This is a genomic window from Actinomycetospora aeridis (assembly GCF_037400275.1).
Taxonomy (GTDB): Bacteria; Actinomycetota; Actinomycetes; order Mycobacteriales; family Pseudonocardiaceae; genus Actinomycetospora; species Actinomycetospora aeridis.
Genome location: NZ_JBBEGL010000013.1, coordinates 56910 through 111066, shown reverse-complemented (window position 1 = coordinate 111066; position 54157 = coordinate 56910). Strand labels below are relative to the sequence as shown.

The window sequence follows — 54157 nt, the reverse complement described above, 5'->3', positions numbered from 1 at the left end:
CGCTCGGTGGGGTGACCGGCCCTGGTGAGCTATGTTGGGGCCTATCGGCCCGAACTTCGCTCACATACCCGCGTCACCACAGGTCGCGGGTGAACCAGTGCTGCGCGTGGGGGTTGGCGTTGTAGGGCGCGGTCTCGACGAAGCCCTCGCTCGCGTAGAGGGCGCGGGCCTCGGTGAGGTCGCCGGCGGTGTCGAGCACCAGCCTCCGCAGCCCGGCCTCGCGGGCGAGGTCGGTCAGGTGCGCGAGCAGGCGCCGGCCCAGCCCCTTCCCGCGGGTGGACGGGTCGACCCACATCCGCTTGATCTCCCCCGCCCCCGGCGGCACGTCGGCGCCCTCGAGCCGCAGCCCCGCGCAGCCGACGACCCGCTCCCCCTCCTTGGCGACGACCAGGACGCCGGACGGCGGGGACAGGGCGAGCGGGTCGTCGGCGAGGAAGTCCTCCGACCACGTCGGCTCGGGGGCCTTCTCCGGCCAGCGCGCGGCGAGCTCGCCGGCGTAGGCCCGCAGGGCGCTGCGACCGTCGGGCGAGTCAGGGCGCACGGCGGACAGGACGATCTCCACGGGCCCATCCTGACGGGCCGCTCAGCGGTACTCGGGAGCCACCTCGCCGTTCCAGTCGACGAGCTGCACGATCACCCGGTTCGGGTCGCGCACCTGGAACGCGCGCTCGCCCCACGGCTCGGGGGTGAGCGGCATCGTGATCGTCACGCCCTCGCGCTCGAGCCGGGCGAGCTCGCCCTCGAGGTCGTCGACGACGAACGCGAGGATCAGCCCGGCGGCGTGCTCGTCCCGCTGGTCGGCGGGCAGCGAGGCCAGGCCCGTCCGCAGGAACACGACCGACACCCCGGCGTCCTCCCGACCCAGCGACGCGAACCCGTCGGCGGCCATCAGCTGCTCGAACCCGAAGTGGTCGGCGAGGAACGAGGCCGAGGCCTCGGGGTCGGCGACGGTCAACGAGACCGCGGACGCGGTGATCTTCATGGAATCCCCTTTCCGTACGCTGTACAACGTACGCCGTACAGAGACGATGTGCCATGATCGTTCGGTGGCCGACGACCCTGCCCGCACGCTCGCCCTGCTGTGGCGCGTCGAGCAGCCCGCCGGCACCCGCGGACCACGGCGGGGGCTGGTCCTCGACGACGTCGTCGCGCACGCGACCGCGCTGGCCGACGCCGGCGGCGCGGACGGGCTCGCGGGGCTGACGGTCCGGGCGCTCGCCAAGGACCTCGGGGTCGCCCCGATGACGCTCTACACCTACGTTCCCGGCCGCGACGACCTCGCCGACCTCGTCGTCGACGCCGCCTACGCCGCGATGGCCCGCCGCGACACCACCGGGCGCCCCTGGCGCGAGCGTCTCACCGCGGTCGCCGAGGAGAACCGCGCCCTGCACCGCGACCACCCCTGGACCGCCCGCGTCGACCCCGGGCGGCCGGTGCTCGGCCCCGGCGAGACGGCGAAGTACGAGCACGAGCTCGCGGCGTTCGACGAGCTCGCCGAGAGCGCCGGGCTCGACGACGTCGACCGTGACGCCGCCCTGACCTTCCTGCTCGACGTCACGCGGGCGGCGGCGCTCGTCGAGCAGCAGTCGGCCGACGGGTCGCACGGCGCCGCGTGGTGGGCGGCGCGCGCGCCCGTGCTGGCGCAGGTCCTCGACCCCGGACGCTACCCGCGGGCGGTCCGCGTCGGCGCCGCGGCGGGCGCGGCCCAGGACTCCGCCCGCGACCCCGACCGGGCCTGGCGCTTCGGGCTCGCGCGGGCGCTCGACGGGCTCGCGGCGCTGATCAGCTGAGCACGTGCCGGGCCCGCCCGGCGCCCCATCCCACGACGAGCAGCGGCACGACGAGCACCAGCATCACGACCAGCGGGACGGTCCAGCCCCCGCTCGCGTCGTGCAGCGCACCGAGGGCGAACGGCCCCAGCGCGGCGAGCGTGTAGCCGACGCCCTGCGCCATCGCCGAGAGCTCGGCGGTGTGCTCGGTGTCCGGGGAGCGCAGCGTGATCAGCAGCAGGCCGAGCGCGATGTTGGAGCCCTGCGCGACCCCGAGCAGCACCATCCACAGCACCGAGAACGACTGCGGCGCGAGGATCAGCCCGCCGTAGCCGACGACGTAGAACATGCTGGTCGTCACGACGACCACGCTCTGGGACGGGCGGCGCATGGCGAACGACGGGGCCGTCGCCGAGAACACGAGACCGACGAACCCGGCGAGCGACAGGAGCAGGCCGCCCTCCGCCGGCGTCCGCCCGGCGTCGACGAAGATCGTCGGGATCCACGCCGACAGGGCGTAGAACTGCAGCGACTGCAGGCCCATGAACAGCGTGACCTGCCAGGCGAGCGGGTCGCGCAGCAGCGCGCTGCGCAGCGACTGCCCCTCCCGGGCGGGCGGCGGGGGCACCGTGCGCCGCCGTGCCCGCGGGAGCCACACCACCAGCGTCGCGAGCGTCAGCAGGCCCCAGAGCCCGAGCGTGCCGCTCCAGTCCAGGCCGGTCAGGCGCTGCATCGGCACCGTGACGGCGGCCGCCACCGCGCCGCCGCCGGTCAGCACCATCGAGTACGCGCCGGTCATCGCGCCGGTGCGGTGCGGGAAGTCGCGCTTGACCAGCGTCGGCAGGGACACGTTGCCGATGGCGATGGCGGTGCCGACGAGCACGCTGCCGACGAGGATCACCGCGAGAGCGGAGACCAGCCGCAGCGCGATGCCGATCGCGAGGACGACGAGCGCGGCGACGAGCAGCCGCTCGAGCCCCCAGCGCCGCGCCAGCCGGGGCGCGACGGGCGCGAGCAGACCGAAGCACAGCACCGGGAGGCTGGTCAGCAGCCCGGCGACGCCGCTGGAGACGCCGAGCGCCTCCCGCGCCTGGTCGACCAGCGGCGCGACGCCGACCACCGGCGGGCGCAGGTTGGCCGCGAGCAGGAGGACCGCGAACGCGGCGAGGAGGCCGCCGCGGCGCACGTCCGCGGCACCGGCCGTGGGCGTCGGGGCAGCGCTCACGACCACGCCTGCGCGACCTCGCCCGCCCGGGCCCGGCCCTGCTCCCGCCCGGCCCGCGCGGAGGCCGGCATCGTCGCCGGGTCGAGGACGTTGGTGCCGAACGCGGCGACGGAGGTCTCGTCGGCGAGCACCGCCACCGCGGTCGAGTCCGGGTGCTGCTCGGCGCGGTGCTCGATCTCCTGGGTCACCGAGCGGAACGGGCCGCCCGCCGGCGGGTCGAGCGGGGCGACGACGACGAGCCGGTCGGCCGGGCCGGTGACGTCGAAGCCGTCGTCGTCGGCGCGCGCGACGTGCACGATCGAGGCGACCCCGCCGTCGATGTAGCGCCGCGTGCCGGCCGTCATCGGCGGCCACACGCCGGGCACGGCGCAGCTCGCCGCGACGGCGTCGACGAGCCGCACGCGGGTCTCGCGCGTGAAAACCGCGAGGTGCCCGGTCTCCGCATCCACGGCGGAGATCCGGAGGTCGACCTTCGGCCAGTCCTTCACCGGCAGGCGGGCGTCGATCACCGCGAGGCGCTCGGCCTCCGGCGGCGTGTCGGCGGCCAGCGCCCACGCGCCGAGCCGGGCCCGCATCTCCCCCGCGTCGCGTGCTCCGTCCATCGCGGCGGCGAGCTCGGCGCCGAGGGCCTCCATGTCCAGGTTCGCGGGCGGTCCCGTGCTCTCCGCCTGCCCGGTCAGGTGCTGCTCGTGCACCGCGGCCAGGTCGACGCCCGTCGCGAGCAGCGTCCCGACGACCGAGCCGGCCGAGGTGCCGACGATGCGGTCGGCGAGCCCCAGGTCGACGCCGCCCTCGGAGAGGCCGACGAGGACGCCGACCTCCCACGCGATGCCGGCGAGGCCGCCGCCACCGAGGACGAGCGCGCGGACGGGCGGGGTGGTGCGAGCGTCGGTGGTCACCGCGACACCCTCCACCCCGTCGGCACGCCGCGCACGACCGATGTCACGGATCGCACGATTCACGCCGGCGGCAGGCGCACGAGGACGTCGGAGAGCCGGGTCGTCTGCTCGTCATCCTGGTTGTCGTCGCTGACGAGCAGGACCCGCAGGGCGCCGTCGGCGGTGCGCCCGAGCACGGTCATGCCCTCGACGTTGTCGAGCAACGGGTTCGCCTGGGCCTGCTGCGACGCCGCACCGAGGCTCGGGCAGGCGCCGAGGTCGGCGAGCAGGGTGCGGGGCACGGGGCGGGCGTCGGTGACGCCGCGGGGGTCGGCGAGCGCCAGGTGCACGGTGTTGCCGACGCCGGAGGTGTAGGAACGCTCGACGACGAGCAGGCGCCCGTCACCCGTGGCGGCGAGCTCGGAGACGTCGAGACCGGCGTCGGGCCGGTAGGCGTACTCCGGGCCCGGCACACCGCCCGTCCAGGTCGGGAACCGCCGCACGCCGGGGTCGTCACCGTCGAGCGGGCCCTCCATCGCCGCGACCACCGGCCCGCCGGGGGTGAGGACGGCGACGCCCTCGAGGGTCTTGTTGCGCCGGGCCCGCTCGGCGGTGGCGGGCGGGACGTCGAGCCGGCCGAGCACCCGCCCGGAGGCGTCGTACCGCCGCACCGAGGGCTCGGCCTCCGAGGTGACCAGTCGCGTGCCGTCGGCGTCGACGGCGAGCCCCTCGGCGTCCAGCGACGCACCCGTCTCGTCGACCAGCGGGACGGCATTCGTGGGCCGCCGCGTGCGCGGGTCGAGGGTGAAGAGCACCGAGCGGTCGGACAGCGCCAGCAGGCTGCCGTCGCGGTCGACCGCGAGGCCCGAGAGGCCCGTGACCGGCCACGTCCGGCGCGCGCCGTACTCCGCGCCGTCGAGGGTGTCGGAGAACCCGGTGATCGCGACGCCGGGCGAGCACGGCGCCGGGGCGACGGTCGCGGACGTCGGCCCCGGCGCCGCGCTGCACGCCGCGAGCGTGGCGAGCGTCGCGAGCAGGAGCGCGATCAGCGCAGCTCTGGTCACGCTGCGCAGCGTGCCGCACCGCGGTGAACGGCGAGTGCGTGGAGTTACGGACACTGGATGACAGCGGCGCCACGCCGCTGACACGGTCAACCCCGGTTCTTCTCCGCCGCGGCCACGCGTTCGATCACCGTGAGTACGGAGTCCGGGTTCAGCGACATGCTGTCGATCCCCTGCTCCACGAGGAACTCGGCGAGGTCGGGGTGGTCGCTCGGACCCTGGCCGCAGATGCCGACGTAACGGTCCTTGGCGTGGGCCGCCTCGAGGAGCATCGTGATCATCTTCTTGACCGCCGGGCTGCGCTCGTCGAACAGGTGCGTGAGGCGGTCGTCGTCGCGACCGATGCCCAGGGTGAGCTGGGTGAGGTCGTTCGAGCCGATCGAGAAGCCGTCGAACCGGTCGGCGAACTCGTCGGCCTGCAGGATGTTCGACGGGATCTCGGCCATGACGTAGACCTGCAGGCCGTCCTGCCCGCGCTCGAGGCCGTACTCCGCCATCGTCTCGAGGACCCGGTCGGCCTCCTCGGGGGTGCGGCAGAACGGGACCATGACGATGACGTTGGTGAAGCCCATCGTCGTGCGCACCCGCTGCAGCGCCCGGCACTCCAGCGCGAAGGCCTCGCGGTAGTCGTCGCTGTAGTAGCGCGACGCCCCCCGCCAGCCCAGCATCGGGTTCTCCTCGTCGGGCTCGAACTGCGTCCCGCCGAGCAGGCCGGCGTACTCGTTGGTCTTGAAGTCCGAGAGGCGGACCACCACCGGCTCCGGGTACTGCGACGCGGCGATCGTCGCGACCCCGCGGGCGAGGTGGTCGACGAAGTACTCGCCCTTGTCCTCCCAGCCCGCGGTCAGCTCCTCGATCTGGGCCTTCGCGTCGGCGTCGGAGACCTCGTCGAGGTGCAGCAGCGCCAGCGGGTGGGCCTGGATGACGTTGTTGACGAGGTACTCCATGCGCGCCAGCCCGATCCCGTGGGCGGGCAGGCGCCACCACTGCATCGCGGCGGCCGGGCTGCCGATGTTCATCATCACGCGCGTCTGCGGCTGCGGCACCGACTCGAGGTCGAGCTCCTGCTCCTCGTACGCGAGCAGCCCCTCGTACACGTGCCCCTCGTCGCCCTCGACGCACGAGATCGTCACCTCGCGCCCGTCGCCGAGCACCTCGGTGGCGTTCCCGGTCCCGACGATCGCGGGCACGCCCAGCTCGCGGCTGACGATCGCCGCGTGCGACGTGCGACCGCCCCGGTCGGTGACGATCCCGGCGGCGCGCCGCATGATCGGCACCCAGTCCGGGTCGGTCATCTCGGTGACGAGGACCTTGCCGTCGGTGAAGCTGTCGACGTCGTCGGCCGACGCGATCACCTGCACCTCGCCGGCCGCGATCGCCTGGCCGATCGCCAGACCCGAGACGATCACCTCGCCGGACTCGGTGAGGCTGAACGTCGAGAGCGTCCCCGCCCCGGCCCGCGACTGGACGGTCTCCGGGCGCGCCTGCACGACGAAAAGCTCACCGGAGCGCCCGTCGCGGGCCCACTCGACGTCCATCGGGCGCTCGTAGTGCGCCTCGATGACGGTGCCCCAGCGGGCGAGCTGGAGGATCTCGTCGTCGTCCAGGACGAGAGCGCGACGCTCCTCGTCGGTGGTCTCCTCGTTCGCGGTCGGCTCGTCGCCGGAGTCGGTGTAGACGAGCTTGCGCTCCTTGGCCCCGATCGTCTTCGCGAGGATCGGGACGAGGTCGGCGTTCTCCAGGAACGGCTTGTAGACCGTGTACTGGTCCGGGGTCACCTCCCCGCCGACGACGTTCTCGCCGAGGCCCCAGGCCGCGTTGATGATCGCGGTGTCGGGGAAGCCGGTGTCCGAGTCGATCGTGAACATCACGCCCGCCGACCCGAGGTCGGAGCGCACCATCTTCTGCACGCCGATGGAGAGCGCCACGTCGGTGTGCTCGAAGCCCTGCTCGACGCGGTAGCTGATGGCGCGGTCGGTGAACAGCGAGGCGTAGCAGTCCTTGCAGGCGGCGAGCAGCGCGTCGGCGCCGGTGATGTTCAGGTAGGTGTCCTGCTGGCCCGCGAAGCTCGCGTCGGGCAGGTCCTCGGCGGTCGCGCTGCTGCGCACGGCGACGTCGACGTCGGTCGTCTCGTAGCGTTCCCCCAGCTCCGCGTAGGCGGACCGGATCGCCTCGGCCGTCGCGTCGGGGAACTCCGCCCGGTCGAACAGCTCACGGATCGCCCGCCCGGCGTCGGCGAGCTCACGGCGGCCGTCGGAGAGCTCGGCGAGGATGCCCGCGATCTCGTCGTCGAGGTCGTTGGCCTGCAGGAACGAGCGGTACGCCGTCGCCGTGGTCGCGAAGCCCCCCGGCACGCGGATGCCCCGGCCGGCCAGGTTGCCGATCATCTCGCCGAGCGAGGCGTTCTTGCCGCCCACCTCCTCGACGTCGCCGGAACCCACCGTCTCCAGCCAGCGGACCTCGTCGGCCACCGCATCCTCCTCGTCCGGGGGCCGCGCGCCCCGTCGTTCCCGCCACGACGATCGCGCACGGCCGAGCACCGGACGGAATCCCCCGGCCCGTGCCCCCGGGAAACCGGGGACCGATTCAGGACGCGGGGCGCACCAGCCGGGCGACGAGCCGATCGATCTCGGCGTCCGGGTCCGCGGTCAGCCCGGTGTGCACGGGCCCGGGCTGCAGGACGGTGCTGCGGGGCGCGGTCAGCCAGCGGAACCGCTCCCCCGGCGACAGCACCGCCGCCGGCCCCTCGCCCCGTACCGCCCGTTCCCAGGCGTCGACGGCGTCACGGACCGCGTCGAGGTCGACGCCGGGGTGCAGTGCCCGCAGGCGCTCGAGGTCGGGAGCAACCCGGGCGTCGAGGTGCTCACGGTGCCGGCAGTAGAGCAGGACGCCGACGTTGACGAGCTCGCCGCGCTCGATGTCGGGCACGACCCGCAGCAGGGCGTACTCGAAGGTGTCGCGTCCGTCCCCGGTCACGTCGGCACCCACGCCTCACGGACGGCGAGGCGGCCGAGCAGGTGCTCGACGTAGGCCTCGCGGAGAGCGTCGGGCTCCGCGGCACCGGCGTCGGCCAGCCACACGTCCGGGACGCGGGCGACGACGTCGACGAGCAGGCCGGCGTCGATCCGCCCGGCCAGCTCGGCGTCGGCCTCGGCGCGGGCGGTGGCGGCGGGCGCGAGGACGTGGTCGCCCGCGTCGTAGGGCCGGGCGACGGCGGCCGCCGCGCGGGCCCAGGAGTGGTGGAAGTACAGGCAGGCGCCGTGGTCGATGAGCCACAGGTCGCGGTGCCAGCGCAGCAGGTTCGGGTTGCGCCAGGAGCGGTCGACGTTCTCGACGAAGGCGTCGAACCACAGCACCCGCGACGCCTCGGCCGGGTCGACGCGGTGCGCGACCGGGTCGAAGCCGATCGCGCCGGGCAGGAAGTCCATGCCGAGGTTGTCGCCGCCGCTGCGCGCGAGCAGCTCCTGGACCTCCCAGTCGGGCTCGGCGCGGGCGATGACCGGATCGAGCTCGAGCACCACCAGCTCCGGCACGCGCAGCCCGAGCCGCCGGGCCAGCTCGCCCGCGATCACCTCGGCCACCAGCGCCTTCGGCCCCTGGCCGGCGCCGACGAACTTGGCGACGTAGGTGCCGAGATCGGCGGCCTCGACGAGCCCTGGCAACGACCCGCCCTCGCGCAGCGGGGTGACGTACCGGGTGGCGACGACCCGGCGCAGCGCGGACACGGGGCCATCCAACACGCTCACGCCTCGCTCACGCCTCGCTCATGCCTCGGGCACGACCTGCAGGCGCCGCAGCAGGAAGAGGCACGCCACGGCGATGTCGTTCCACGCCGTCGCCGCCTCGGCCCGCGGCCAGTCGATCTTCTCGCGGAGCGCCCGCGCGGTCGGCAGGACCTTCGACAGGTCGCAGGCGTGCTCGTTGAGCGCGGCGAGCTTGCCGATGACGAGGTCGGTGGCGTCGACGACGGGCATCGACACCGAGAGCACCTCCTGCTCCACGGCGCGGCCGAGCAGCTCGTCGTCCACCGTCTCGCCGGCCAGGCGGAACAGGACGTCGACCATCGCCCCGTCGGTGTAGACCTTGAACAGCCAGTCCTCGGGCGGCTGCCGCACGTCGAGGCCGGCCTCGCCGAGCACCGACGCCGCGCGGTCGGCGTCCGCCTCGGCGACGACGAAGTCGACGTCGTTGTCCGGCTCCGGGCCGCCGAGCGCCCAGCCCGCGTAGCCACCGGCGAGGGCGAACCCGACGTCCCCCGCACGCAGGGTGACCGCGACGCGCTTGAGCGCCTCGCGCCGGCCGGCACCCTCGGGATCGCTCATCGACGGATTCCCTACCCCGGGTGGAGGCCGGACGAACCCGGGGAACCCGGGGGCTCGTGCGACTCGGGACATGGAACGTGCTGCACGGGGCCGCCACCGCGGACGGACCCGTCGACCTGCGACGCTTCACCGACGCCGTCGGCGGGCTGGACGTCGACGTGCTCGGCCTGCAGGAGGTCGACCGCGCCCAGCCCCGCTCGGGCGGGACCGACCTCACCGCGGCGGCCGCCGAGGCGATGGGCGCCGTCGAGCACCGCTTCGCGCCGACCCTCTACGGAGTGCCCGGATCGTGGACCGCGGCCGACGTCCCCGACGCCCCCGCCTACGGCGTCGCGCTGCTGTCCCGCTACCCGGTCGACCACTGGCGCGTGGTGCCGTTGCCGCGCCTGCCGCGCGACATCCCGATGGTGCTCGGCCGGCCCCGCCGCCTCGTCGTCGTGCGCGACGAGCCCCGCACCGCGGTGGCCGCCCGCGTCGTCGGCCCCCACGGCCCGGTCACCGTCGTGACCACGCACCTGTCGTTCATCCCGGGGTGGAACCTCGTCCAGCTGCGCCACCTCGTACGCGCCCTGCGGGACGAGGACCCCCTGGTGGTCACGGGCGACCTCAACCTCGGCGTCCGCCGCGCCGGGCTCGCGAGCGGGCTGCGCGGGCTCGCCGCCGGGCGGACGTTCCCCTCCGACGCCCCGCGCCGGCAGATCGACCACATGCTCGGCCGGGGCGTGGTCGCCTCCGCGCCGCGCGTGCACCACCCGCCGGTCTCCGACCACCGCGCCCTGTCGGCGACCGTGGTGCCCGCCGACTGAGGCGCCGCGTCGCCGAGGTGGCGGGCGAGGGTCACCCCCGCTGCGTGGCAGGCACCCGGGGAGTCCCTCGCTCCCCACGCTCAGGCGGCGAGGACGGGCGCCCGCTCGGCGGCCGGAGCCACGCGGCGCGGCGCGCGGAGCACGGCGACCGCGAGACCGACCGTGCCGATCGCCTCGAACAGCTCGACCTGCAGCCCGGTGAGCACCGGCGCCTCGGGCAGCGGGACGAGGACGCCGAGCGCGGAGAGCACGAACGCCACGCCGATCCAGCGCGGCACGGGGGCGTGCACGATCAGCGCGACGCCGACGAGGAGCACGCCTGCGACGAAGACGAGGCCACCGACCGTCTGCAGGGTCACGAACGACGGGGCGGCGAGGATGGTGCCGTCGGCGGGCACGAGGTCGGGCCGGGTCCCGACGATGTCGCGGGCGACGAAGCCCTCGACGACGAGGTGCGACTGCGCCGACAGGGCGTTGCCGGTCATGTAGAGCCCGAAGCCGGCCAGCCCGAGCAGCCCCACCCGCGGGGCGAGCCGGGCGTAGGCCGCGGGCAGCCCGAGCATGAGCAGCACCGCGCCGGCGTAGAGCAGCAGGTACGCCGGTGGGCCGCCCTCGGCGGTCATCGACGCCACGGAGTGGGACTGCCCCTCGACGACGGGGTGCAGCATGCCGCCCGCGAGCCCGGCGACGCCCGAGGCGCCGAGCGCGACGGCACCGAGGGTGTGGACGAGACGGCGTGTGACGATCACGGAAGGCTCCCTGGCTCACGGAGACCCGGTCGGCCTCCTGCTACCGGAGATCGTCACTCCCCGTGCTTGTGAACGACTTGCAGCTCGTCGCGGAGCGCCTCGGACTCCGCCCGCCAGTGGGGTGCGCCGATCCGGTCGGCGAGCGCGGCGACGCGGTCGAGAGCCGCGAGCACCTCCCGGGGCTCGCCCGCGGCGACGGCGGCGCGCGCCAGCACGAGGTCGACGGGGCCGAGCACGAGCTGCCCGTTGACGGTGTGGACGAGCCGCCCGCGCCACGGCGCGAGGTCGCTCCGGGTGCGCCGCAGCACCTCCGCGTCGCCCAGGCGGGCGGCGGCCAGGCACTGGAGCGCGGTCTCGAGCAGCCACGTGCCCTCGCGGGGCAACGGCGGCAGCGGCCAGCCCGACCGCGCCCGCTGCTCCTGCCCGGCGTCGAGACGGGCGTGCACGAGCAGGACCGCGACCGGCGCGGGGTCGCGCGCCGCGATCTCCTCGAGCTCGCCGAGCATCGACGAGGCGTCGCCGGCGGCCACCGCGAGCGTCGTCATCGACCAGACGCGGATGACGCGGCCGTTGGGGTCGCCGGTCGCGGCGAGCCGGGCGGTGAGGTCGTCGAACGCCGCCCGAGCGGCGTCGGTGCGCCCGCGCACGTGGTCGAGGGTCGCCTCGAACAGCGCGATCGAGAGCAGCAGGACCGGGAGCTGGCCGCCGGTCGCGACGGCGGCGGCGTCGTCCAGGTGGCGCCGGGCCCCGTCGAGGGCGCCGCGGCCGACCGCCTCGGCCGAGAGCACGAGGTGGGCGAGCGCGCGGTGCTCGGGCAGCGACGCGCGGACGGCGAGCGCGAGCATCTCCTCGCCGGTGCGCCGGTGGTGGTCGGGGTCGGGCACGGCGAACGTGTGCAGGTACTCGACGTTGAGCGCTCGGCACAGCAGCCGTGGGTCACCGATCTCCCGGGCGAGCGCGAGCGCCTCGACCGCCGCGGGCCTGCCGATCTCCAGGTTCCACGGCTCGCACTCGTGGGCGAGGGCGAGCAGGAGGTCGGCGCGCAGCGCGCGGTCGTCGATGAGCGCGAGGAGCTCCTGCAGGCGGGCGATCGCGGCGGCGTTGTCCTCGTCGCTGGGCCGGGTGCTCCACAGCGTCGTCACGTCCCAGCGCCACGCCCGCGCCTCGAGGGCGAGGTCGCCGAGCCCCTGGGCCGCCGCGACGGCACGGGCGCGCTCGGCGCGGGCGGCCACCAGGTCCCCGCTGGCGGCGAGCGCGCGGACCAGCTCGCCCTGGGCGTCGACGCGGCCTGCCGGTGTGCCGCCGCCCAGGTCGTGGGCGCGCAGGACCGCCCGCCACCAGCGCACCGCGTCGTCGACCGCCCCGGCCTCGCGGGCATCCCGGGCGCCACGGGCGAGGTGGGCGAGGGCGCGCGGAGCGGTGGCCGCCGAGAGCGCGACCTCGGCGTGGTGGGCGAGGGCGTGGATGCGGTCGGGGTGGTCGCGCTCGAGGACGTCGAGCAGCGCGAGGTGCAGGCGCGCGCGACGTAGGGGCGGGGTGCGCTCGGCGAACGTGTCGCGGATGAGCGCGTGGGCGAACCGCAGCCCCGTGTCGGGCGCCTCCACGAGCAGCCCGGCGACGACGCCGGTGTCGAGGTCGTCGAGCAGGTCGTCGTCGGCGAGCCCGCCGCGCAGCGCGTCGACGGCGAGCAGGAGGTCGACGTCGGTGTCCCGGCCGAGCACCGCCGCCCGCGTCAGCGTCGCCACCGCTCGCGCCGGCAGGCGCTCCACGCGGCGGTCGATCAGCTCCCGCACCCCGGCCGGCACGCCCCGCGCGGCGACCTCCACCCCCTCGGACGCGACGAGCCTGCCGAGCTGGCCGAGGAACAGCGCGTGGCCGGCGGCTCGCTCGACCAGGGCGCGCCAGAGCCCCTCGGGGAGCTCGCGGCCCACGACACGGCGCAGCAGCGTGCGCGCCGAGGCGGCGTCGAGCCCACCGAGCGCGATGCGGTCGGCGGTGCGGCCTGCGAGCAGCGCGAGGGTGCGCGCGAGCTCCTCGGACACCTCGTCGTCGCGGAAGCTCGCGAGCACGAGGACCGGGTCGGTCGACGACGTCACGAGGTGGCGCAGCACCTGCAGCGTCTCGCCGTCGGCACGGTGGACGTCCTCGACGACCAGCACGGCGAGCCCGTCCCGCACGGCGCCCCGGAGCGCGCTCGCCAGCTCACCGGTGAGCGTGAAGGCGTCGCGGGCCTCCGGCGGGGAGCCGGTGTGCCGGGCGAGCAGGTCACGCCACGCCCACCCCGGCGGGGCGCCGTCGACCTCCGAGCACTGGGCCCGCAGGACGCCGTCGCCGAGCTCGGTCGCCACCTGCTCCAGCAGCGCGGACTTCCCGCTGCCCGCCGCGCCCTCGACCCACGCCACCGCGGCCCCGCGCCCGCCGGCCGTGGCCCGCGCGGCGCGGTGCAGGCGCGCCCGTTCGTCGCTGCGCCCGAGGAAGGTGGTCGCCCCTGGTGCAGCGAACGTCCTGTTCGCTGCTTCTACGCGTCCGAAGTCCCCGTTCGCACTCGCGGCGGGCGCCCCCGAAGTGTCCGCGGAGTGGCGTCGCTGACGCTGGACGTCCGTATCGCCACGCGCTCGATCGGGACCTGCCGACGGGGCAGCCTCTCCCGCGAGGACCGCCGATTCCGCGGCGCGGAGGTCGGCGCCCGGGTCGACGCCCAGCTCGTCGACCAGGCGCTCGCGGGTGGCGCGGACGACCGCGAGGGCGTCGCCCTGCCGGCCTGCGGCCGCGAGCGTGCGGGCGAGGACGGCGGCGGTGCGCTCGCGCAGCGGGTCGTCGCGGACGACGGCCTCGAGGTCGGCGAGGGCGTCGTCGGGTCGTCCCACGGCGATGGCCGCCGCGCCCGCGATCTCGGCCGCCGAGGCGCGGGTGGCGACCAGCCGGTCGACCTCGGCCGCGGCCCACGGCTGGTCGGCCGACGCCGCGTAGGGCGGGCCGGCCCACCGGGACCGCGCCGCCGCGAGGTGGGTGAGCGCGCCCTCGGGGTCGCCCTCGTCGAGCGCCCGGCGGGCCGCCGCGACGAGTGCCACGTGGTGCCAGGCGTCGACGGCCTCGACGGGGAGCTCGAGCCGGTAGCCGGGCGTGGCGCTGACCAGCACCTGGGCGGGCCGGCGCGGGGCGCGGTCGGGTTCGAGGACGCGTCGCAGGTGGGAGACGTAGGCCTGCAGGGCGCCGGTGGCCCGCGGCGGCGGCTCACCGGCCCAGAGGTCCTCCACGAACCGGTCGGTGGGCACGACCGCGCCGTTCGCCGCGACGAGCAGCGCGAGCACGGCCCGCTGGCGGGGCCCGCCGAGATCGAGACGTCGCCCGTCGAGGTGGGCGCGGACCTCGCCCAGCACCCCGATCTCCAGCACGCCGGTCAGCGTACGGAGATCGCGATCACCGGCGGGTCCGGGCCGACCTCGACACCTGACCACGCCGCCCGGGGCGTCCGGCGTCGTGGTGACGCCGGACGCCCCGGGCGGGCTGGGGAGCGGACATGGTCCGTCGGGCTGCGGTCAGCTGCAGCCGCTGGTGGAGCCGCAGCCCTCGCAGACGTAGCAGGAGCCCGCGGGGCGCATCTTCGTGCCGCAGGTGAGGCAGAGCGGCGCGTCGGCCGCCTTGCCCTGCTGGAGCTCGAGCAGCTCCGTGGAGCTGCCGACCGACACGTCGGCCTTCCGCGCCGCCGGGGTGTGCTCCTCGTCCGTGGACACGTCCACCGACGTGCGCAGCGAGTCGACGTCGACCGCCGGCTCCGCCGAAGGAGCGGGCGCGGCGGGCGTTCCGGTGCCGTAGTCGGTGGCAGCCACCTGGGCCGAGCGCTCGTCCGCCGAGAAGATGCCCAGCTGGGCGCGCTTCTCGTAGGGCAGGTGGTCGAGCGCGATGCGACGGAACAGGTAGTCGACGACGCTCGTGGCCATGCGGACGTCGGGGTCGTCGGTCATGCCCGCGGGCTCGAAGCGCATGTTGACGAACTTGGAGACGTAGGTCTCCAGCGGCACACCGTACTGCAGCGCAATCGAGATGGCCATCGAGAACGCGTCCATGACACCGGCGAGCGTCGAGCCCTGCTTCGACATCTTGACGAAGATCTCACCGAGACCGTCGTCGGGGTAGGACCCCGCCGTCATGTAGCCCTCGGCGCCCGCCACGGCGAACGACACCGTCTCGCTCGGGCGCTTCTTCGGCAGGCGCTTGCGCACCGGGCGCTGCTCGGTGACGGCGGGTGTCGCCTCGGTGGCCTTCTCGGCGGTGTTCTTCTTGCCGGTGGACAGCGGCTGGCCGACCTTGCAGTTGTCGCGGTAGATCGCGAGCGCCTTGAGCCCCAGCTTCCAGGACTCGAAGTAGATCTCCTCGACGTCCTCGACGGAGGCCTGCTCCGGCATGTTGACCGTCTTGGAGATCGCGCCGGAGATGAACGGCTGGACCGCGGCCATCATCCGCACGTGGCCCATCGGCGCGATCGAGCGCTGGCCCATCGCGCAGTCGAACACCTCGTAGTGCTCGGGACGCAGGCCCGGGGCGTCGACGACGTGACCGTGCTCGGCGATGTACTCGACGATCGCCTCGCTCGTCTCGGCCGGGTAGCCCAGGACGTCGAGCGCGCGCGGGATGGTCTGGTTGACGATCTGCATCGAGCCGCCGCCGACCAGCTTCTTGAACTTGACCAGCGAGAAGTCCGGCTCCACCCCCGTGGTGTCGCAGTCCATCATGAAGCCGATGGTGCCGGTGGGCGCGAGCACGCTGGCCTGGGCGTTGCGCCAGCCCTGGCGCGCGCCGATCTCGATGCCGTCCTGCCACTGCCGCGTCGCCGCGTCGCGGATGCGGGCGTCCTCGCGGTGCAGCGTGCGGATGGCGTCGTTGCCCGCGGCGTGCTTGCGCATGACGCGACGGTGGGCGTCGGCGTTGCGGGCGTAGCCGTCGTACGGCGCGACCGCGCCGGCGAGCTCGGCGGAGCGGCGGTAGGCGGTGCCCGTCATCAGCGAGGTGATCGACGCGGCGAGCGCGCGGCCGCCCTCGGAGTCGTAGGCCCGGCCGGTGGCCATGAGCAGGGCGCCGAGGTTGGCGTAGCCGATGCCGAGCTGGCGGAAGGCGCGGGTGGTCTCGCCGATGGGCTCGGTGGGGAAGTCGGCGAAGCAGATCGAGATGTCCATCGCGGTGATGACCAGCTCGACCGAGCGCACGAAGTCGTCGACGCGGAAGGTGTTGTCGGCGTCGAGGAACTTCATGAGGTTCAGCGACGCGAGGTTGCAGCTGGAGTTGTCCAGGTGCAGGTACTCCGAGCACGGGTTGGACGCGGTGATGCGTCCCGACTCGGGCGACGTGTGCCAGTCGTTGATCGTGTCGTCGTACTGCAGGCCCGGGTCGGCGCACTCCCAGGCGGCCTCGGCCATGCTGCGGAAGAGCTGCTTGGCGTCGACGGTGTCGATCACCTCGTTGGTCATCCGCGCCCGCAGGCCGAACTCCGAGCCGGACTGCACCGCGCGCATGAACTCGTCGGAGACCCGCACCGAGTTGTTGGCGTTCTGGTACTGCACCGAGGCGATGTCGGCGCCGCCGAGGTCCATGTCGAACCCGGCGTCGCGCAGGACGCGGATCTTGCGCTCCTCGTCGCGCTTGGTGGCGACGAACTCGGCGACGTCGGGGTGGTCGACGTCGAGCACGACCATCTTCGCGGCGCGCCGCGTGGCCCCGCCCGACTTGATGGTGCCCGCCGAGGCGTCGGCGCCGCGCATGAACGACACCGGCCCGGAGGCGGTGCCGCCCGAGGACAGCAGCTCCTTGGACGAGCGGATGCGCGAGAGGTTGAGGCCGGCACCGGAGCCGCCCTTGAAGATCAGGCCCTCCTCGCGGTACCAGTTGAGGATCGACTCCATCGTGTCGTCGACCGACAAGATGAAGCAGGCGCTGACCTGCTGCGGCGACGTGGTGCCGACGTTGAACCAGACCGGCGAGTTGAAGCTGAAGTACTGGTGCAGCAGCATCCAGGTCAGCTCGTGGGAGAAGACCTCGGCGTCGTCCGGGGTCGCGAAGTAGCCGTGCTGCGTGCCCGCCGCGGTGTAGGTGCTGACCACCCGGTCGATGAGCTGGCGCAGGCTCGACTCGCGCGCCTCGGTGCCCTGGGCGCCGCGGAAGTACTTGCTGGTGACGATGTTGACGGCGTTGACCGACCAGGACTGCGGGAACTCGACGCCACGCTGCTCGAAGTTGATCGAGCCGTCGCGCCAGTTCGTCATCACCACGTCACGGCGTTCCCACACGACCTCGTCGTAGGGGTGGACCCCCGCGGTGGTGTGGACACGCTCGATCGTCAGACCCCGCCGCGGCGCGGCGGATCCGGACTCCTCGGACGTGGTGCCGACGGTCTCCGTCATCGGTGCCATCCCTCTGTTCGTCGATCGCGACGGTCCGGCGGCGCTTCCCCACGCTCCGACCCCGTCACTGTGTCTCCCCGACCGTCAGTCCCCGGCCCGTGCCGCCGGCACGTCCGACCGCACGTCTGCCGCCGACTCCCCCGCAGTGTCGCCCCGACCCCCGACATCCCCGGGCTGCGCGGCGGCGCGCAGGTCGGCGATCTCGGCCTCGAAGTCGGCCACGCAGGAGAAGTTCCGGTAGACGCTGGCGAAGCGCAGGTACGCCACCTCGTCGAGCTCGCGCAGCGGCCCCAGGATGGCCATGCCGACCTCCTGGCTGGGCACCTCGGCGGTGCCCGCGGCCCGGATCGTCTCCTCGACACGATGGGCCAGCTGGGCCAGGGCGTCCGGGTCGACCGGGCGTCCCTGGCAGGCCCGGGCCACACCGCGCACGACCTTGTCGCGGCTGAACGGCTCGGTGACCCCACTGCGCTTGACCACGGCGAGCACCGGCTCCTCGACGGTGGTGAAGCGCTTGCCGCACGACGAGCACGACCGGCGTCGCCGGATCGCCTGCCCTTCGTCCGCCTCGCGCGAGTCGACGACCCGGGAGTCGGTGTGCCGGCAGAACGGACACCGCATGCCGACTCCCCCCTCCCGCGTCGCGGCCCCTCGGCCGGAGTTGTCCCCACCCCCGCGACCCGGACCCTGCTCTCCCGCCGTCCCTGGGGACGGAACTGGGGATCACCGGGCCCGATCCGTGGATCGAGCGCCCCTGCCGGTGGAGCACCACCGTCGTTCCCGTGGAGAACCCTGTGGAAGGAGTCTCTCCGGTGTGCACAAGCTGTGGACTAACTACACCAGTGTAACCACTAGATGTTGGGGTGGGACGGTAGCGACGCGCGGACTCGGGATGCAACTCCCCGGACGGCTCCCGGACACCGGGGCGCCGAACGGACGTCGACCGAGGGCCAGCGGGCCGCGATGTGGAACAAGGGGACGCGCGGTGCCCGAGTGGGTGTCCCGACGACGCACCGACCGCCGGGCGACACCCGCGCCCGACGACACACCCGACGACACACCTGCCGAGCCCCCCGCGGGGAGCGGACGCGACGCGCCCGCGCGGCGCTCAGCCGGCGGTGGGCACCACGAGCGGTCGGCCCGGCGCCACGGCCGAGCCCTCCAGGCCGTTCAGCTCGCGGATCCGCGTGACGACGGCCCCGGCGTCGGCGCCCGGCGCCACCCGCCCGGCCACGTCGGTGAGCGACTCGCCCGCGCCGACGACGGCCACCGTGGTGCCCGCCGGCGCCGGGCCCGACGGGGCCGGCACGTCCCCGGACGGCACGACCATGCCGAGCAGCACGCCGGCCAGGACGCCGAGCAGCACGCCCAGGACCGCGACGGCGGCGACGCGACGGCGGCGCAGCACCGTGGGCGTGACGGCACCGCGCGGGGCGCCGGCGTCGTCACGACGCGCACCTCCCCCGGCGACGCGCGGCCGCACCGGGGGCAGCACGGTGGCCGCGCGACGCCCGGAGGGACGGACCGGACCGCGGACGTCCTCCGGGCGCGCCGGACGGGAGCCCGCCGGCTGGGGGCGCCCCACCGGGCGGGCGACGCGGGCCGGCGCGGCGGGCGCCACACCTCCGGGCGACACGGACCCGGCGACCTCCGCCGCGCGCGGACCCGGCACCTCGACATCGCAGCGGCCCTGCGGGCCGGTGGTCCCGACGGTCATGTCGACCTCCTCGACTTCGCACATCCGTTCGATCGAACGCGTGTGCGATGTCTAGCATCGACCCCCGACAACGTCGACGAATCGCCCGGCGTGTCGTTCGAACACGTGTTTGATCCCGCCGGTGCTCGGCGCTAACTTCGCCGTCGAACCCCCCGCCGCCCGCGCGGGGCGCGACGCCCGTCGAGGGCGACGCGGACGACGTCGGAAAGGACACGGCCATGGCACGCACGCCCCGGGGCCCGGACGGGACCGAGGAGACGGGGGCAGCGCCCGAGGTGGCCCCCGAGTCGGCCGCCGCCGTCGTGCCGGCCCGGGTGCACCCCTTCCCCGAGCCCGCCGACGCCGACGCGTCGCCCGGGCTCACCCCCCGGCAGCGCAAGGTCCTCGAGGTCATCCGCGACCACGTGGAGCGCAACGGCTATCCGCCGAGCGTCCGCGAGATCGGCGACGCCGTCGGGCTGACGTCGACGTCCTCGGTGGCCCACCAGATGCGCACCCTCGAGAAGAAGGGCTACCTGCGCCGCGACCCCAACCGGCCGCGCGCGCTCGACGTCCGCCTCCCCGAGGAGCTCGAGGGCGCCGGCGCCGAGCCCGCCGTGCACACCGAGGAGATCCGCTCCGACCGGCCCGCGCCGACCTTCGTGCCGGTCGTCGGCCGCATCGCCGCCGGTGGGCCGATCCTCGCCGAGCAGGCCGTCGAGGACGTCTTCCCCCTGCCCCGCGAGCTGGTCGGCGAGGGGTCGCTGTTCCTGCTCAGCGTCGTCGGCGACTCGATGATCGACGCCGCCATCACCGACGGCGACTGGGTGGTCGTCCGCCAGCAGCCCGTCGCCGACAACGGCGAGATCGTCGCGGCGATGATCGATGGCGAGGCCACGGTGAAGACGTACAAGCGCAAGGACGGCCACATCTGGCTGATGCCGCACAACGACGACTTCGAGCCGATCCCGGGCGACGAGGCCACGGTGCTCGGCAAGGTCGTGGCGGTGCTGCGCCGGCTCTGACGGCCGGGCCCCTCCCCGACGGCTTGCCGTCGGAGGGCGCCCGACCTACCGTCAGGTCATCTGATGACCTGAGGAGTGTCGTGCGGGCGGTACGCCGAGGTGGGCTGGTGGAGCAGGTGATCGACGCGCTGACCGCGCCGATCGAGAACGGCGAGTGGCCGCCGGGGCACCGGTTGCCGGCGGTCACCGACCTGGCCGCGGAGCTGGAGGTCGGCCGGTCGACGGTCCGCGAGGCCGTCCAGGCGCTGGCGCACCGCGGGCTGCTCGAGGTGGCCCAGGGGCGCGGGACGTTCGTCGCCGAGGAACCGGGCGCCGGGACGTGGACGCTGACGCTGCGGCGCACCGAGGCGCTCGACGTCTACGAGGCCCGACGCGGTCCGGAGATCGAGGCCGCCCGCCTCGCCGCGCTGCGCCGCACCGACGACGACCTCGTCGCCATCGAGGCCGCGGTCGCCGACCGGCGCAAGGCCCGCACCTGCGGGGCGGTCGGCGAGTGGGCCGCCGCCGACCTCGCGCTGCACCGCGCCGTCGTGACGGCGACCCACAACCCCGTCCTCGGCCGGATCTTCGACGCCCTCGCCGACGGCGTCCACGACTCGTTCACGCACACCAGCGCCGACCCGGGCTCCGGCGTCGACACCGCCGCCGAGCACGACGCGCTCGTGGACGCCATCGCCCGCCGGGACCCCGAGGCGGCCGCCGCCGCGACCCGCGGCTACCTCGACGCCTGCGAGGGCGAGCTCCGCGGGCTGCTGGGCGGTACGGCGTGACCGGTCGCCGACGGGCCCTCGCGCTCGCCGTCGAGCACGGGGTCGACGACCTCTACCAGGGCGCGGTCCCGGCCCTCGTGCCCGCGCTCGTCGCCGTGCGCGGCTGGGACCTCACCCGCGCCGGCGGCATCGTGCTGGCCGCGACCGTGCTGTCCTCGCTGGCCCAGCCGCTCTTCGGCCTGGTCACCGACCGTCGGCGGATGCCGCGCCTGCGCATCCTCGGGATGCTCCTCGCCGCCGCGGGTGTCGGGGCGGTCGGGCTCACCGACTCCTACCTCGCGACCTGGTGCGCCGTCCTGCTCTCCGGCCTCGGCATCGCCGCCTACCACCCGGAGGCGGCCCGGGCCGTGCACGCGACCGGTACCGGCGACCGCGGGATGGGGTGGTTCACCGTCGGCGGGCTGGCCGGGTTCGCGGCCGGTCCCGCCGCGGTCGGGCTCGTGATCGGCGGTCTCGGGCTCGCGGCGACGCCCCTGCTCGCGGTGCCCGCGGTCGTCGCGGCGGTGCTGGGGCTGCTCCCCCGCCGGCGTCCGGGGCCGGTCACGACGTCGTCCGAGCAGCCGGTGGTCGAGGGACGGGAGGACTGGCGCCGGTTCGGGTGGCTGACGGGCGTGGTCGTCACCCGCTCGATCGCGTTCTACGGGCTCAGCGCCTTCCTCGCCGTGCACCTCACGATGCGCTTCGGGTTCGGCCCCGCGCTGGCCGCGACCACGCTGGGGATCTTCACCGGCGCCGGCGCGGTGGCCACCGTCGCGAGCAGCGCGCTGACCCGGCGCTGGGGGCGCACCGCGGTCCTGCGCTGGTCCTACGTCGCCGCCGTGCCGCTGCTCGCGGCCACACTGGTCGCGCCGTCGCCCGTCCTCGCGCTCGCCGCGACCGGGCTGCTCGGGGCGGCGCTCGGCGTGCCCGTCCCCGTGCACACCACCCTCGGCCAGGCCTACCTGCCGCGGCACCTCGGGCTCGCGGCGTCCGTGACGCTCGGGCTCGCCGTGAGCGCCGGCGGGCTCGCCTCCCCCGCCCTCGGCGCGCTCGCCGACCACCGGGGCACGACGGTCGCGCTCGCGGTGCTCATCGCCGGTCCGGCGCTCGCGGCGGTGCTGACGCTGGCGCTGCGGGACCCGGCCGACCCGGCCGTCCCGACGGCGCGAACGGGGACTCCGGACGCCTAGAAGCAGCGAACGCCACGTTCGCTCCGACCTCGGGACGGCGACGGCGCTCCCGCACCCAGCCCCGGACGCCGAGCGTGACGACGACGGCGCCGACCGCGAGCACCGCGATCGGGATGCCGAGGCCCCAGAAGCGCTCGGCCGCGCCGCCACGGGACGCGACGAGCCCGCCGACGAGCACCAGCGGGACGAGCAGCGCGGGGAGCGCACGGTGCAGGGCCGGTTCCACGGCCCGAGCCTGACCTGGCGCGCCCGCCGGCACCATGCGCGATCCCGAGAGCCAGCCTCTGCCTCAGACAGAGGCAGCGCGGCGGAGGTGCTCGGCGAGCTCGTCGACACCGGGCGCCGGGCGGGCGCCACGGCGCAGGACCAGGGTCCGGCGCGCGAACGGCTCGGCCAGTTCGCACACCGCGAGGCCGCGCGCAGGGTCGACGACGTGGCGCGGGACGACCGCGAGCCCGACCCCGGCCGCGGCCAGGTCGACGACGGTGCCGAGGTCCACCGCGCGCCCGCGGTGGCGGGGCACCGGCGCGTGCTCGCCGAGGTTGGCCTCGAGGGTCTGCGCGAGCGGGGCGTCGGGCTCGAGGCCGACCAGGGGGTGCTCGGCGGCCTCGGCGAACGTCATGGCCGCGCGGCCCCCGGGGGCGCCGCCGGGCGGACCGACCACGACCAGCGAGTCGTCGGTGAGGCGGTCCTCGGGGCGCGGCGGGTCGTCGCGGGCGTCGACGACGACCACCCCGAGGTCGGCCTCGCCGTCGGCGAGCATCCGGACGGTGTCGGCGCTGCGCCGCTCGCGGGTGACGACGTCGACGTCCGGGTGGGCGACGAGGAAGTCCACGAGCGCGCGGGGCACCAGCCGGCGCATCGCCGAGCTCCCCGCCAGCAGGGTCACCGGGGTGCCCGCCGGGCGCCGGTACCCCGCGACCGCGCCCTCGAGGCGCCCGAGGTCGTCGAGCACCTCCCCGGCGTGGCGCGCGAGCGCGCTGCCCGCCGGCGTCGGGCGCACCCCGCGTCGCCCGCGCACGAGCAGCTCGACGCCGGCGTGGTGCTCGAGCGCGCGGACGCGCGCGCTCGCGGACGGGAGGCTGAGGTGCAGGCGGGCCGCCCCCGCGGTGATCGACCCCTCGGCGACGACGGTCCGGAAGAGCCGTAGGTCGAGCAGGTCGTAGCGCACGCCGGCAGCCTACGGCCGCAGCGGAGCCACATCGGTGGAGCGAACGCGGACTTCCGACGCATAGAAGCAGCGAACAGCCCGTTCGCTGCGGAAGGCCCGGGGCGGAGCGAGGTCAGCCCCGGCGCCGGCGCGCGACCGCCACGACGGCGACGAGCGCGAAGACGCCCGCCGCGACGGCCAGGACCACGCCGATGGTCGCGAGCGGCTCCGGGAGGCCGGCGCGGTCCGGATCGGCGACCGGAGCGGGCGCCGGCGACGTCGCGGACGACCCCACCAGCCCCGTCGCCCCGGGCACCGCGTGCAGCGGCGCCGGGGGCCCGCCCTCGGGCGTCTCCCCCGTCGCGAGCAGCGTCCCGTCCGGCGCGAAGGCCAGCGCCTCGCCCTGCACCTCGCCCGGCAGCGGGACCCGCACCGGCATCCCGGCCAGCGCGGCCACGACGTCGTCGGCGGTCGCGCTGCCGCCCGGGGCGAGGTAGAGCCAGGCGTCGGCGTAGGTGCGCAGGGCGACGACGCGCCCGTCCGCGGAGATCGCGCCGCCGGTGTAGGAGCCGGCACCGAGGGACGTGATCGCCTCGCCGGGCACGACGACCTCGCCGGCCCGGCGCAGCGTGCCCCGGTCCCCGTCACCCGCGGGCGCGTCGGCCACGTACACCCCGCTGCGCCCGCCCAGGTCCTTGGTGACGATCACCGGGCGCCCGTCGCCGGGCACCAGCAGCGACTCGGCGTCGTGCGCCCCGTCCGGGTAGGTGAACCGGGTGACCGTCTCCTCCCCCGCGGGCGAGACCCGCAGGATCGCCACGGTGCTGCGCTGCCGGTCGTTGTCGCCGACGTCGGCGAGCCAGAGCGTGCCGTCGGGCCCGCGCGCGAGGTCCTCGACGTCGCGGCCCTGCCGGGGCACCTCGATCTCGCCGTCCACCGCGCAGGTGTCGTCGAGCCGGTAGACGGTGCTCGGGTTCCCGCTGTCGTTGACGACCTCGTACGCGCCGCCGAGACCGTCGGCCGCCACGACCAGCCCCGACGTCTCGGCCAGGCGCGGGTCGTCGAGGGTGCAGCGCTCCTGCGGGCCGGCCCACGCCACGCCCGGCACGAGCAGGCCACCCACGACCAGCAGGACGAGCGCGAGCCGTCTCGGTGGTCGAGCTCCCGCTGCGCTTCGTCTCCCGCTCAGGGCACGCGCGCGGGGTCGACCGCCGCGGCGCGCAGCGACGCCGCCAGCTCCTCGGACACACGGGCGTGCAGCGCGGTGCCCTCGGCGGTGTGGCGCTCGGCGAGCACCTCGCCCTCGCCGTGGGCCCGGGCCACGAGCGCGCCCTCGGTGTAGGGCAGCAGCACCTCGAGCTCGACGTCGGGGTGCGGCAGCTCCTCGGCGAGGCGCGCGGTGAGCCGCTTCAGGCCCTCGCCGGTGCGCGCGGAGACGAACACCGCGCCGGGCAGGGCCCCGCGCAGCTCCGCGAGCGCCATCGGCTCGGCGGCGTCCACCTTGTTGACGACGAGGAGCTCCGGCGGCGCCGGTGCGTCGAGGTCCGCGATGACCTCGCGGACCGCGGCGATCTGGTCCTGCGCCGACGGGTCGGAGCCGTCGACGACGTGGAGCAGCAGGTCCGCCTCGGCGACCTCCTCCAGCGTCGAGCGGAACGCGTCGACGAGCTGGTGGGGCAGGTGGCGCACGAAGCCGACGGTGTCGGTGAGCGTGACCTCGCGCCCGTCCTCGGTCTCCCAGCGGCGGGTGGTCGGGTCGAGGGTCGCGAACAGCGCGTCCTGCACCAGCACCCCGGCGTCGGTGATCGCGTTGAGCAGGCTCGACTTGCCCGCGTTGGTGTAGCCGGCGATCGCCACCGAGGGCACGGCGTTGCGGCGGCGCCCGCCGCGCTTGGTGTCGCGGACCGTCGACATCGCCTCGATCTCGCCGCGCAGCTTGGAGATGCGCCGGTGGATGCGGCGGCGGTCGGTCTCGAGCTTCGTCTCACCGGGCCCGCGGGTGCCGACGCCGCCGCCCCCCGCGCCGCCGCCACCGCCGGCGCCACCGCCCTGCCGGGACAGCGACTCGCCCCAGCCGCGCAGCCGCGGCAGGAAGTAGCGCAGCTGTGCCAGCTCGACCTGCGCCTTGCCCTCCCGGGAGCGCGCGTGCTGGGCGAAGATGTCGAGGATCAGCGCCGTCCGGTCGACGACCTTGACCTTGAGCTTCTCCTCGAGGTTGCGCAGCTGCCCGGGCGAGAGCTCGCCGTCGCAGATGACGGTGTCGGCGCCGGTGGCCTGGACCGTCTCGCGCAGCTCGACCACCTTGCCGGAACCGACGAAGGTGCCGGGGTCGGGCGTCTGGCGGCGTTGGATGAGGCCGTCGAGCACCTCGGAGCCCGCGGTCTCGGCGAGGCGGGCGAGCTCGGTGAGCGACGCCTCGGCCTCGCGGGACGTGCCCTCGGTCCACACGCCGATGAGCACCACGCGCTCGAGGCGCAGCTGGCGGTACTCGACCTCGGTGACGTCGGTGAGCTCGGTGGACGACCCGGTGAGCCCGGGGACCCGGCGCAGCGAGGTGCGCTCCTCGAGGTCGAGGGCGCCGCCCGTGGGCTCGCCGACCGGCTCGTCGGGCTCGGCCGACGGGTCGAGCCGGATGTCGCTGGAGCGGCCCGACGCACGGGTCGGGGTGAACGGGCGGGGGTCCTGCGCTGCGGGTTCTGTCATGTTGCCATCCATGGTTCCACGAGGGGCAACGCGAAAACCACCGTCAGCGGGTCAGACACCCGCGGGGACCGCCGCACCCCACGTGCCGTGCGCGACCAGCTCGGCCGGGCCGGTCAGGGTCGTCGTGGCCCCGTCGACGCCGACGAGCAGCGTGCCGCCGGGGGTGTGCACGGTGACGGTGCCCGTGTGCCGCCCGGCCGCCTCCAGCGCCGCGACGGCCCCGGCGACCGTGCCCGTGCCGCAGGAACGGGTCTCCCCCGAGCCGCGCTCGTGCACGCGCAGGCGCACCGCGCCGTCGGCGAGCGGCGTGAGGACCTCGACGTTCACGCCGTGGGGGAACAGCGACCGGTCGTAGGCGGGCGGCGTCGCGAGGTCGAGGGCGTCGAGCGCCGTGCCGGTGACGCAGGCCAGGTGCGGGTTGCCGACGTCGACGGCGACGCCGGTGAGCTCGACCCCGTCGACGACGGTCGTCGACGCGGGCCCGAGCACGGCGGGCCCCATGTCGACGGTGACCGGGCCGGTGCGGTCGACGGTGACCCAGCGCGTGCCCGCGCGCGTGGCGACCGGGTGGGTGCCGGGGGCGACGAGGCCCGCGTCGACCAGGTACCGGGCGAAGACCCGCACGCCGTTGCCGCACATCTCCGCGAGCGAGCCGTCGGCGTTGCGGTAGTCCATGAACCAGGTGGCCTCGCTGCCGTCGACCCCGGCCGCGACCGCGACCGGCGCGTCGGTGCGCACCACACGCAGCACCCCGTCGGCGCCGATCCCGCGGCGGCGGTGGCACAGGGCCCGCACGAGGTGGCCCTCGCCGGCGTCCAGGTCGAGCGAGCCGTCGGCGTCGGGGAGGACCACGAAGTCGTTCTCGGTCCCGTGTCCCTTGACGAACTCCACGTCGTCCAGCCTATCGACGCTCCTCGACGTGCGTCGGCTGCACTTCGTCGTGACGTGCAAAACATCTCAGTCCGCAAATCTGCACAGACTGCAAGATCGGCCTACAGTAATCGGCGTGACCACGGGACTGCGCGAGCGCAAGAAGCTCAAGACGCGGCGGGCGCTCGGCGCGGCCGCCCTCGAGCTCGCGGTGACCCACGGCCTCGCCGAGGTGACCGTCGAGCAGATCGCCGAGGCCGCCGACGTCTCGCCGCGCACCTTCTTCAACTACTTCTCGTCGAAGGAGGAGGCGGTCGTCGCGGCCGACGTCGAGCGGGCCCGCGACACGGCCGAGCGCCTCGCCGAGCGCCCCGCGGGCGAGCCCGTGCTCGAGTCGGTGCGCGCGGTGATGCGCGAGATGGTGGTCGACGCCCCGCGCTCGCGGGAGTGGATCGCCCAGGTCCGCCTCGTGAAGTCCGAGCCCTCGCTCGTGCCCCAGCAGCTCGCGGCCTACGCCGCCGCCGAGGCGCACCTCACCGGGATCATCGCCGACCGCACGGGCCTCGGTCCGCGGGACCTCTACCCGGCGGTCACCGCCGCGGCGGTCATGTCCGCGATGCGCGTGGCCACCACCCGCTGGCTCGAGTCCGACGGGGACGGCGACCTCGTCGGCGTGGTCGACCAGGTGATCGACCTCCTCGCCGTCGGCCTGCAGTCCCCGCCGTCGCGGGCGCCCTGAGCGGCGACGTCCCCCAGCACGTCCACCACCCCTGCGCTCCCCTCCCGGAGAACCCTGATGTCCGCACCGGCGACGACGCCGCCCGCTCCCGGCTCGACCGCGAACGGCGCCGAACCCCCCGCCACCCGCCACGTGCTGGTGGCCCTCTCGGGCCTGCTCATGGCCCTGTTCGTCGCGATCCTGTCGTCGACGATCGTGTCCAACGCGCTGCCCCGGATCCTCGCCGACCTCGGCGGGACCCAGGCGCAGTACACCTGGGTGGTCACCGCCTCGCTGCTCGCGATGACGGCGTCCACCCCGATCTGGGGCAAGCTCGCCGACCTCTTCTCGAAGAAGCTGCTCGTCCAGATCGCGATCACGATGTTCATCGCCGGGTCGATGCTCTGCGGGCTCACCACGAGCACCGGCATGCTCATCGGCTTCCGCGTCATCCAGGGCCTCGGCATGGGCGGGCTCATGGCGCTGGCCCAGGTCGTGATCGCCGCGATCATCCCGCCGCGCGAGCGCGGCCGGTACTCCGGCTACCTCGGCGCGATCATGGCGGTGGCCACGGTCGGCGGCCCGCTCATCGGCGGCGTCATCGTCGACACCATCGGCTGGCGCTGGTGCTTCTACGTCACCGTTCCGATCGCCGTCGTCGCGCTCGTCGTCCTGCAGCGCACCCTGACCGTGCCGACGGTCAAGCGCGAGGTGCACATCGACTACCTCGGCGCGGTCCTCATCGCCGCCGGCGTCTCCGCGCTGCTCATCTGGACCTCGCTGGCCGGGCACCAGTTCGCCTGGGGCTCCTGGGCCTCGGTGGCCTGGGTCGGCGGCGGCATCCTCGCGCTCGTGCTCGCCGTGGTGGTCGAGTCGAAGGTCCGCGAGCCGATCGTCCCGCTGCACCTGTTCCGCAACCCGACGGTGGCGCTCGCGACGATCGCCGGCCTGTTCGTCGGCGTCGCGATGTTCGGCTCGACGGTCTACCTGTCCCAGTTCTTCCAGCTCGCCCGCGGCGCCTCGGCCACCGAGGCCGGGCTGCTGACGCTGCCGATGATCGCGGGGCTCTTCCTCGCCTCGACGATCGTCGGCCAGCTGATCACCCGCTACGGGCGCTGGAAGCCCTACCTGGTGGGCGGCGGCATCCTGCTCACGCTGGGTCTGCTCGGCGAGGGCCTGTTCGTCAGCGCGACCGTGCCCTACCCGCTGCTCGCGGTGTTCATGGCGATGGTCGGCGTCGGCGTCGGTGCCACCCAGCAGAACCTCGTGCTCGCGGTGCAGAACCAGGTCGCGATGAGCGAGATGGGCGCCGCCAGCTCGACGGTCGCGTTCTTCCGCTCGCTCGGCGGCGCCGCCGGTGTCGCCGCGCTCGGCGCGCTGCTCAGCTCGCACGTCTCGAGCTCGATCACCTCGGGCCTGGCGAACCTCGGCATCCCGGCCTCGGCGACCGGCTCGTCGGGCGGGCAGATCCCGAACCTCGCGACCCTGCCGGCGCCGATCCGCACGGTCATCGAGAACGCCTACGGCGACTCGATCGGCCTGCTCTTCCTCGTCGCCGCGCCGCTGGCGCTGATCGCGCTGATCGCGATCCTGTTCCTGCGCGAGGTGCCGCTGCGGCACACGATCGACATCGAGGAGACCGAGCCCCCCGCGCTCCCGGCCGTCACCGAGACGGAGACCGGCGCGACGGGCGCCGACACGGTGCGGCTGCGCCGGCCGACCCTGCGGGGCACGGTCCGCCATGGCGGCGAGCCCGCGCCGTACGCCGTCCTGACGGTCGTCGACGCCGACGGGCGCCAGCTCGGCCGGGCGGTCGCCGACCGGGAGGGCGCCTACAGCGTCGACGCGGTCCCCGGGCGTCCGCACCTGCTGGTCGTGCAGTGGCAGGGCAACCCGCACGTCGAGGCGCTGGGCGGGGCCACCGGACCGCAGCACCGCGACATCGCGCTGACCACGGCGGACACCGGGCGCCACGCCCGGCCCGAGGCGCTCGACGCCCCGACCGTCTCCCTGGGAGCCGAGCGGTAGCACCCCATGTGAGCGAAATTCCCGGCGATAGCCGGGAATTTCGCTCACATGCGACGTTCGGCCCAACGCCCCAGGACCATGGCGACGAGGTCGGGCGCGGCGGCGTCGAGCCAGGCGACCCGGTCGTCGCGGCGGAACCACGAGCGTTGCCGGCGTACCAACCGGCGGGTGGCGACGACCGTGCGACGGCGCGCCTCGTCGAGGTCGATCGTGCCGTCGAGGTGCTCGATCACCTCGCGGTAGCCGACGGCCCGCCACGCGGTCGCCCCGTCCCGCAGGCCCCGCGCGACGAGCCGGCGGACCTCGTCGAGCAGCCCCGCGGCCAGCATCCCGTCGACACGCTCGGCGATGCGCTCGTCGAGCACCGCGGTGTCGCGGTCGAGGCCGACGAGCAGCGCGTCGTGGCGCGGTGCCCCCGGCCGGGGCAGGCTCGCGGCGAACGGCCGCCCGGTGAGCTCGACGACCTCGAGGGCCCGCACGATGCGGCGCCCGTTGCTCGCGAGGATCCCGCCGGCCGCGTCGGGGTCGCGGGCGGCGAGGCGCGCGTGCATCGCCGCCGCGCCGACCTCGGCGAGCTCGGCGTCGAGACGGGCCCGCAGGGCGGGGTCGGTGCCGGGGAACTCGAGGTCGTCGAGCACCGCCTGCACGTAGAGGCCGGACCCGCCGACGATCAGCGGCACGCGCCCCCGGGCGCGGATCGCGTCGACCGCGGCGCGGGCGTCGCGCTGGTAGGCGGCGACCGTCGCGGTGTCGGTGACGTCGAGGACGTCGAGCAGGTGGTGCGGCACGCCGTCACGGGCGTCGGGCGGGAGCTTCGCGGTGCCGATGTCCATGCCCCGGTAGAGCTGCATCGCGTCGGCGTTGACGACCTCGGCGCCGCCTCCGTGCCGCGCGAGCTCCCGGGCGATCGCGAGCGCGAGGTCGGACTTCCCGGTCGCCGTGGGGCCGACAAGGGCGATCGGGCGGGAGACGGAGCGGGGAGCTCGACCCGTCGAGGACGTCATCGCGCCCCAGGATCCCAGACGGGCCCGGACCCGTCGCCGGGGAGTGAGCGAGGGGGAAGGGAGTTCCTGCGCGCTCGGCGGACCTGCTTGAATGCCCGAACCGTAGGAGCTGGAGGTGTCGGGGCCGATGACCGACGAGCAGGCCGCGGAGGTGACCGGCGCCGCCGGGACCGCCGGGGCCACCGGCATCACCGACGGGGCCACGCCCGACGGCACCCGTCCCGGTGACGGCGCGGACGTCGAGACCGCCCCGGCCCACCCGGTCGTGCCGACCCCGGGTCCCCCCGCCGCCGCGCCCTCGTTCCCGGCGGTGACGTCGGCGGCCGCCGACCCTGCCCGCTGGGGCCGGGTGGACGGCGACGGCACGGTGTGGGTCACCGGTCCCGACGGCGAGCGCGCGGTCGGGTCGTGGCAGGCGGGCGACGCCGACGAGGGCCTCGCGCACTTCGCGGTGCGTTTCGACGACCTGCGCACCGAGGTCGACCTGCTCGTCCGCCGTCTGACCGGCGGCCGCGGCGAGGCCCGCGCGATCCTGCGCAGCGCCACCTCGCTGCGCGAGCGTCTCGTGGACGCCCCGGTCGTCGGGGACGTCACCGGGCTCGGCCAGCGCCTCGACGCCGTCGTCAGCGCCGCGGAGGGGGCCGAGGAGGCCGACCGCGCGGCCCGGGCCGGTGCCCGCGACGACGCCGTCGCCCGCAAGGAGGCGCTCATCGCCGAGGCGGAGGGCCTCGCCGAGGAGACGACGCGCTGGAAGCACGCCGGCGACCGCTTCCAGGCGATGATCGAGGAGTGGAAGGCGGTCAAGGGGATCGACCGCAAGACCGACGACGCGCTGTGGAAGCGCTTCTCCCGCGCCCGCGAGACCTTCGCCCGCCGCCGCGGGGCCCACTTCGCCGAGCTCGACCGCGCCCGCACGGCCGCGAAGGCGCGCAAGGAGGAGCTCGTCGTCGAGGCCGAGTCGCTCACGGACTCCACCGACTGGGGTCCGACGGCCGGGCGCTACAAGGAGCTCATGGCCGAGTGGAAGGCCGCCGGGCGCACCAGCAAGGACGCCGACGACGCCCTGTGGGCCCGGTTCCGCGGCGCCCAGGACACGTTCTTCTCCCGGCGCTCCGAGACGTTCTCGGCCCGCGACGCCGAGTTCGCCGACAACGCCCGGGCCAAGGAGGAGCTGCTCGCGGAGGCGGGCCGCATCGACCTCGCCGACGTCGACGCCGCCCGCGCCGCGCTGCGCGACGTGCAGGAACGCTGGGACGCGATCGGCAAGGTGCCGCGGGAGCGGGTCCGGGAGTTCTCGACGCGCCTCAAGGAGGTCGAGGACCGGGTGCGCGCCGCCGTCGACCGCCGGTGGCAGGCCGCCGACCCCGAGACCGAGGCCCGGGTCGGGCAGTTCCGCGCCCGCGTCGAGCAGTTCGAGGCCCAGGCGGCGAAGGCCCACGCCGCCGGCGACCGCCGCCGTGCCGAGGAGGCCGAGCGGCAGGCCGCGCAGTGGCGGCAGTGGCTCGCCGCCGCGGAGGACGCGACGCGCTGAGGCGGTCCTACCGGCGGGAGAACGCGTAGCTCGCCCAGCGGGCGGCGAGCACGATCATCGCGAGCAGCGCGAGCCAGAGCCCGACGCCCGGCCCGGTGCCGGCGCTGGTGTTCTGCGACCAGATCGCCCACAGCCCGGTCACCGACGTGATCGTGCACCCGGCCGCCGTGACGAACACGGCGGGCCAGCGGGCGGTGAGCAGCGTGACGGCGGTGCCGACCACGCCGAACACCACGGCGAGCGTGCCGAACAGCCGCGGGAGCCCCGTGACCCCCGGCCGGCCCAGGACGACCTCCCAGCCCGAGGCGCCCAGCCCGGTCCACGGCAGCACCGCGGCGAGCAGGAGCACGAGCACGGCGACGGCGGCGACGAGCGCGCCGGCCCCGAAGTCGACCTTGCCGGGCGCGGCGGCGGGTGCGGCGGGCGAGCGGGGGGCGTCGGTGTCCCCGTCGGTATGGCTGTCGGCGTGGTTGTCGGTGTGGTTGTCGGTGTGGTTGTCGGTCACTCAGACCTCCGTCAGCGCCGGGCCGCAGGCCGCGACCGGCTCGGGGACCGCGGCGGGCGGGCCGAGCGTCGGCAGGCCCAGCCCGGTGGTGCGCGGCGTCGTCGGCCGCTGCCCCGCCGCGTGGGCGTCGCCGGCGCGGGTGCGGCGGTGGGTCAGGACGTCACCGTCGGCGACGACGTGGTGGGGCGCGCCGTAGGTGGCGCGCACGGTGACGACGTCGCCGGGGCGGATCTCCTCGACCGTCCCGGTCGGCGTGAAGTGCACGAGCCGCCCGTCGCGGGCGCGTCCGCTCATCCGCCGGGTCACGGTGTCCTTGCGGCCCTCGCCGGTGGAGACGATCAGCTCGAGGTCGCGCCCGACCTGCTCCCGGTTGAGCTCCAGGGAGATCTCGTCCTGGAGGGCGACCAGCCGGTCGTAGCGCTCCTGCACGACCGCCTTCGGCACCTGGTCGGGCAGCGTCGCCGCGGGCGTGCCCGGGCGCGGTGAGTACTGGAACGTGAAGGCCTGGGAGAACCGCGAGGCCTCGACGACCCGCAGCGTCTCGGCGAAGTCCTCCTCGGTCTCGCCGGGGAAGCCGACGATGATGTCGGTGGTCAGCGCCGCATCGGGCATCGCGTTCCGCACGTCGGAGACGATGTCGAGGTAGCGCTTCGCCCGGTACGAGCGGCGCATCGCCCTGAGCACCCGGTCCGACCCGGACTGCAGCGGCATGTGCAGCTGGGGGCAGACGTTCGGCGTCTCGGCCATCGCGGTGATGACGTCGGAGGTGAAGTCGCGCGGGTGCGGGCTGGTGAAGCGCACCCGCTCGAGGCCCTCGACCCGCCCGCAAGCGCGCAGGAGGTCGGCGAACGCGGTGCGCCCGCTCGCACGGTCGTCGAACGAGACGCCGTAGGCGTTGACGTTCTGGCCGAGCAGCGTCACCTCGAGCACGCCCTCGGCGACCAGCGCCTCGACCTCGGCGAGGATCTCCCCCGGCCGCCGGTCGACCTCCTTGCCGCGCAGCGAGGGCACGATGCAGAAGGTGCACGTGTTGTTGCAGCCCACCGAGATCGACACCCAGCCCGCGAACGCGGAGTCGCGGCGCGCGGGCAGGTGCGACGGGAAGGTCTCGAGCGCCTCGAGGATCTCGACCTGGGCCTCGCCGTTGTGGCGGGCGCGCTCGAGCAGCGCCGGCAGCGAGCCCGTGTTGTGGGTGCCGAACACGACGTCGACCCACGGCGCCCGGCGCACGACGGACTCGCGGTCCTTCTGCGCGAGGCACCCGCCGACCGCGATCTGCATCCCGGGCCGCTCGGCCTTGCGCGGCGCGAGGTTGCCGAGCTGGCCGTAGAGCTTGTTGTCGGCGTTCTCGCGCACCGCGCAGGTGTTGAACACGACGAGGTCGGCGCCGTCGGCGTCGTCGGTGTGCTCGTAGCCGGCCTCCTCGAGCACGCCCGCGAGGCGCTCCGAGTCGTGCACGTTCATCTGGCACCCGTGGGTGCGGATGTGGAAGGTCGCGGCGGACGGGACAGCGGTCATCATCGCCCAGGGTAGGCGCCCGTCACTTGCCGAGCGTGCTGGCGTCGAAGTCGTCCCGCCGACCCGTCGTCGCGCGGTTCACGCCCCACAGCAGGACGCCGAGCAGCAGCAGGATCCCGGCGAACAGGTACTCCTTCGGCGGGCGCCCGGAGAAGGGGCTCGCGAGGAAGGCGCAGAGCACCGCGGCGACGATCGGGATGCCCGTCGGCGCCCGGAAGTGCCGGTGGTCGACCCGGTCGCGGCGCAGCACCAGCACCGCGACGTTGACCAGTGTGAACACGGCGAGCAGCAGCAGCGAGGTCATGCTGCCCAGCTCGGAGATGTCGAGCAGCAGCACGAGGATGATCGCGAGCGCGCTGGTCACGACGATCGCGAGCCACGGGGTGCGCCGGCCCGGGTGCACCTTGGCGAACGCGTCCGGGATGATCCGCTCCCGCGCCATCCCGTAGAGCAGCCGGCTGGCCATCATCATGTTGATCAGCGCGGTGTTCGTGACGGCGAACAGCGTGATCGCCGCGAAGACCACGGCCGGGAACGACGGCGACGCGGTCTGGACGACCCGCAGCAGCGCGCCGCTCTCGGCGGCGGCCAGCTCCTCGGTGGGGACCAGCGTCGAGGCCAGCACCGCGACGACCAGGTAGATCGTCGCCGTGATGCCCATGGCCAGCAGCATGGCCCGGGGGAAGGTCCTCGGCGGGTCGACGGTCTCCTCGGCCATGTTCACCGAGTCCTCGAAGCCGACCATCGCGAAGAAGGCGAGCGCGGTGGCCGACGAGATCGCGAGCAGCACCGCGGGCTCGGAGAAGATCGAGCTCTCGGGCGCGGAGGTGGCGAACTCGGTGAGCCGTGACGCGTCGCCCGCGCCGTTGATCACCGCCCAGACGCCCAGCACGATGACGATGGCCAGGCCGAGGAGCTCGATGGCCGTGAGCACGACGTTCACGCGCACCGACTCGCCGACGCCCCGGAAGTTGATCGCGGCCAGCATCAGCAGGAACGCCACGACCACCAGCGGCGTGACCCAGCCGGGCACCTCGCCGACGAGCGCGTCGAGGTTGGTCCCGCCGAACGCCTGCGCGGCCGAGGCCGCGGAGGTGATCCCGGAGCACATCACCGTGAAGGCGACCAGGAACGTCAGGAACGGCCGGCGGAACGCCTGCTGGGTGTAGAGCGCGGCGCCCGCCGCCCGCGGGTACTTGCCGACCAGCTCGAGGTAGCTGAAGGCGGTCATGAACGCCACGACGAACGCGAGCAGGAACGGCAGCCACAGCGCGCCGCCGACCCGCTCCGACACCGTCCCGGTCAGCGCGTAGATCGTCGTGCCGAGGATGTCGCCGATGATGAAGAAGACGAGCAGTTTCGGGCCGATCGCCCGGACGAGGCTCGGCTCGCCGCTCGGGGCGTCGGTCGTCGCGGCGTCGGCCGTGTCGTCGGGCACGGAGCGCATGCTGCCCGGGTCGTCCCCGATGTGCACCTCTCGACACCCTCTCGACCACCCCGGACACTGGCAGGATGCGCGGATGAGCCCGGCCCTGCGTCGCCGCACGGTGTTGCGGGCCGGTCTGGGCGCCGGTCTGGGCGCTGCCGGATTCGGGACGATTGCCCTGGTCGGGATCGGGTGCGCCCCGCCCGACACCACGCCGGTCGTCGTCGCCACCGGCGGCCCGCAGGGCGTCTACCGGCGCCTCGGCGACGCCCTGGCCGGCATCTGGGGCGTCGATCCCGGCGTCCCCACCGGCGTGCTGGCCAGCGAGGGCTCCGTCGACAACGTCGGGATGCTCGTGTCCGGGCGGGCGCGTGTCGCCTTCTGCGCCGCGGACGTCGCGGTCGACGGCGCGGTCGACGGGGCCCGTCCGCGCCACCCGCTCCAGGCGCTGGCCCGGGTGCACGACGATGCGATCCACGTCGTCGTGCCCGCCGAGTCGCCGATCCGCCGCCTCGCCGACCTGCGCGGACGACGCGTGTCGGTCGGGGCCCGCAACTCCGGCGTGCTCGTCATCGCCCCCCGCCTGCTCGCGACCGTGGGCCTGACCGCCGAGCGGGACATGGACGCGGTGATGCTCGCGCTCGACGACTCGGTCGCCGCCCTGGAGCGCGGTCGGATCGACGCGTTCTTCTGGTCCGGCGGCGTGCCCACGGCGGGGGTCGACCAGCTCTCGCGGCGACGCCCCGTCCGGCTGCTCGACCTCGGCGAGGAGACCGCCCGGCTGCGCACCGGCTACCCGGTCTACGACGTCACCACGGTGCCGGCGGGCACCTACCGGCTCCCCGACCCCGTGAGCACCACCTCGGTGCGCAACGTCCTGCTCGTCACCGCGGACATGACCGCCACGCTCGCCGGGTCGCTGGTCACCGCGATGCTCGCCCGCCGCGACGCGCTGGCGCTCGCCGACCCCGCGGGGCGCAGCATCGACCCGCGCGTGGCCATCGGCACCCAGCCGGTGGCCCTGCACCCCGGCGCGGTCGCGGCCTACCGGGCGTTCAAGGGGCTCTGAGCCTCCGCGCCGGCGGGATCCGGGACGTCCCCCGCCGCCTCCCCCGCGGCCGCGTCCGCGCGCTCCCCCGCCGCGTCCGTCGCCGTGGCCGGCGGCAGACGCAGGACGACCCGCAGGCCCCCGTCCTCGGGCAGCTGCAGGACGAGCTCCCCGCCCGCCCGCTCGGCCGACCGCGCGGCGATGGCCAGGCCGAGCCCGGTGCCGTGCCCGTCACCGGTGTCGTGCTGGTCGGGCGCGCGCCAGAACCGGTCGGTGGCCCGCTCCAGCTCGGCCGGGTCGAGGCCACGGCCGTGGTCGCGGACGCCGATCTCGACGCGGCCCTCGACGCGCGCGGTGGAGAGCTCGACCTCCGTGCCCGGGGGCGCGTACCTCAGCGCGTTGTCCAGCACCGCGTCGAGCACCGCGACCACCGAGTCGACGTCGGTGCGCGCGACCAGACCGCCCGGGCCGCGGCGCCGCAGCGACAGGCCCTCGTGCTCGGCGAGCACGCCCCAGGCGTCGGCCCGCTCGTCGAGCAGCGGGTCGAGCGGCAGGGGCACCGGCTGGGCCGGGCGCCCCTCCGCGCGGGCGAGCGCGAGCATCGCGTCGAGCACCCCGGCGAGGCGATCGGTCTCCTCGAGGGCCGCGCCGTGCTCGTCGCGCAGGGCGTCCATCAGGTCGGGGTCGACGCGGGCATCCGGCGCCGCGAGGGCGGCGGCGACGTTCTGCATCCGCAGGCGCAGGGCCGTCAGCGGGTTGCGCAGCTGGTGGCCGGCGTCGGCGACGAACGCGCGCTGCGACTCGAGCGCGTGGGTGACGCCGGCGGCCATCTGGTCGAAGTGCCGGCTCAGCCGCCGCAGCTCCGGCGGTCCGCGCCCGTCGCCGACCGGCCGCGGCGCCCGCCCCGCCCGCACGGCCGCCGCGACCTGCGCCGTGCCCGCGTCGAGGCTCTCGACGGGCGCCAGGATCCAGCGCACCAGCGGCAGCGCGATCCCCGCGGCGACCGCGAGGGCCACCAGCCCCGCCGCGGCGAGCGCCGCCCACACGCGCAGCGTCTCCGCCCGCGCCGGGCCCGTCGGCGAGATCGTCACCGCCGCGCCGCGGACCTCGCCGCCGACGAGCACCGGCTCGGCGAGCAGCAGCGGCGCGGTGTCCCACGGCCACACCGGTGTCGGGGGCTCCGAGCGCTGCCCGGCGAGGGCGAGCTGGACGCGGCGCGCGGCCGGCTCGGGCACCTCGGGGCGCGACGACGCGAGGACACGCCCGTCGCGGTCGACGACCAGCGCGGCGATGCCGTAGACGTCGTCGTACCGGGCGAGCTCGGCCGCGAGCGCACCCGCGTCACCGTCGCCCACGGCCCGCTGTGCCAGCGCGGCGAAGCGTGTCGTGTCGCCGAGACGATCGGCGAACAGCCGCGAGGTCGCCGTCGACGCCGACGCCCCGGCGAGCGGCAGCCCGAGGCCGAGCACCAGCAGCCCGACCAGCACCGAGAAGACGACGAGCAGCCGCGTGCGCACGGGTCAGCCCCCACCAGCAGTGAGCCGGTAGCCCACACCCCGCACCGTCGCGACCATCCCGGGACGTCCGAGCTTGGTCCGCAGGGTCGCGACGTGGACGTCGAGGGTGCGGTCCGCGCCCGGCCAGCGGCGTCCCCACACCTCGGCGACGAGCCGGTCGCGGGTGCACACCGCCCCGTCGGCGTCGGCGAGCAGGGCCAGCACCGCGAACTCCTTGCGGGAGAGCGCCACGTCGCCGCCGTCGACGGTCAGGGTGTGGCGCGCGCGGTCGAGCACCACCCCGCCGCCGAGGTCGGTGACGGGGTCGGCGGCCTGCGGCGCGACCGCCGCGCGCCGGCGGCGCACCGCGTGGATGCGGGCGACCAGCTCGCCGACGTCGTAGGGCTTGACCAGGTAGTCGTCGGCGCCGTGGTGCAGCCCGAGGATGCGCTCGTCGACGCTGCCGCGGGCGCTGACGACGATCACCGGGACGTCGCCGGCCTCGCGGATGCGCCGGCACACCTCGAGCCCGTCGACGTCCGGCAGCCCGAGGTCGAGCAGCACCACGTCGGTCCCGGGCAGGCGCTCCAGCACCGCGTGGCCGCGGCCGACGCGATCGACCTGCATCTCGTGGCGGGCCAGGGCGGCGTGCAGCGCCGCGGCGACGCGGTCGTCGTCCTCCACCACGAGCACGCGCACGCTGGGCCTCCTCCCGGGCTCCGGTGTCCCCCGCGTTACGTCGGTGGCGCCGAACCCTAAGTCTTCCTCAAGAGCGTGGACGCCCCGTTCAGGGCGCTGGCACCTTCCGTTCACCGAGTGTGGCGGTGGCACGACGGACAGGAGCGTGGACATGGCGGACAAGACCCCGGACCCGGCCCCGCCGTCCTCCGGCACGCCGATGGTGCGCATGGCCGGGGTGGACAAGCACTTCGGCGACCTGCACGTGCTGCGCGACATCGACCTCGAGGTCGCCCGCGGCGAGGTGGTCGTCGTGCTCGGTCCCTCGGGCTCGGGCAAGTCGACGCTGTGCCGGGCGATCAACCGCCTGGAGCCCATCGACGGCGGCACCGTCGAGATCGACGGCGTCCCGCTGCCGGCCGAGGGGCGCGACCTCGCGAAGCTTCGCGCCGACGTCGGCATGGTCTTCCAGCAGTTCAACCTCTTCGCCCACATGACGATCCTCGACAACGTCACGCTCGCGCCGACCCGCGTGCGGGGGAGGTCGAGGTCCGAGGCGCAGGAGCGGGCCCGCGCGCTGCTCGACCGCGTGGGCATCGGCAACCAGTCCGACAAGTACCCCGCCCAGCTCTCCGGCGGCCAGCAGCAGCGCGTGGCGATCGCCCGGGCGCTCGCGATGGAGCCGAAGGTGATGCTCTTCGACGAGCCGACCTCGGCGCTCGACCCCGAGATGGTCGGCGAGGTCGTCGAGGTCATGGCCGGTCTCGCACGGGACGGCATGACGATGGTCGTGGTCACCCACGAGATGGGCTTCGCCCGCCGCACCGCGCACCGGGTCGTGTTCATGGCCGACGGCGAGATCGTCGAGGACACGACACCGGACAGCTTCTTCTCCCGTCCCGCCACGGAACGGGCCCGCGATTTCCTCGGCAAGATCCTCACCCACTAGCCACCAACGGCATCTTCGGAAAGGAGCCGTCATGAGGCGCTTCGTCTCGCTCCGGTCCCTGGGCGTGCTCCTCGCGGTGCTCGCCCTGGCGTTCGGCGCCGCGTGCGGTCGCGAGGGCACCCCCGGCGGCCAGCCGGTCGCGGGCACGCCCGTCGCGCAGAACGTCCAGGTCCCCGGCTCGCCGGTCTTCGCCGCGGCGCAGCAGCGGGGCCGTCTGATCCTCGGCGTGAAGAACGACCAGCCGGGCCTCGGGCTCCAGGACCCGACGACCGGGCAGTACACCGGGTTCGACGTCGAGATCGGGCGCATGGTCGCCGCCGGCCTCGGCTTCGCCCCCGAGCAGATCGAGTACCGGGTCATCCCGTCGGCGGCCCGCGAGGACGCGATCTCCCGCGGCGACGTGGACCTCTACGTCGGCACCTACACGATCAACGACAGCCGCAAGCAGCGCGTCGGCTTCGCCGGCCCGTACTTCGTCGCCGGCCAGGACCTCCTCGTCCGCGCCGACGACCAGTCGATCACCGGGCCCCAGAGCCTGCAGGGCAAGCGGGTCTGCTCGGCCACCGGCTCGACGCCGATCCAGCGCGTCCGCGAGCAGAACCTGACCCAGAACGTGGTCGAGTTCCAGAACTACTCGCAGTGCGTCGACGCCCTGCGCGGCGGCCAGGTCGACGCCGTCACCACCGACAACGCGATCCTGCAGGGCTACGCGGCGCAGACGCCCGACCAGCTGCGCGTCGTCGGCCAGACCTTCTCCGAGGAGCCCTACGGCATCGGCATGAACCGTGACGACGCCGCGCTGCGGAACAAGGCCAACGACCTGCTCGCGCAGGCCGAGAACGACGGCACCTGGACACGGCTCTACAACGAGACCCTGGGCCGCTCCGGCACCCCGGCCCCGCAGCCCCCGCCCATCGAGCGCTACTGACGCGCTCTGTGCGCTGCGCGCTCGTGAGTGCTCGTCCGGGTCCCGGCACGGACGAGCACTCACGGGCCGACGGAGGAGGCACACGTGGACGTCCTGTTCGGCAACCTCAGTGAGTTCCTGACCCGCTTCGGCGGCACGATCGGCCTGTTCGTGCTCTCGGCGATCGCCTCGCTGATCCTGGGCGTGGTCCTCGCGGCGATGCGGGTCAGCCCGGTCCCCGCGATGCGCGCGACCGGCACGGCGTACGTGACCCTGCTGCGCAACACGCCGCTGACTCTCGTGCTGTTCTTCTTCGCGCTCGGGTTCACCAAGCTGTTCTTCTACCTGCCGTTCTTCCTGCTCGCCGTCGTCGGCCTCTCGCTCTACACGGCGGCGTTCGTGTGCGAGGTCGTGCGCGGCGGGATCAGCACCGTGTCGGCCGGCCAGGCCGAGGCGGCACGGGCGCTCGGGCTCGGCTTCAGCCAGACCCTGTCGCTCGTCGTGCTCCCGCAGGCGGTGCGCTCGGTGATGCCGCCGCTCACCAGCGTGCAGATCGCCCTGCTGAAGAACACGACCGTGGCCGCGGGCTTCTCGGTGTTCGAGGCCGGCGGGTTCTACCGCTCGATCAACGAGCAGGGCGGCTCGACCCTCATGGCGCTGATCTGGGTCGCGCTGGGCTTCATCATCCTCGTCATCCCCCTGACGGTGCTGCAGCGCCGGCTCGAGAAGCGCTGGAGCGTGTCCCGATGAGCGCCCCGACGATCACCCTCTACGACGTCCCCGGGCCGCGCGCGAAGGCCCGCAACGCCACCGTCGGCGCGCTCACCGTGGCCGTCGTCATCGGGCTCCTCGCGATCATCGTCTGGCGGCTCGCCGCGACCGGGCAGCTCGACGCGCGGGTGTGGGAGTGGATCCTCTACGAGAACGTCCAGCTCGCCCTCGTCGACGGGCTGATCGCGACCCTGCAGGCGTTCGCCTCGGGCGCGGTGCTCGCGCTGGCGCTCGGCGCGGTGCTGGCCCTCGGCCGGCTCTCCGACCACCGGTGGCTGCGCACCGTCTCGACCTGGATCGTCGAGCTGTTCCGCGCGGTCCCGCTCGTCGTGCTGATGTTCCTCTTCTACTACGGCCTGCCGTCGGCGGGGATCACGGTGTCGAGCTACGCCGCCGTGGTGCTGGGGCTGATGCTCTACAACGGCGCGGTGCTCGCCGAGGTGTTCCGGGCGGGCGTCCTGGCCGTGCCGCGGGGCCAGTCCGAGGCCGCGTACGCCCTCGGGCTGCGCAAGTCGGGCGTGATGCGGTTCGTGCTGCTGCCGCAGGCGGTGCGCTCGATGCTGCCCGCGATCGTCAGCCAGCTCGTCGTGCTGCTCAAGGACTCCGCGCTCGGCTTCCTCATCACCTACCCCGAGCTGCTGTTCCAGGCGCAGTACCTCGGGTCGAACGCCGCCCTGGGCTCGCCGCTGATCCCGGTGGCGATGGTCGTGGCGGTCATCTACATCACGCTCTGCCTGCTGCTCTCGGCCCTGGCGTCGTGGCTCGAACGGCGGACGCGGCGCAACCCGGCCGTCCTCACGGTCGCGCCGACCGAGCGGCCGGACGACGCGTGACCCCGGGCGGGCCCGCGCCCACGCTGCGTCCCGCCCGCGCCGACGAGCTCGAGGTGCTGCGCCAGATCGAGATCGCGGCCGGCGCGGTGTTCCGTGACGTCGGGATGGACCCGATCGCCGACGACACCCCGCCGTCGGTGGTCGCGCTGGCCGGTGCCCTCGACCGGGGCGGGCTGTGGGTCGCCGCCGACGCGGACCGTCCCGTCGCCTACCTCATGGACGACGTCGTCGACGGCGAGGCGCACCTGGAGCAGATCTCCGTGCACCCCTCCCACGGTCGCCGGGGCCTCGGCGCACGGATGGTCGAGGACCTCGTCGGGCGCGCCCTCGCCGGAGACCGCACCTCGATCACGCTGACCACCTTCGTCGACGTCCCCTGGAACGCGCCCTACTACGTGCGGCTCGGGTTCCGCGCCCTCGCCGACGAGGAGCTGGGGCCGGGGCTGCGGGCGATCCGCCGCGCCGAGGCCGCGCGCGGGCTCGACCGCTGGCCGCGCGTGGCGATGCGACGTCACCAGGAGTGATCATCGGGCGGTATCGCGGTGACGAAAGCCCTCTGATGCCCGACTCCTGCTACTCTCCGTACGCATCGGGCGGGAGGGGTGGCGGATGGCTGACGACGAGGCACCGGCCGGGCCGACGCCCACGGTCCGGGCGCGAGTGGGTTGGGCCGTCGTGACGCTCGGGCTGGTCGGCCTCACCCTGTACCTGCTGTGGCAGGGCGGCTCCGCGATCTGGGACGCGGCGGTGCTCGCGGCGCGCGGCGAGACGGTCTCCGCCCGGGTCGTCGAGGTCGACCTGAACACCAAGCTGGGCATGCCGGACGAGCTTGTCGTCCTGCCCGGTGGCGCGACGGTCCCGGTCGAGATCGCCACCCGCCGCGAGGACATCGGGGTCGGTGCCGTCGTCGACGTCGTCGTGGATCCGGATGCGCCGGACCGGGCCGCCCTCGCGAGCGACGGCTGGCCGTGGCTCGCGACGCTGATGCCCCTGTTCCTCGCGCCGTGGGTCGCGCTGAGTGCCCTCGTCACCCTGGGCCCGGCCCTCGGCGTCCGGACCTCCGATCCCAGCGAGCAGGAAGCCGCCGGCGAGCCCTAGGTCACCGAGTCCGGACCGGGCGCCGGGGACCGGTACTGGTCGCGCAGCGGCACCGGGACGGACTCCGCCGCCCGGGCCAGGTCCTCGACGGAGCTCGGGTGGCTCGTCTCGAAGTCGAACAGGCGCGCCCAGTCCGGCTCGACGGCGATGCGCACCATGCGCCGGTACATCGCCCGGGCGTTGCGGGCCCACGCGTCGTAGCCCTCGTCCGGGATGATCTTCCGCGACGCCGCCACGTACTCCTCGGGCGGACCGTCCTCGACGGCCTCGAGCCGCGCCGTGCCCCGCAGCAGCAGGGCGCGCGGAGGCCACCCCGCCGTGTCGATCGTGAGCGCGACCCGGGGGCGCCTCGCCAGCCCGCGGACCTTCACGTCGTCGGGAAGGCTGTGCACGAGCACCCGCGTCGGCTGCCAGAGGAAGCTCACCGGGACGACGCGCGGGTCGCCGTCGGGCGCGGTGTAGGCCAGGCGCGCCAGGTGGGGACCGGTGAGGAGATCGTGCGCGATCGGCCGGGCCATCACCTCGGCCACGTCGTCCTGGTCCACGTGCGCTCCCCTCCCGTCCGGCCACCGGTCCACAGGGCACCGTGGCAGATCGGGACGGACGGGCTCTTCTCGTCACGTGCGACCCGTCGGAGGGCACCGCGACCGCGTCACGGTGCCCTCCGGATGCGGGGTCAGCTGCTGCCGATCGGACCGATCCGGTCGGCGTCGAGCGCGGACCCGTTGTCCGGGCCCGGGTGCTCGAGCGACTGCGCGCCGGTGGCGCCCCGCTGCTCGAGATCCTGGCGCTTGAAGATCTTTTTACCGAGCCACACCAGCGGGTCGTACTTCCGGTCGACGACCCGCTCCTTCATCGGGATGAGCGCGTTGTCGGTGATCTTGATGTGCTCGGGGCAGACCTCGGTGCAGCACTTGGTGATGTTGCAGTAGCCGAGGCCGGCGTCCTCCTGCGCGTCCTCCTTGCGGTTGCGCACGTCGAGCGGGTGCATGTCCAGCTCGGCGAAGCGCATGAGGAAGCGCGGACCGGAGAACGGCTCCTTGTTCTCCTCGTGGTCACGGACGACGTGGCAGACGTTCTGGCACAGGAAGCACTCGATGCACTTGCGGAACTCCTGCGAGCGCTCGACGTCGACCTGGCTCATCCGGTACTCGCCGGGCGCCACGCCCTCGGGCGGCGCGAACGCCGGGACCTCGCGGGCCTTGGCGTAGTTGAAGTCCACGTCGGTGACCAGGTCACGGATCACCGGGAACGTCCGGATCGGCGCGACCGAGATCTCCTCGTCCTCGCCGAACGTCGACATCCGCGTCATGCACATCAGGCGCGGGCGCCCGTTGACCTCGGCGCTGCAGGACCCGCACTTGCCGGCCTTGCAGTTCCAGCGCACCGCCATGTCCCCGGCCTGGGTGGCCTGGAGCCGGTGCATGATGTCGAGGACGACCTCGCCCTCCTCGACCTCGACGCGGTAGTCGACGAAGTCGCCGCCCTCCGCGTCGCCCCGCCAGACCTTGAACTTCGCCTGGTAGCCCATGCCTACGCTCCCCCTCCGGAGTGCTCGCTGCCCGGGTCGTCGGCGTTGACCTCGTCCTTCCGGACCGGGGCGTCGCTGCGGTGGCCGCCCAGCTCGTCGCCGGTGTAGTACTTCTTGAGCTCGTCCATCTCGAACAGGTCGAACAGGTCCTCGCGCATGGAGGGCTGCCCCTGGTGCTCGAGCTGGACCTCCCCGTCGCGCAGGGAGCAGACGAGCAGCTCGCGGCGCCAGTTCTCGTCCATCGTCGGGTAGTCGTCGCGGGTGTGGCCGCCGCGGCTCTCCTGCCGCTCGAGCGCGGCCATCGCGATGCACTCGCTGACCATGAGCATGTTGCGCAGGTCGAGCGCGAGGTGCCAGCCCGGGTTGTAGGCCCGCCGGCCGTCGACGGCCACCCGCGGGATGCGGTCGCGCAGCTCGTGGAGCTTCTTGAGCGCCAGCTCCATCTCGTCGGCTTTGCGGATGATGCCGACGAGGTCGTTCATCGTCTGCTGCAGTTCCTGGTGCACGGTGTAGGCGTTCTCGCCGCCGGAATTGTGGATCGGGCGCTCGACGTCCTCGCGGGCCGAGGCCACCGACGCGTCCGACACGCTCGGGACCTCGGCGAGACCGTCGAGGTAGGCCGCCGCCCCGGCACCGGCACGGCAGCCGAACACCAGCAGGTCGGACAGGGAGTTGCCGCCGAGCCGGTTGGAGCCGTGCATGCCGCCCGCGACCTCGCCCGCCGCGAACAGGCCCGGCACCGCTGACGCCGCGGTGTCGGGGTCGACCTCGACCCCGCCCATCACGTAGTGGCAGGTCGGGCCGACCTCCATCGGCCCGGCCGTGATGTCGACGTCCGCCAGCTCCTTGAACTGGTGGTACATCGACGGCAGGCGCCGGGTGATCTCCGCGGCCGGCATGCGGCTCGAGACGTCGAGGTAGACGCCGCCGGCGGGGGACCCGCGACCCTCCTTGACCTCGTTGTTGATCGCGCGGGCGACCTCGTCACGGGGCAGGAGCTCCGGCGGACGCCGGTTGTTGTCGGCGTCGGTGTACCAGCGGTCGCCCTCGTCCTCGCTCGTGGCGTACTGCTCGCGGAACACCTCGGGGATGTAGTTGAACATGAAGCGCACGCCGTCGGAGTTCTTGAGGACGCCGCCGTCGCCCCGCACCGACTCCGTGACGAGGATGCCCTTGACGCTGGGCGGCCAGACCATCCCCGTGGGGTGGAACTGGACGAACTCCATGTTCAGCAGCTTCGCGCCGGCGCGCATGGCCAGCGCGTGGCCGTCGCCGGTGTACTCCCACGAGTTGCTCGTGACCTTGAACGACTTGCCGACGCCGCCGGTCGCGAGCACCACCGCCGCGGCGTGGAAGCAGACCAGCTCGCCGGTGGGGCGCCGGTAGCCGAAGGCGCCGGCGATCCTCTCGCCGTCCTTGAGCAGCTCGGTGACCGTGTACTCGTGGAAGACCGCGAGGTCGGACTCGTAGTCGCCGGTGCGCTTGAAGTCCTCCTGCTGCAGCGAGACGATCTTCTGCTGCAGGGTGCGGATCAGCTCCAGGCCCGTGCGGTCGCCGACGTGGGCCAGGCGCGGGAAGTTGTGCCCGCCGAAGTTCCGCTGGCTGATCTTGCCGTCGGGCGTGCGGTCGAAGAGCGCGCCGTAGGTCTCGAGCTCCCAGACCCGCTGCGGTGCCTCCTTGGCGTGCAGCTCGGCCATGCGCCAGTTGTTGAGGAACTTGCCCCCGCGCATGGTGTCGCGGAAGTGGACCTCCCAGTTGTCGCGCGGGTTCGCGTTGCCCATGGACGCGGCGATCCCGCCCTCGGCCATGACCGTGTGGGCCTTGCCGAACAGCGACTTGCAGATGATCGCGACCCGCTTGCCGCGCAGGCGGGCCTCGATCGCGGCGCGCAGGCCCGCGCCGCCGGCGCCGATCACGACGACGTCGTAGGTGTGGTGGGTGACCGGGGCGTCCGCGGTGCCGGCGTCGTCGGCCGCCTCGAAGGCGGTGGTGGTTCCGGGGTCGGTCATCAGTTCACGATCCGCAGGTCGGAGATGGTGCCGCTCGCCACGAGCATGACGTAGAAGTCCGTCAGGATCAGCGTCCCGATCGTCAGCCACGCGAAGAGCATGTGGCGCGTGTTCAGCTTCGAGATCGTCGTCCAGACGCGGTAGCGCACGGGGTGCTTCGAGAAGTGCTTGAGCCGTCCACCGGTGACGTGGCGGCACGAGTGGCACGACAGCGTGTACAGCCACAGGCCGACCACGTTGATCAGCAGGATCAGCGTCCCGAGCCCCAGCCCGAACGACGTCTGCCCCGTGGCCGGGTCGGTGCTCTGGAACGCGAGCACCATGTCGTAGGTGTTGAGGATCGAGATCACGAAGGCGACGTAGAAGAAGTACCGGTGCGCGTTCTGCAGGATCAGCGGGAACCGCGTCTCCCCGGTGTACTTCGAGTGCGGCTCGGCCACCGCGCACGCCGGCGGCGACGACCAGAACGCCCGGTAGTACGACTTGCGGTAGTAGTAGCACGTGAGCCGGAAGCCGAGCAGGAACGGCAGCGACACCAGCGCGTAGGGCAGGAACCACGGCATCTCGCCGAACCACTGCCCGAGGTGGCTCGCCTCGGGGATGCACGACGCGCTCACGCACGGCGAGTAGAACGGCGAGAGGTAGTGGTACTGCTCGACGTAGTACGCCGAGCCCCACAGCGACCGGATCGTCGCGTAGACGACGAAGGTCGCGAGCCCCAGCGCGTTCACCAGCGGCGGCAGCCACCAGCGGTCGGTGCGCAGGGTGCGCTGGCGGATGTCGGGGCGTCCCGGCGCCGGCGGCCGGTACGTCCCGGAGTCGTGTGTGGTGGTCACGGCACCGGTCCTGTCCTGGTGGGTGGTCCTCGTCGGCGGCGACGCGCGGCGCCGACGGGTCGCGACATCGGCCGGACCGGCCCGTGTCGGTGCGGAACCCCGCGGACGCCACGCTCTGTGGTGCGCCGCACACTACGACGCGTCAATCTCGGATGTCGCCCGGGTCACCCCGGTGCCGCGGCGTGACGATGGCCACTTCGGTGATCGGGACCGATCCACCAGCGGCGTCCGCCGAGCACACGGGCGCGTGACGGGGCGCGACCGGACGGGCGTCAGCCGTCGTCGGGGTCCGGCTCGGCGCCCGCCAACAGGTCCGCCACGGCACCGGCGTCGTCCTCACCCTCCGGAGCCGACCGCTCCGCGAGCGCCTCGCGCACGACGGTGTAGGCGACCCCGGCGTCGTAGCCCTTCCGGGCCAGCATCCCGACCAGCCGCCGCGCGGCCACGGCGTCGTCGTGGCGGGCGAGCGACGGCAGCCGCCGGTCGACCAGCGCCCGGGCGCGCGCCTGCTCGTCGTCGCGGCTGATCTCGTCGACCGCCGTGGCCGCCGTCTCGCGCTCGACGCCCTTGCGGTGGAGCTCGCCGGCGAGCGCGCGCTTGCCCAGCCCTTGGTGGCGGTGCCGCGAGGACACCCACTGCTCGGCGAACGCGGCGTCGTCGACGAGCTTGGCCCGGGCGAGCCGGTCGAGCACGCGGCCGGCGACGTCGTCGGGGACGTCCTTGCGCGCCAGCGCGTCGGCGAGCTCCGCGCGGGAACGGGCACGGGTGGTGAGCAGGTTCAGGCAGATGGTGCGGGCGACGGACTCGGGGTCGGCGGTCGGGTCGGCCCGTGGATCGTGCCCGTCGGGGTCGGGCGGCTCCGGGGCGCGCCCCCGCGACGTCCGGCGCCGCCCGACCCCGTGCTGGCCGACCACCGGCTCAGAAGTCGACCGGGGCGGGGGCGCTGTCGTCGGCGTCGAGCTTGGGGCCGATGCCGAGCTTCTCCTTGATGCGCTTCTCGATCTCCAGCGCCACGTCCGGGTTGTCCCGGAGGAACTTGCGGGCGTTCTCCTTGCCCTGCCCCAGCTGGTCGCCCTCGTAGGTGTACCAGGCCCCCGACTTGCGGACGATCGCCTGCTCCACACCCATGTCGATCAGCGAGCCCTCCTTCGAGATGCCGTGCCCGTAGATCATGTCGAACTCGGCCTGCTTGAACGGCGGGGCGACCTTGTTCTTCACGACCTTGACCCGCGTGCGGTTGCCGACCGCGTCGGAGCCGTCCTTGAGCGTCTCGATGCGGCGGATGTCGAGCCGGACCGAGGCGTAGAACTTCAGCGCCTTGCCACCCGTGGTGGTCTCCGGCGAGCCGAACATGACGCCGACCTTCTCGCGCAGCTGGTTGATGAAGATCGCCGTGGTGCCCGAGGCGTGCAGCGCACCCGTGATCTTGCGCAGCGCCTGGCTCATCAGCCGGGCCTGGAGGCCGACGTGGCTGTCGCCCATGTCGCCCTCGATCTCGGCGCGCGGCACGAGGGCGGCCACGGAGTCGACCACGATGACGTCGAGCGCGTTCGAGCGGATCAGCATGTCCATGATCTCGAGCGCCTGCTCACCGGTATCCGGCTGCGAGACCAGCAGCGCGTCGGTGTCGACACCGAGGGCCTTGGCGTACTCCGGGTCGAGCGCGTGCTCGGCGTCGATGAACGCGGCGATGCCGCCCTGGGCCTGGGCGTTGGCCACGGCGTGCAGCGTCACGGTCGTCTTGCCCGAGGACTCCGGGCCGTAGATCTCGACGACGCGCCCGCGCGGCAGGCCGCCGACGCCGAGCGCCACGTCGAGCGCGATCGAGCCGGTGGGGATGATGTTGACCGGCGCCCGGCCCTCGTCCCCCAACCGCATGACCGAGCCCTTGCCGAACTGCTTGTCGATCTGGGCGAGGGCGAGCTCGAGCGCCTTGTCGCGATCCGGTGCCTGTGCCATGGGGATGTCACCTTGCTCGATCGTGGGGGTGTCAGGGGTCTGACTCTCGGGCGCCGACGCTAGGCGGTGGGTCCGACACCGCGGTGCCGGAGCCGGCCGCCCTGGGGACGGACGGAACGGTTGTGGACGGACGGCGGCGACGCTGACGTCGCCGGGCGACCGTACGGAGCAGGGTAGACGAACAGGTGTTCGATCGGGGAGCCCGGGCCGGTCCGGGCGTGTCGGGACCCCTCACCGTCGCTCGCCCGGCACCTCGAACTCCGCGCAGACCGCCCGCCAGACGTCACGTGGCTCGTCGCCGTCCTCGAGGGCCTGCTCGACCGTGCGCCCGCCGAGCGCACCGAAGACGTGGTCGCGGGAGATCGAACCGGCGCGCACGACGCCGAACTCGTCGTCCATCAGCCGGCGGAAGTGGGTCAGCCGCACGCCCCCCACGATAGGTCGGCCCTTGAGTAGCCTCGGGGCGTGGTCCCGTCCGCCGGCCCCCTCGCCGCCACCTCCCTCGACCCCACCGGCGGCACGCTGGGCACGATCGTGGCGGTGCTCGGCCTGCTCGCCGCGCTGGTCGTCCTGCTGCGCTGGTGGTTCCAGAACAGGGGCCGCTGACCCACCGCTCGTCCCCCCACGGCACGTCCCTACTGCACGTCCAGGTGCCGCAGGCTCGGCCAGAACTCCCCCCACGGCGCCAGCCGCCCGGTCGCGAGCCAGAGCTGCGCGTCCGTCCCGGCCCGCCCGACGGGCCGGACGTCGGCGAACCACGGACGCAGCTCGTCGGCGGTGGACCCGAGGTAGAGCACGGTGTCGACGTCGTCGGTGGGCGGGGTGAACCAGCCGTAGCTGCGGTTGCTGCTCATCGCCGGGGGCAGCGCGTCCTGCGGGGCGGCGACGTCGAGGTAGGCGGCGTAGATGTAGGACTCCGCCATCACCGCGGTCCGCGCCCGCTGCTCGGCGGGCAGGGCGTCGTAGGCCTGCACCGTCGCGGCCGAGACGGTGTCCGCGACCGCCGGTGACGACATCGTCAGCGACAGGGGCATGACCGCGATCGCCGCCGCGGCGCTGGCCGCGGCCGCGGGCCAGGCGAACCACCGCATCCGCGTGTGCCCGGCCTCGCGCCGGCGCTGCAGGCCCACGGTGCCCACCGCGGCGAGCAGCCCGTAGAGCCCGGCGAGGTAGTACGGGCGGCCGAGCGTCACCGAGAAGAGGGCGTAGAGCACGACGGTCGTGAGGGCGAGGTGGCGCAGCTCGACGAACGCGGGGTCGCGGACCAGGCGCCAGAGGCCGTAGAGCACGAGCGGGCCGCCCAGGACGCCGGCAGCGGCGATCATCCCGATCGCGACCCCGGTGAGCCCGCCGTAGAGGTACCCGGCCTCGGAGGCGACCACCGGGCCCATCCGCAGCTGCGGCCAGCCGTTGAGGGCCTGCCAGACGAGCGTGGGCGCGGCGATCACGGCGGCGATCCCGGCGCCGGCCCAGAGCTGCGGGCGGCGCAGCATCGCGCGGGGCCCGAGCACGAGCACCGAGAGCAGCAGCACGGCCGCGAGGAGCAGGATCTGGAACTTCGTCTGCGCCCCGACGCCGACGACGACGCCCAGGACGACCAGCAGGCGGTCGTCGCGCACCCGCCACCAGCGCACGAGCAGCCAGCCCAGGGCGAGCCAGGTGACGGGCTCGAGCGTGTAGGGCGTGGTCCAGTGCCCGCCGATGGCGAGCCACGTCCCGGTGCCCTGCGCGATCGCGGTGAGCGTCTGGGCGCGGCGGTCGCCGCCGAGCTCGCGGGCGATGAGCGCGGCGAGGAGAACCGTCGCGGCCGTGGCGGCGATCGCCGGCAGGCGCAGGACCAGGACGTTCCCCGGCGCGAGGAGGTCCATCAGGCCGGCGAGCAGCGGTGCCACGGGCGGCTGGTCGGCCGAGCCCCAGTCGAGGTGGTCGCGACCGATCGCGAGCATGAGGGCCTCGTCGAAGAACCAGCCCGGCATCCACGCGACCGCGAGGTGCGCGGCCGCGACCAGGGCGGCCACGATCCCGACGGGCCACCGGGCGAGGCGGTGCAGGGGGCGGGGTGCGGGTGTCGCGACGACCGTCGGCGCTTCCGTGGCGATCATGACGACGATCGTCGCGGGGACCGGGCGGGGCCGGCCACGGCGCGACGGCCCCGTGTCGTCGTCGAAAGGACCGTCCTCGGTCGACCTTCGGCCGAGGCCGGTGTCGGACGGTGCCGCTAGCGTGATCGCCGTGCCGACCACCGGGCCCTCCCCGCGTCTCTGGGACGCGGGCGCGGTGGCGCTCTCCCTGCTCGGGGTCTACACCGCGCTGGTCCTCGAGCCCACGACGCTGCCCGGTGAGGCGCCGGCGTGGTGGTGGGTCGACCTCGCCGGCGGGCTCGCGGCCTCGGTCCTGGTGCTCGCCCGCCGCCGCGTCCCGGTGGGCTGCGCGCTCGTGGTCTACGCGCTGGGCGTCGTCTGCACGTCGTCGTGGCTGGCCGGCGCGGTGGCGACGTTCTCGCTCGCGGTCCGCCGACCGTGGCCCACCGCGGCCGCGCTCGGGGCCCTCTCGCTGGCGATCGGGCCGCTCCAGGGCGTGTTCCGGCTCCAGACCCCCGACAACACCTCGCTCGGGGCCTACGCGTGGGCCGCGGGCGTCACCGTCGTCGTGGTGGCCACCGGTGCCGCGGTCCGCGCGCGCCACGAGCTGCTCGACTCGCTCGTCGAGCGCGCGGAGCGGGCCGAGACCGAGGCGGTGCTGCGGGCGGACGCGGCCCGCACCGCCGAGCGCACGCGGATCGCCCGCGAGATGCACGACGTCCTCGCCCACCGGCTCTCCATGGTGTCGCTGCACGCCGGCGCCCTGGCCCACCGCCGGTCGGCCTCGCCCGACGAGATCCGCGACGCGCTCGAGGTGATCCGCGCGGGCGCCCGGGACGCGCTGGTCGACCTGCGGGCGATCCTCGGGGTGCTGCGCGACCCGGACGCGGATCCCGATGCCGACGCCGGCACCGCGGAGGTCGGGACCGCCGGTGTCGCGCCCCAGCCCACGCTCGCCGATCTCGGGCGTCTCCTCGAGGGCGTCCGCTCGGCCGGCACGCCGGTGACGCTGCAGGACGAGCGCGCCGACGGGACGGTGCCCGACGAGTGCGGGCGCACGCTCTACCGGATCACCCAGGAGGCGCTCACCAACGCGGCGCGCCACGCCCCGGGGCGGCCGGTCGCGGTCGTCCTGCGCGGCGAGCCCGGTGGTGAGGTCGAGCTCGACGTCAGCAACCCGCTGCCCGCCGCGGGCGCCACGGGTCCGCCCGGCCCACCCGGCAACGGCCTGCTCGGCATCGCCGAGCGGGTCGCGCTGGCGGGCGGGCGGGTGCTGTCGCGGGGACCGGAGCACGGCCGGTTCCGCGTCGCCGTCCGGCTGCCGTGGCGCGCCGAGCCCCGGGTGGCCGCCGCCGCGCGGGAGGAGATCGCGTGAGCGGAGCCGTGACCGTGCGGGTGCTGGTGGTCGACGACGACGCCCTGGTGCGCTCCGGACTGCGCCTCATGCTCGGCGAGGCGCCGGACATCACGATCGTCGCCGAGGCCGGCGACGGCGACGAGGTGCCCGCGGCCGTCGCCGAGCACCGCCCGGACGTCGTGCTCATGGACCTGCGCATGCCCCGCGTCGACGGGGTCCGCGCCACCGCCGACCTCCTGGCGGGCCCCGAGCCGCCCGCGGTGCTGGTGCTGACCACCTTCGACTCCGACCAGGACGTGCTCGCGGCCCTGCGCGCCGGCGCCACGGGCTACCTCGTCAAGGACACCCCGCCCGCCGACATCGAGGACGCGATCCGGCGGGTCGCGTCGGGCGGCACGAGCCTGTCCCCGTCGGTCACCCGGCGGTTGATCGCCGCGGCCACCGGACGGGGCGGCCGCGGCGGGCGGGACCCGGCGGGGGCCGAGGCGCGCCTGGCCGTGCTGTCCGAGCAGGAGCGCGCGGTCGCCGCCGCGGTCGGCCGGGGCTGGAGCAACGCCCGCATCTCGACCGAGCTCCTGCTCTCGCTCTCGACGGTGAAGACCTACCTCTCCGGCGCGCTCACCAAGCTCGACCTGGAGAACCGCACCCAGCTGGCGCTCCTCGCCCACGACGCCGGCATCGCGGCGGAGGACGACGAGGGCGAGCTCAGCCCAGGAGGCCGCTGAGCCCCTTGACGACGAGGTAGACCCCCACCGCCCCGACCAGCCCCCCGAGCAGCACGCGGGAGTTGCGGTGCCCCCACGCGTGCGCCGACCGCACGATCTCCAGGGTCCGGTCGGGTCGCAGCAGCACCAGGACGATCGCCGCGACGGGCGCCGCGAAGCGCAGCAGCGTGTACACCGACACCTGCAGGATCCCGTCCACCGCGCCCGGGTGGGTCTGCAGGATCGCCACGAGCGCGGCGAGGTAGTAGAGCCCGGGCAGGTTGGTCAGCAGTCCGGCCCCGATCACCATCGGCACCGTGGGGGCGCGCAGCCGGCGGTCGAGGGCCTCGGGCAGGACGGTGCTGCGCTCCCGCTTGGGCTCCCGCCCGGGGTCGCGCCGGGGCCGGCGCAGCCGGATCGGGTGCCCGGCGAGGTGCAGGCCCGCCCAGACGACGGCGACCACCCCGAGCACGACGTCGACCCACAGGCGGCCCACCGTGGCCTCGGACGACCGCGTGCCGGTGTGCAGCCACGTCACGACGACGATCCCGACGCCGAGGGTGATGGCGGCGCCGGCCACGA

General features: G+C 74.6%; 51 protein-coding genes (1 of these 51 running past the window's edge). 18 read left to right on the top strand and 33 right to left on the bottom strand.

What is annotated here, in order from left to right; genetic code table 11:
• Positions 1–73 precede the first annotated feature (73 nt).
• Positions 74–562: a GNAT family N-acetyltransferase gene (locus tag WCD41_RS28800; RefSeq protein WP_337718683.1), complete on the bottom strand. Its 489-nt coding sequence runs from the start codon at positions 560–562 to the stop codon at positions 74–76.
• A 21-nt stretch (positions 563–583) separates the two neighbouring features.
• On the bottom strand, positions 584–982 hold the full coding sequence (locus WCD41_RS28795; protein WP_337718682.1) for a VOC family protein: 399 nt from the start codon (positions 980–982) through the stop codon (positions 584–586).
• Positions 983–1046: 64 nt separating this feature from the next.
• Here WCD41_RS28795 and WCD41_RS28790 point away from each other — a divergent pair, with 64 nt between their 5' ends.
• On the top strand, positions 1047–1790 hold the full coding sequence (locus tag WCD41_RS28790) for a TetR/AcrR family transcriptional regulator C-terminal domain-containing protein (protein ID WP_337718681.1): 744 nt from the start codon (positions 1047–1049) through the stop codon (positions 1788–1790).
• On the opposite strand, the gene WCD41_RS28785 is transcribed toward WCD41_RS28790, so the two are convergent.
• From WCD41_RS28785 to WCD41_RS28755, 7 genes are all read right to left on the bottom strand, one after another.
• Positions 1783–2994 (bottom strand): CynX/NimT family MFS transporter, encoded by a 1212-nt coding sequence (locus WCD41_RS28785; RefSeq protein WP_337718680.1) that lies wholly within the window; start codon positions 2992–2994, stop codon positions 1783–1785. The genes WCD41_RS28790 and WCD41_RS28785 overlap by 8 nt on opposite strands.
• The gene (locus tag WCD41_RS28780; RefSeq protein WP_337718679.1) at positions 2991–3893 is read right to left on the bottom strand and encodes a patatin-like phospholipase family protein; all 903 of its coding nucleotides are present in this window, start codon (positions 3891–3893) and stop codon (positions 2991–2993) included. The genes WCD41_RS28785 and WCD41_RS28780 overlap by 4 nt, the downstream gene beginning before the upstream one ends.
• A gap of 59 nt (positions 3894–3952) precedes the next feature.
• Complete coding sequence (locus tag WCD41_RS28775; protein ID WP_337718678.1) at positions 3953–4936, bottom strand: esterase-like activity of phytase family protein; 984 nt, start codon at positions 4934–4936, stop codon at positions 3953–3955.
• A gap of 86 nt (positions 4937–5022) precedes the next feature.
• Positions 5023–7404: a phosphoenolpyruvate synthase gene (gene ppsA / locus WCD41_RS28770; protein WP_337718677.1), complete on the bottom strand. Its 2382-nt coding sequence runs from the start codon at positions 7402–7404 to the stop codon at positions 5023–5025.
• A 115-nt stretch (positions 7405–7519) separates the two neighbouring features.
• Positions 7520–7909, bottom strand: a complete 390-nt coding sequence (locus WCD41_RS28765; RefSeq protein ID WP_337718676.1) for a DUF3037 domain-containing protein — start codon at positions 7907–7909, stop codon at positions 7520–7522.
• Positions 7906–8679, bottom strand: a complete 774-nt coding sequence (locus WCD41_RS28760) for a HipA family kinase (protein WP_337718675.1) — start codon at positions 8677–8679, stop codon at positions 7906–7908. The genes WCD41_RS28765 and WCD41_RS28760 overlap by 4 nt, the downstream gene beginning before the upstream one ends.
• 18 nt (positions 8680–8697) lie before the next feature.
• Positions 8698–9255, bottom strand: a complete 558-nt coding sequence (locus WCD41_RS28755; protein WP_337718674.1) for a nucleotidyltransferase family protein — start codon at positions 9253–9255, stop codon at positions 8698–8700.
• A gap of 56 nt (positions 9256–9311) precedes the next feature.
• On the opposite strand from WCD41_RS28755, the gene WCD41_RS28750 reads away from it, so the two are divergent.
• Complete coding sequence (locus WCD41_RS28750; protein ID WP_337718673.1) at positions 9312–10061, top strand: endonuclease/exonuclease/phosphatase family protein; 750 nt, start codon at positions 9312–9314, stop codon at positions 10059–10061.
• Positions 10062–10141: 80 nt separating this feature from the next.
• Here the strand turns inward: WCD41_RS28750 and WCD41_RS28745 are convergent, their stop codons facing one another.
• The 5 genes from WCD41_RS28745 to WCD41_RS28725 form a co-directional block, all read right to left on the bottom strand.
• Positions 10142–10810, bottom strand: a complete 669-nt coding sequence (locus tag WCD41_RS28745; protein WP_337718672.1) for a hypothetical protein — start codon at positions 10808–10810, stop codon at positions 10142–10144.
• 53 nt (positions 10811–10863) lie between these two features.
• Positions 10864–14205: an ATP-binding protein gene (locus WCD41_RS28740; RefSeq protein ID WP_337718671.1), complete on the bottom strand. Its 3342-nt coding sequence runs from the start codon at positions 14203–14205 to the stop codon at positions 10864–10866.
• Positions 14206–14349: 144 nt separating this feature from the next.
• Positions 14350–17205, bottom strand: coding sequence for a vitamin B12-dependent ribonucleotide reductase (locus WCD41_RS28735; RefSeq protein WP_337718670.1), 2856 nt, complete (start codon positions 17203–17205; stop codon positions 14350–14352).
• Between the two features lie 84 nt (positions 17206–17289).
• Positions 17290–17826, bottom strand: coding sequence for a transcriptional regulator NrdR (gene nrdR, locus WCD41_RS28730; protein ID WP_337718669.1), 537 nt, complete (start codon positions 17824–17826; stop codon positions 17290–17292).
• A 487-nt stretch (positions 17827–18313) separates the two neighbouring features.
• On the bottom strand, positions 18314–18922 hold the full coding sequence (locus WCD41_RS28725; protein WP_337718668.1) for a LysM peptidoglycan-binding domain-containing protein: 609 nt from the start codon (positions 18920–18922) through the stop codon (positions 18314–18316).
• Between the two features lie 218 nt (positions 18923–19140).
• Between WCD41_RS28725 and lexA the strand changes: the two genes are divergently transcribed.
• The 3 genes from lexA (at position 19141) to WCD41_RS28710 (ending at position 21865) form a co-directional block, all read left to right on the top strand.
• Positions 19141–19926, top strand: coding sequence for a transcriptional repressor LexA (lexA, locus tag WCD41_RS28720; protein WP_337718667.1), 786 nt, complete (start codon positions 19141–19143; stop codon positions 19924–19926).
• Between the two features lie 107 nt (positions 19927–20033).
• Positions 20034–20696 (top strand): FadR/GntR family transcriptional regulator, encoded by a 663-nt coding sequence (locus WCD41_RS28715; RefSeq protein ID WP_337718666.1) that lies wholly within the window; start codon positions 20034–20036, stop codon positions 20694–20696.
• Positions 20693–21865, top strand: coding sequence for an MFS transporter (locus WCD41_RS28710; RefSeq protein WP_337718665.1), 1173 nt, complete (start codon positions 20693–20695; stop codon positions 21863–21865). The genes WCD41_RS28715 and WCD41_RS28710 overlap by 4 nt, the downstream gene beginning before the upstream one ends.
• 289 nt (positions 21866–22154) lie before the next feature.
• Here the strand turns inward: WCD41_RS28710 and WCD41_RS28705 are convergent, their stop codons facing one another.
• The 4 genes from WCD41_RS28705 to dapF all read right to left on the bottom strand — a co-directional run bounded on the left by WCD41_RS28705 (position 22155) and on the right by dapF (position 26609).
• On the bottom strand, positions 22155–23036 hold the full coding sequence (locus WCD41_RS28705; RefSeq protein WP_337718664.1) for a LysR family transcriptional regulator: 882 nt from the start codon (positions 23034–23036) through the stop codon (positions 22155–22157).
• A gap of 112 nt (positions 23037–23148) precedes the next feature.
• Positions 23149–24138, bottom strand: a complete 990-nt coding sequence (locus WCD41_RS28700; protein WP_337718663.1) for an NHL repeat-containing protein — start codon at positions 24136–24138, stop codon at positions 23149–23151.
• A gap of 62 nt (positions 24139–24200) precedes the next feature.
• The gene (gene hflX, locus WCD41_RS28695; RefSeq protein ID WP_337718662.1) at positions 24201–25718 is read right to left on the bottom strand and encodes a GTPase HflX; all 1518 of its coding nucleotides are present in this window, start codon (positions 25716–25718) and stop codon (positions 24201–24203) included.
• A 51-nt stretch (positions 25719–25769) separates the two neighbouring features.
• Positions 25770–26609: a diaminopimelate epimerase gene (dapF, locus tag WCD41_RS28690; RefSeq protein WP_373695214.1), complete on the bottom strand. Its 840-nt coding sequence runs from the start codon at positions 26607–26609 to the stop codon at positions 25770–25772.
• 115 nt (positions 26610–26724) lie between these two features.
• Between dapF and WCD41_RS28685 the strand changes: the two genes are divergently transcribed.
• Together WCD41_RS28685 and WCD41_RS28680 are read left to right on the top strand one after the other, a co-directional pair.
• On the top strand, positions 26725–27327 hold the full coding sequence (locus WCD41_RS28685) for an acyl-CoA-like ligand-binding transcription factor (protein WP_337718661.1): 603 nt from the start codon (positions 26725–26727) through the stop codon (positions 27325–27327).
• 57 nt (positions 27328–27384) lie between these two features.
• The gene (locus tag WCD41_RS28680; protein ID WP_337718660.1) at positions 27385–29334 is read left to right on the top strand and encodes an MFS transporter; all 1950 of its coding nucleotides are present in this window, start codon (positions 27385–27387) and stop codon (positions 29332–29334) included.
• A 44-nt stretch (positions 29335–29378) separates the two neighbouring features.
• On the opposite strand, the gene miaA is transcribed toward WCD41_RS28680, so the two are convergent.
• Entirely contained in the window at positions 29379–30338 is a 960-nt protein-coding gene (gene miaA, locus WCD41_RS28675; protein WP_337718659.1) for a tRNA (adenosine(37)-N6)-dimethylallyltransferase MiaA, read from the bottom strand.
• Positions 30339–30465: 127 nt separating this feature from the next.
• On the opposite strand from miaA, the gene WCD41_RS28670 reads away from it, so the two are divergent.
• A complete protein-coding gene (locus WCD41_RS28670; protein WP_337718658.1) occupies positions 30466–31869 on the top strand; it encodes a DUF349 domain-containing protein in 1404 nt (467 codons plus the stop codon).
• A 7-nt stretch (positions 31870–31876) separates the two neighbouring features.
• Here the strand turns inward: WCD41_RS28670 and WCD41_RS28665 are convergent, their stop codons facing one another.
• Genes WCD41_RS28665 through WCD41_RS28655 form a run of 3 tightly spaced genes read right to left on the bottom strand, consistent with a single transcriptional unit; the run spans position 31877 to position 35330 of the window.
• Complete coding sequence (locus WCD41_RS28665) at positions 31877–32374, bottom strand: Rv2732c family membrane protein (RefSeq protein ID WP_337718657.1); 498 nt, start codon at positions 32372–32374, stop codon at positions 31877–31879.
• Positions 32375–33892 (bottom strand): tRNA (N6-isopentenyl adenosine(37)-C2)-methylthiotransferase MiaB, encoded by a 1518-nt coding sequence (miaB, locus tag WCD41_RS28660; RefSeq protein WP_337718656.1) that lies wholly within the window; start codon positions 33890–33892, stop codon positions 32375–32377.
• 22 nt (positions 33893–33914) lie between these two features.
• Positions 33915–35330: an APC family permease gene (locus tag WCD41_RS28655; protein ID WP_373695213.1), complete on the bottom strand. Its 1416-nt coding sequence runs from the start codon at positions 35328–35330 to the stop codon at positions 33915–33917.
• Positions 35331–35412: 82 nt separating this feature from the next.
• On the opposite strand from WCD41_RS28655, the gene WCD41_RS28650 reads away from it, so the two are divergent.
• Complete coding sequence (locus WCD41_RS28650; protein ID WP_337718655.1) at positions 35413–36387, top strand: TAXI family TRAP transporter solute-binding subunit; 975 nt, start codon at positions 35413–35415, stop codon at positions 36385–36387.
• Here WCD41_RS28650 and WCD41_RS28645 read toward each other — a convergent pair.
• On the bottom strand, positions 36363–37883 hold the full coding sequence (locus WCD41_RS28645; RefSeq protein WP_337718654.1) for a sensor histidine kinase: 1521 nt from the start codon (positions 37881–37883) through the stop codon (positions 36363–36365). The two genes, WCD41_RS28650 and WCD41_RS28645, sit on opposite strands and share 25 nt — an antisense overlap.
• A 3-nt stretch (positions 37884–37886) precedes the next feature.
• On the bottom strand, positions 37887–38561 hold the full coding sequence (locus tag WCD41_RS28640; protein WP_337718653.1) for a response regulator transcription factor: 675 nt from the start codon (positions 38559–38561) through the stop codon (positions 37887–37889).
• Between the two features lie 199 nt (positions 38562–38760).
• On the opposite strand from WCD41_RS28640, the gene WCD41_RS28635 reads away from it, so the two are divergent.
• The 6 genes from WCD41_RS28635 (at position 38761) to WCD41_RS28610 (ending at position 43098) form a co-directional block, all read left to right on the top strand.
• Entirely contained in the window at positions 38761–39489 is a 729-nt protein-coding gene (locus tag WCD41_RS28635) for an amino acid ABC transporter ATP-binding protein (RefSeq protein WP_337718686.1), read from the top strand.
• Positions 39490–39520: 31 nt separating this feature from the next.
• Positions 39521–40417, top strand: a complete 897-nt coding sequence (locus WCD41_RS28630; RefSeq protein WP_337718652.1) for a glutamate ABC transporter substrate-binding protein — start codon at positions 39521–39523, stop codon at positions 40415–40417.
• Positions 40418–40501: 84 nt separating this feature from the next.
• Positions 40502–41146 carry an amino acid ABC transporter permease gene (locus WCD41_RS28625; RefSeq protein WP_337718651.1) on the top strand — a complete coding sequence of 215 codons (645 nt, stop codon included), beginning with the start codon at positions 40502–40504 and terminating at the stop codon, positions 41144–41146.
• Positions 41143–42000, top strand: a complete 858-nt coding sequence (locus WCD41_RS28620) for an amino acid ABC transporter permease (RefSeq protein ID WP_337718650.1) — start codon at positions 41143–41145, stop codon at positions 41998–42000. The genes WCD41_RS28625 and WCD41_RS28620 overlap by 4 nt, the downstream gene beginning before the upstream one ends.
• The gene (locus WCD41_RS28615) at positions 41997–42524 is read left to right on the top strand and encodes a GNAT family N-acetyltransferase (RefSeq protein WP_337718649.1); all 528 of its coding nucleotides are present in this window, start codon (positions 41997–41999) and stop codon (positions 42522–42524) included. Before WCD41_RS28620 ends, WCD41_RS28615 begins: the two co-directional genes overlap by 4 nt.
• Positions 42525–42609: 85 nt before the next feature.
• Positions 42610–43098 (top strand): DUF3592 domain-containing protein, encoded by a 489-nt coding sequence (locus WCD41_RS28610; protein ID WP_337718648.1) that lies wholly within the window; start codon positions 42610–42612, stop codon positions 43096–43098.
• On the opposite strand, the gene WCD41_RS28605 is transcribed toward WCD41_RS28610, so the two are convergent.
• The 7 genes from WCD41_RS28605 to WCD41_RS28575 all read right to left on the bottom strand — a co-directional run bounded on the left by WCD41_RS28605 (position 43095) and on the right by WCD41_RS28575 (position 49859).
• Positions 43095–43643 carry a pyridoxamine 5'-phosphate oxidase family protein gene (locus WCD41_RS28605; RefSeq protein WP_337718647.1) on the bottom strand — a complete coding sequence of 183 codons (549 nt, stop codon included), beginning with the start codon at positions 43641–43643 and terminating at the stop codon, positions 43095–43097. The genes WCD41_RS28610 and WCD41_RS28605 overlap by 4 nt on opposite strands.
• A 131-nt stretch (positions 43644–43774) precedes the next feature.
• Entirely contained in the window at positions 43775–44629 is an 855-nt protein-coding gene (locus WCD41_RS28600; protein ID WP_337718646.1) for a succinate dehydrogenase/fumarate reductase iron-sulfur subunit, read from the bottom strand.
• A 2-nt stretch (positions 44630–44631) separates the two neighbouring features.
• Positions 44632–46638 (bottom strand): fumarate reductase/succinate dehydrogenase flavoprotein subunit, encoded by a 2007-nt coding sequence (locus WCD41_RS28595; protein ID WP_337718645.1) that lies wholly within the window; start codon positions 46636–46638, stop codon positions 44632–44634.
• On the bottom strand, positions 46638–47474 hold the full coding sequence (gene sdhC, locus WCD41_RS28590) for a succinate dehydrogenase subunit SdhC (protein ID WP_337718644.1): 837 nt from the start codon (positions 47472–47474) through the stop codon (positions 46638–46640). The genes WCD41_RS28595 and sdhC overlap by 1 nt, the downstream gene beginning before the upstream one ends.
• A 272-nt stretch (positions 47475–47746) precedes the next feature.
• Positions 47747–48388, bottom strand: a complete 642-nt coding sequence (locus WCD41_RS28585) for a regulatory protein RecX (protein ID WP_337718643.1) — start codon at positions 48386–48388, stop codon at positions 47747–47749.
• 4 nt (positions 48389–48392) lie between these two features.
• Complete coding sequence (gene recA / locus WCD41_RS28580; protein WP_337718642.1) at positions 48393–49433, bottom strand: recombinase RecA; 1041 nt, start codon at positions 49431–49433, stop codon at positions 48393–48395.
• A gap of 231 nt (positions 49434–49664) precedes the next feature.
• Positions 49665–49859, bottom strand: a complete 195-nt coding sequence (locus tag WCD41_RS28575; RefSeq protein ID WP_337718641.1) for a DUF3046 domain-containing protein — start codon at positions 49857–49859, stop codon at positions 49665–49667.
• 39 nt (positions 49860–49898) lie between these two features.
• On the opposite strand from WCD41_RS28575, the gene WCD41_RS28570 reads away from it, so the two are divergent.
• Positions 49899–50039 carry a hypothetical protein gene (locus WCD41_RS28570; protein ID WP_337718640.1) on the top strand — a complete coding sequence of 47 codons (141 nt, stop codon included), beginning with the start codon at positions 49899–49901 and terminating at the stop codon, positions 50037–50039.
• 29 nt (positions 50040–50068) lie between these two features.
• Here the strand turns inward: WCD41_RS28570 and WCD41_RS28565 are convergent, their stop codons facing one another.
• The gene (locus WCD41_RS28565; protein WP_337718639.1) at positions 50069–51535 is read right to left on the bottom strand and encodes a glycosyltransferase family 39 protein; all 1467 of its coding nucleotides are present in this window, start codon (positions 51533–51535) and stop codon (positions 50069–50071) included.
• 130 nt (positions 51536–51665) lie between these two features.
• Between WCD41_RS28565 and WCD41_RS28560 the strand changes: the two genes are divergently transcribed.
• Positions 51666–52889 carry a sensor histidine kinase gene (locus tag WCD41_RS28560; protein WP_337718638.1) on the top strand — a complete coding sequence of 408 codons (1224 nt, stop codon included), beginning with the start codon at positions 51666–51668 and terminating at the stop codon, positions 52887–52889.
• Positions 52886–53596, top strand: a complete 711-nt coding sequence (locus WCD41_RS28555) for a response regulator transcription factor (protein ID WP_337718637.1) — start codon at positions 52886–52888, stop codon at positions 53594–53596. The genes WCD41_RS28560 and WCD41_RS28555 overlap by 4 nt, the downstream gene beginning before the upstream one ends.
• On the opposite strand, the gene WCD41_RS28550 is transcribed toward WCD41_RS28555, so the two are convergent.
• A protein-coding gene (locus WCD41_RS28550) for a GAP family protein (protein ID WP_337718636.1) crosses the window boundary here: on the bottom strand, positions 53577–54157 show its 3' portion. The gene runs 115 nt beyond the window's last position; 581 of the gene's 696 nt are visible here — the last part of the coding sequence; its start codon lies off the right edge, out of view; the stop codon is at positions 53577–53579. The genes WCD41_RS28555 and WCD41_RS28550 overlap by 20 nt on opposite strands.

What these genes read in the sequence shown, in the direction of transcription:
- WCD41_RS28620 (WP_337718650.1), top strand. Translation starts at nt 41,143, where the DNA reads ATGAGCGCCCCGACGATCACCCTCTACGACGTCCCCGGGCCGCGCGCG.
- lexA (WP_337718667.1), top strand. Translation starts at nt 19,141, where the DNA reads ATGGCACGCACGCCCCGGGGCCCGGACGGGACCGAGGAGACGGGGGCA.
- nrdR (WP_337718669.1), bottom strand. Translation starts at nt 17,826, where the DNA reads ATGCGGTGTCCGTTCTGCCGGCACACCGACTCCCGGGTCGTCGACTCG.
- WCD41_RS28610 (WP_337718648.1), top strand. Translation starts at nt 42,610, where the DNA reads ATGGCTGACGACGAGGCACCGGCCGGGCCGACGCCCACGGTCCGGGCG.
- WCD41_RS28600 (WP_337718646.1), bottom strand. Translation starts at nt 44,629, where the DNA reads ATGGGCTACCAGGCGAAGTTCAAGGTCTGGCGGGGCGACGCGGAGGGC.
- WCD41_RS28680 (WP_337718660.1), top strand. Translation starts at nt 27,385, where the DNA reads ATGTCCGCACCGGCGACGACGCCGCCCGCTCCCGGCTCGACCGCGAAC.
- hflX (WP_337718662.1), bottom strand. Translation starts at nt 25,718, where the DNA reads ATGACAGAACCCGCAGCGCAGGACCCCCGCCCGTTCACCCCGACCCGT.
- WCD41_RS28635 (WP_337718686.1), top strand. Translation starts at nt 38,761, where the DNA reads ATGGTGCGCATGGCCGGGGTGGACAAGCACTTCGGCGACCTGCACGTG.
- WCD41_RS28670 (WP_337718658.1), top strand. Translation starts at nt 30,466, where the DNA reads ATGACCGACGAGCAGGCCGCGGAGGTGACCGGCGCCGCCGGGACCGCC.
- WCD41_RS28630 (WP_337718652.1), top strand. Translation starts at nt 39,521, where the DNA reads ATGAGGCGCTTCGTCTCGCTCCGGTCCCTGGGCGTGCTCCTCGCGGTG.
- miaA (WP_337718659.1), bottom strand. Translation starts at nt 30,338, where the DNA reads ATGACGTCCTCGACGGGTCGAGCTCCCCGCTCCGTCTCCCGCCCGATC.
- WCD41_RS28795 (WP_337718682.1), bottom strand. Translation starts at nt 982, where the DNA reads ATGAAGATCACCGCGTCCGCGGTCTCGTTGACCGTCGCCGACCCCGAG.
- WCD41_RS28650 (WP_337718655.1), top strand. Translation starts at nt 35,413, where the DNA reads ATGAGCCCGGCCCTGCGTCGCCGCACGGTGTTGCGGGCCGGTCTGGGC.
- WCD41_RS28735 (WP_337718670.1), bottom strand. Translation starts at nt 17,205, where the DNA reads ATGACGGAGACCGTCGGCACCACGTCCGAGGAGTCCGGATCCGCCGCG.
- WCD41_RS28595 (WP_337718645.1), bottom strand. Translation starts at nt 46,638, where the DNA reads ATGACCGACCCCGGAACCACCACCGCCTTCGAGGCGGCCGACGACGCC.
- recA (WP_337718642.1), bottom strand. Translation starts at nt 49,433, where the DNA reads ATGGCACAGGCACCGGATCGCGACAAGGCGCTCGAGCTCGCCCTCGCC.
- WCD41_RS28725 (WP_337718668.1), bottom strand. Translation starts at nt 18,922, where the DNA reads ATGACCGTCGGGACCACCGGCCCGCAGGGCCGCTGCGATGTCGAGGTG.
- miaB (WP_337718656.1), bottom strand. Translation starts at nt 33,892, where the DNA reads ATGACCGCTGTCCCGTCCGCCGCGACCTTCCACATCCGCACCCACGGG.
- WCD41_RS28755 (WP_337718674.1), bottom strand. Translation starts at nt 9,255, where the DNA reads ATGAGCGATCCCGAGGGTGCCGGCCGGCGCGAGGCGCTCAAGCGCGTC.
- WCD41_RS28565 (WP_337718639.1), bottom strand. Translation starts at nt 51,535, where the DNA reads ATGATCGCCACGGAAGCGCCGACGGTCGTCGCGACACCCGCACCCCGC.